At 67.9% G+C, this 50,313-nt stretch carries 54 protein-coding genes (1 of these 54 cut by a window edge); 20 read left to right on the top strand and 34 right to left on the bottom strand.

Going from position 1 to position 50,313, the window contains the following annotated elements; translation table 11 throughout:
- The 3 genes from C563_RS0115195 to C563_RS0115185 all read right to left on the bottom strand — a co-directional run.
- The coding region (locus C563_RS0115195) for a 4-hydroxybenzoate 3-monooxygenase (protein ID WP_018762926.1) at window positions 1-1,010 on the bottom strand (1,010 nt) is incomplete at its 3' end.
- A gap of 112 nt (window positions 1,011-1,122) precedes the next feature.
- On the bottom strand, window positions 1,123-1,866 hold the full coding sequence (locus tag C563_RS0115190) for an IclR family transcriptional regulator (protein WP_018762925.1): 744 nt from the start codon (window positions 1,864-1,866) through the stop codon (window positions 1,123-1,125).
- Between the two features lie 67 nt (window positions 1,867-1,933).
- The gene (locus C563_RS0115185; RefSeq protein WP_018762924.1) at window positions 1,934-2,998 is read right to left on the bottom strand and encodes an FUSC family protein; all 1,065 of its coding nucleotides are present in this window, start codon (window positions 2,996-2,998) and stop codon (window positions 1,934-1,936) included.
- A gap of 157 nt (window positions 2,999-3,155) precedes the next feature.
- On the opposite strand from C563_RS0115185, the gene C563_RS0115180 reads away from it, so the two are divergent.
- From C563_RS0115180 to C563_RS0115155, 6 genes are all read left to right on the top strand, one after another.
- Window positions 3,156-3,989: an amino acid-binding protein gene (locus C563_RS0115180; RefSeq protein ID WP_018762923.1), complete on the top strand. Its 834-nt coding sequence runs from the start codon at window positions 3,156-3,158 to the stop codon at window positions 3,987-3,989.
- Window positions 3,990-4,165: 176 nt separating this feature from the next.
- Complete coding sequence (locus C563_RS0115175) at window positions 4,166-5,521, top strand: MFS transporter (protein WP_018762922.1); 1,356 nt, start codon at window positions 4,166-4,168, stop codon at window positions 5,519-5,521.
- Between the two features lie 80 nt (window positions 5,522-5,601).
- The gene (locus C563_RS0115170) at window positions 5,602-6,285 is read left to right on the top strand and encodes a GntR family transcriptional regulator (RefSeq protein WP_018762921.1); all 684 of its coding nucleotides are present in this window, start codon (window positions 5,602-5,604) and stop codon (window positions 6,283-6,285) included.
- Complete coding sequence (locus tag C563_RS0115165) at window positions 6,282-7,070, top strand: aspartate/glutamate racemase family protein (RefSeq protein ID WP_018762920.1); 789 nt, start codon at window positions 6,282-6,284, stop codon at window positions 7,068-7,070. Before C563_RS0115170 ends, C563_RS0115165 begins: the two co-directional genes overlap by 4 nt.
- A 32-nt stretch (window positions 7,071-7,102) precedes the next feature.
- Window positions 7,103-8,530, top strand: coding sequence for an amidohydrolase family protein (locus C563_RS0115160; RefSeq protein WP_018762919.1), 1,428 nt, complete (start codon window positions 7,103-7,105; stop codon window positions 8,528-8,530).
- 8 nt (window positions 8,531-8,538) lie between these two features.
- Window positions 8,539-9,264: a maleate cis-trans isomerase family protein gene (locus C563_RS0115155; RefSeq protein ID WP_018762918.1), complete on the top strand. Its 726-nt coding sequence runs from the start codon at window positions 8,539-8,541 to the stop codon at window positions 9,262-9,264.
- Between the two features lie 21 nt (window positions 9,265-9,285).
- On the opposite strand, the gene C563_RS0115150 is transcribed toward C563_RS0115155, so the two are convergent.
- From C563_RS0115150 to C563_RS21940, 8 genes are all read right to left on the bottom strand, one after another.
- Window positions 9,286-10,206: a diacylglycerol/lipid kinase family protein gene (locus tag C563_RS0115150; RefSeq protein ID WP_018762917.1), complete on the bottom strand. Its 921-nt coding sequence runs from the start codon at window positions 10,204-10,206 to the stop codon at window positions 9,286-9,288.
- Between the two features lie 74 nt (window positions 10,207-10,280).
- Window positions 10,281-11,654: an NAD(P)(+) transhydrogenase (Re/Si-specific) subunit beta gene (locus C563_RS0115145; RefSeq protein WP_018762916.1), complete on the bottom strand. Its 1,374-nt coding sequence runs from the start codon at window positions 11,652-11,654 to the stop codon at window positions 10,281-10,283.
- Entirely contained in the window at window positions 11,651-11,959 is a 309-nt protein-coding gene (locus C563_RS0115140; protein WP_018762915.1) for an NAD(P) transhydrogenase subunit alpha, read from the bottom strand. The genes C563_RS0115145 and C563_RS0115140 overlap by 4 nt, the downstream gene beginning before the upstream one ends.
- Window positions 11,959-13,140: a Re/Si-specific NAD(P)(+) transhydrogenase subunit alpha gene (locus tag C563_RS0115135; protein WP_018762914.1), complete on the bottom strand. Its 1,182-nt coding sequence runs from the start codon at window positions 13,138-13,140 to the stop codon at window positions 11,959-11,961. The genes C563_RS0115140 and C563_RS0115135 overlap by 1 nt, the downstream gene beginning before the upstream one ends.
- A 364-nt stretch (window positions 13,141-13,504) precedes the next feature.
- On the bottom strand, window positions 13,505-13,924 hold the full coding sequence (locus tag C563_RS0115125) for a hypothetical protein (RefSeq protein WP_018762912.1): 420 nt from the start codon (window positions 13,922-13,924) through the stop codon (window positions 13,505-13,507).
- 7 nt (window positions 13,925-13,931) lie between these two features.
- Window positions 13,932-15,173 carry an ABC transporter permease gene (locus tag C563_RS0115120; RefSeq protein ID WP_018762911.1) on the bottom strand — a complete coding sequence of 414 codons (1,242 nt, stop codon included), beginning with the start codon at window positions 15,171-15,173 and terminating at the stop codon, window positions 13,932-13,934.
- Window positions 15,170-15,895: an ABC transporter ATP-binding protein gene (locus tag C563_RS21450; RefSeq protein WP_018762910.1), complete on the bottom strand. Its 726-nt coding sequence runs from the start codon at window positions 15,893-15,895 to the stop codon at window positions 15,170-15,172. Before C563_RS21450 ends, C563_RS0115120 begins: the two co-directional genes overlap by 4 nt.
- Window positions 15,892-17,424 carry an efflux RND transporter periplasmic adaptor subunit gene (locus C563_RS21940; RefSeq protein ID WP_018762909.1) on the bottom strand — a complete coding sequence of 511 codons (1,533 nt, stop codon included), beginning with the start codon at window positions 17,422-17,424 and terminating at the stop codon, window positions 15,892-15,894. The genes C563_RS21450 and C563_RS21940 overlap by 4 nt, the downstream gene beginning before the upstream one ends.
- A 301-nt stretch (window positions 17,425-17,725) precedes the next feature.
- Between C563_RS21940 and C563_RS0115105 the strand changes: the two genes are divergently transcribed.
- Window positions 17,726-18,160: a hypothetical protein gene (locus tag C563_RS0115105; RefSeq protein ID WP_018762908.1), complete on the top strand. Its 435-nt coding sequence runs from the start codon at window positions 17,726-17,728 to the stop codon at window positions 18,158-18,160.
- 19 nt (window positions 18,161-18,179) lie between these two features.
- Here the strand turns inward: C563_RS0115105 and C563_RS0115100 are convergent, their stop codons facing one another.
- The 12 genes from C563_RS0115100 to C563_RS0115045 all read right to left on the bottom strand — a co-directional run bounded on the left by C563_RS0115100 (window position 18,180) and on the right by C563_RS0115045 (window position 29,592).
- Window positions 18,180-18,992 (bottom strand): IclR family transcriptional regulator domain-containing protein, encoded by an 813-nt coding sequence (locus C563_RS0115100; RefSeq protein ID WP_018762907.1) that lies wholly within the window; start codon window positions 18,990-18,992, stop codon window positions 18,180-18,182.
- 23 nt (window positions 18,993-19,015) lie between these two features.
- Window positions 19,016-19,690, bottom strand: coding sequence for a 3-oxoacid CoA-transferase subunit B (locus tag C563_RS0115095; protein ID WP_018762906.1), 675 nt, complete (start codon window positions 19,688-19,690; stop codon window positions 19,016-19,018).
- Window position 19,691: 1 nt separating this feature from the next.
- Window positions 19,692-20,381, bottom strand: a complete 690-nt coding sequence (locus C563_RS0115090) for a 3-oxoacid CoA-transferase subunit A (protein WP_018762905.1) — start codon at window positions 20,379-20,381, stop codon at window positions 19,692-19,694.
- Window positions 20,381-21,580 (bottom strand): thiolase family protein, encoded by a 1,200-nt coding sequence (locus C563_RS0115085; protein WP_018762904.1) that lies wholly within the window; start codon window positions 21,578-21,580, stop codon window positions 20,381-20,383. The genes C563_RS0115090 and C563_RS0115085 overlap by 1 nt, the downstream gene beginning before the upstream one ends.
- Window positions 21,577-22,017 (bottom strand): 4-carboxymuconolactone decarboxylase, encoded by a 441-nt coding sequence (pcaC, locus tag C563_RS0115080; RefSeq protein WP_018762903.1) that lies wholly within the window; start codon window positions 22,015-22,017, stop codon window positions 21,577-21,579. Before pcaC ends, C563_RS0115085 begins: the two co-directional genes overlap by 4 nt.
- Complete coding sequence (locus C563_RS0115075; RefSeq protein WP_018762902.1) at window positions 22,014-22,832, bottom strand: alpha/beta fold hydrolase; 819 nt, start codon at window positions 22,830-22,832, stop codon at window positions 22,014-22,016. The genes pcaC and C563_RS0115075 overlap by 4 nt, the downstream gene beginning before the upstream one ends.
- Complete coding sequence (locus tag C563_RS0115070) at window positions 22,825-24,294, bottom strand: lyase family protein (RefSeq protein ID WP_018762901.1); 1,470 nt, start codon at window positions 24,292-24,294, stop codon at window positions 22,825-22,827. The genes C563_RS0115075 and C563_RS0115070 overlap by 8 nt, the downstream gene beginning before the upstream one ends.
- Window positions 24,291-24,848: a protocatechuate 3,4-dioxygenase subunit alpha gene (gene pcaG / locus C563_RS0115065; RefSeq protein WP_018762900.1), complete on the bottom strand. Its 558-nt coding sequence runs from the start codon at window positions 24,846-24,848 to the stop codon at window positions 24,291-24,293. Before pcaG ends, C563_RS0115070 begins: the two co-directional genes overlap by 4 nt.
- Window positions 24,849-24,852: 4 nt before the next feature.
- Window positions 24,853-25,740: a protocatechuate 3,4-dioxygenase subunit beta gene (gene pcaH / locus C563_RS0115060; RefSeq protein WP_018762899.1), complete on the bottom strand. Its 888-nt coding sequence runs from the start codon at window positions 25,738-25,740 to the stop codon at window positions 24,853-24,855.
- Window positions 25,741-25,793: 53 nt separating this feature from the next.
- A complete protein-coding gene (locus C563_RS0115055; RefSeq protein WP_018762898.1) occupies window positions 25,794-27,671 on the bottom strand; it encodes a bifunctional sugar phosphate isomerase/epimerase/4-hydroxyphenylpyruvate dioxygenase family protein in 1,878 nt (625 codons plus the stop codon).
- Window positions 27,671-28,552 (bottom strand): shikimate dehydrogenase, encoded by an 882-nt coding sequence (locus tag C563_RS0115050; protein ID WP_026264911.1) that lies wholly within the window; start codon window positions 28,550-28,552, stop codon window positions 27,671-27,673. The genes C563_RS0115055 and C563_RS0115050 overlap by 1 nt, the downstream gene beginning before the upstream one ends.
- Window positions 28,553-28,716: 164 nt before the next feature.
- Window positions 28,717-29,592 (bottom strand): IclR family transcriptional regulator, encoded by an 876-nt coding sequence (locus C563_RS0115045; RefSeq protein WP_018762896.1) that lies wholly within the window; start codon window positions 29,590-29,592, stop codon window positions 28,717-28,719.
- 230 nt (window positions 29,593-29,822) lie between these two features.
- On the opposite strand from C563_RS0115045, the gene C563_RS0115040 reads away from it, so the two are divergent.
- Window positions 29,823-31,142, top strand: a complete 1,320-nt coding sequence (locus C563_RS0115040) for an MFS transporter (RefSeq protein WP_018762895.1) — start codon at window positions 29,823-29,825, stop codon at window positions 31,140-31,142.
- A 106-nt stretch (window positions 31,143-31,248) separates the two neighbouring features.
- Here C563_RS0115040 and C563_RS0115035 read toward each other — a convergent pair whose 3' ends face one another.
- Window positions 31,249-32,337: an ATP-dependent DNA ligase gene (locus C563_RS0115035; protein WP_018762894.1), complete on the bottom strand. Its 1,089-nt coding sequence runs from the start codon at window positions 32,335-32,337 to the stop codon at window positions 31,249-31,251.
- Between the two features lie 50 nt (window positions 32,338-32,387).
- Entirely contained in the window at window positions 32,388-33,311 is a 924-nt protein-coding gene (locus tag C563_RS0115030) for an AEC family transporter (RefSeq protein WP_018762893.1), read from the bottom strand.
- 155 nt (window positions 33,312-33,466) lie between these two features.
- Between C563_RS0115030 and C563_RS0115025 the strand changes: the two genes are divergently transcribed.
- Together C563_RS0115025 and C563_RS0115020 are read left to right on the top strand one after the other, a co-directional pair.
- Complete coding sequence (locus tag C563_RS0115025; RefSeq protein ID WP_018762892.1) at window positions 33,467-34,693, top strand: pyridoxal phosphate-dependent aminotransferase; 1,227 nt, start codon at window positions 33,467-33,469, stop codon at window positions 34,691-34,693.
- Between the two features lie 123 nt (window positions 34,694-34,816).
- Window positions 34,817-35,053 (top strand): hypothetical protein, encoded by a 237-nt coding sequence (locus C563_RS0115020; RefSeq protein WP_018762891.1) that lies wholly within the window; start codon window positions 34,817-34,819, stop codon window positions 35,051-35,053.
- A gap of 70 nt (window positions 35,054-35,123) precedes the next feature.
- Here C563_RS0115020 and C563_RS0115015 read toward each other — a convergent pair whose 3' ends face one another.
- The 3 genes from C563_RS0115015 to C563_RS0115005 are packed head-to-tail and all read right to left on the bottom strand — an operon-like array spanning window position 35,124 to window position 36,762.
- Window positions 35,124-35,411, bottom strand: a complete 288-nt coding sequence (locus C563_RS0115015; RefSeq protein WP_026264908.1) for a MoaD/ThiS family protein — start codon at window positions 35,409-35,411, stop codon at window positions 35,124-35,126.
- Window positions 35,404-36,510 carry a WD40/YVTN/BNR-like repeat-containing protein gene (locus C563_RS0115010; protein ID WP_018762889.1) on the bottom strand — a complete coding sequence of 369 codons (1,107 nt, stop codon included), beginning with the start codon at window positions 36,508-36,510 and terminating at the stop codon, window positions 35,404-35,406. The genes C563_RS0115015 and C563_RS0115010 overlap by 8 nt, the downstream gene beginning before the upstream one ends.
- 51 nt (window positions 36,511-36,561) lie before the next feature.
- Window positions 36,562-36,762 (bottom strand): hypothetical protein, encoded by a 201-nt coding sequence (locus C563_RS0115005; RefSeq protein WP_018762888.1) that lies wholly within the window; start codon window positions 36,760-36,762, stop codon window positions 36,562-36,564.
- A gap of 276 nt (window positions 36,763-37,038) precedes the next feature.
- On the opposite strand from C563_RS0115005, the gene C563_RS0115000 reads away from it, so the two are divergent.
- The 6 genes from C563_RS0115000 (at window position 37,039) to C563_RS0114975 (ending at window position 42,473) form a co-directional block, all read left to right on the top strand.
- Window positions 37,039-37,755: a hypothetical protein gene (locus tag C563_RS0115000; RefSeq protein ID WP_155845195.1), complete on the top strand. Its 717-nt coding sequence runs from the start codon at window positions 37,039-37,041 to the stop codon at window positions 37,753-37,755.
- 102 nt (window positions 37,756-37,857) lie between these two features.
- Window positions 37,858-38,622, top strand: coding sequence for a class F sortase (locus C563_RS0114995; RefSeq protein WP_018762886.1), 765 nt, complete (start codon window positions 37,858-37,860; stop codon window positions 38,620-38,622).
- Between the two features lie 94 nt (window positions 38,623-38,716).
- Window positions 38,717-39,229 carry a universal stress protein gene (locus C563_RS0114990; protein WP_026264907.1) on the top strand — a complete coding sequence of 171 codons (513 nt, stop codon included), beginning with the start codon at window positions 38,717-38,719 and terminating at the stop codon, window positions 39,227-39,229.
- 299 nt (window positions 39,230-39,528) lie between these two features.
- Window positions 39,529-39,888 carry a metal-sensitive transcriptional regulator gene (locus tag C563_RS0114985; protein ID WP_018762884.1) on the top strand — a complete coding sequence of 120 codons (360 nt, stop codon included), beginning with the start codon at window positions 39,529-39,531 and terminating at the stop codon, window positions 39,886-39,888.
- Between the two features lie 49 nt (window positions 39,889-39,937).
- Entirely contained in the window at window positions 39,938-40,177 is a 240-nt protein-coding gene (locus C563_RS0114980) for a heavy-metal-associated domain-containing protein (protein ID WP_018762883.1), read from the top strand.
- 28 nt (window positions 40,178-40,205) lie between these two features.
- Entirely contained in the window at window positions 40,206-42,473 is a 2,268-nt protein-coding gene (locus C563_RS0114975; RefSeq protein WP_018762882.1) for a heavy metal translocating P-type ATPase, read from the top strand.
- Window positions 42,474-42,476: 3 nt separating this feature from the next.
- On the opposite strand, the gene C563_RS0114970 is transcribed toward C563_RS0114975, so the two are convergent.
- A complete protein-coding gene (locus C563_RS0114970; RefSeq protein WP_018762881.1) occupies window positions 42,477-42,749 on the bottom strand; it encodes a DUF2277 domain-containing protein in 273 nt (90 codons plus the stop codon).
- Window positions 42,750-42,963: 214 nt separating this feature from the next.
- Between C563_RS0114970 and C563_RS0114965 the strand changes: the two genes are divergently transcribed.
- Window positions 42,964-43,230: a WXG100 family type VII secretion target gene (locus tag C563_RS0114965; protein WP_018762880.1), complete on the top strand. Its 267-nt coding sequence runs from the start codon at window positions 42,964-42,966 to the stop codon at window positions 43,228-43,230.
- 98 nt (window positions 43,231-43,328) lie between these two features.
- Here C563_RS0114965 and C563_RS0114960 read toward each other — a convergent pair whose 3' ends face one another.
- Window positions 43,329-44,363, bottom strand: coding sequence for an EamA family transporter (locus tag C563_RS0114960; protein ID WP_018762879.1), 1,035 nt, complete (start codon window positions 44,361-44,363; stop codon window positions 43,329-43,331).
- Window positions 44,364-44,434: 71 nt separating this feature from the next.
- Here C563_RS0114960 and C563_RS0114955 point away from each other — a divergent pair, with 71 nt between their 5' ends.
- Window positions 44,435-44,980: a CGNR zinc finger domain-containing protein gene (locus C563_RS0114955; RefSeq protein ID WP_018762878.1), complete on the top strand. Its 546-nt coding sequence runs from the start codon at window positions 44,435-44,437 to the stop codon at window positions 44,978-44,980.
- 19 nt (window positions 44,981-44,999) lie between these two features.
- Here the strand turns inward: C563_RS0114955 and C563_RS21440 are convergent, their stop codons facing one another.
- The 3 genes from C563_RS21440 to C563_RS0114940 all read right to left on the bottom strand — a co-directional run bounded on the left by C563_RS21440 (window position 45,000) and on the right by C563_RS0114940 (window position 47,380).
- Entirely contained in the window at window positions 45,000-45,353 is a 354-nt protein-coding gene (locus C563_RS21440; RefSeq protein ID WP_018762877.1) for a hypothetical protein, read from the bottom strand.
- 100 nt (window positions 45,354-45,453) lie between these two features.
- A complete protein-coding gene (locus C563_RS0114945) occupies window positions 45,454-46,044 on the bottom strand; it encodes a hypothetical protein (RefSeq protein WP_026264905.1) in 591 nt (196 codons plus the stop codon).
- 55 nt (window positions 46,045-46,099) lie between these two features.
- Window positions 46,100-47,380 carry an MATE family efflux transporter gene (locus tag C563_RS0114940; protein ID WP_018762875.1) on the bottom strand — a complete coding sequence of 427 codons (1,281 nt, stop codon included), beginning with the start codon at window positions 47,378-47,380 and terminating at the stop codon, window positions 46,100-46,102.
- A gap of 179 nt (window positions 47,381-47,559) precedes the next feature.
- Here C563_RS0114940 and C563_RS0114935 point away from each other — a divergent pair, with 179 nt between their 5' ends.
- Both C563_RS0114935 and C563_RS0114930 read left to right on the top strand, forming a co-directional pair.
- Complete coding sequence (locus C563_RS0114935; RefSeq protein WP_018762874.1) at window positions 47,560-47,994, top strand: DoxX family protein; 435 nt, start codon at window positions 47,560-47,562, stop codon at window positions 47,992-47,994.
- 157 nt (window positions 47,995-48,151) lie between these two features.
- The gene (locus C563_RS0114930) at window positions 48,152-49,153 is read left to right on the top strand and encodes an acyl-CoA thioesterase (protein ID WP_018762873.1); all 1,002 of its coding nucleotides are present in this window, start codon (window positions 48,152-48,154) and stop codon (window positions 49,151-49,153) included.
- Here the strand turns inward: C563_RS0114930 and dnaB are convergent.
- A protein-coding gene (gene dnaB / locus C563_RS0114925) for a replicative DNA helicase (RefSeq protein ID WP_018762872.1) crosses the window boundary here: on the bottom strand, window positions 49,150-50,313 show its 3' portion. 219 nt of this gene lie beyond the right edge of the window; only the last 1,164 of its 1,383 coding nucleotides appear in the window; its start codon lies off the right edge, out of view; its stop codon occupies window positions 49,150-49,152. The genes C563_RS0114930 and dnaB overlap by 4 nt on opposite strands.

Genomic DNA, 50,313 nt, shown 5'->3' with positions numbered 1-50,313 from the left:
TCCAGGGCGCGGTCGCTGTAGGTGTCCAGCAGGTGTCCCGATCCGGAGTTGTAGTGGCTGTCCAGCCCCTCGAAGAGGACCTTGACGTCGTTGATGGCCAGGTTCAGGCCCTTGGCTCCGGTGGGCGGCACAGTGTGTGCGGCATCCCCGGCGAGGAACAGGTTGCCGTGGCGCATGGGGGTGTGGACGAAGCTGCGGAACGGCAGGACCATCTTCTCGATGACCGGGCCCTCCTTGAGCTCGAAGCCGTTCCCGTTGACGCGGCTCCGGAATTCGGCCCAGATCCGGTCATCGTCCCACTCCGCCACGTTCTCCTTGGGATCACACTGGAAATACATCCGCTGGACCGTCTCCGTACGCTGGCTGATCAGGGCGAAGCCGTTGGCCGAGTTGGCGTAGATCAGTTCGTCGGAACTGCGGGGAGCCTCGGCCAGGATGCCGAACCATGCGAACGGGTACTCGTGGAAGTACCACTTGCGGTGGGCCTCCGGGATCTGGAACCGGCAGTGGCTGCGGGAGCCGTCGGCACCCACCAGGAAATCCGCCTGGATCTCGAATTCAACGCCTTCGGCGTCGGTAAAGCAGACCTTCGGGCTGCCTTCCAGGTCATGGACGGAGGTGTCGGTGACGCTGAAGCGGACGTCGCCGCCGTCGTCCTTCCTCCGCGCGGCGAGGTCGAGGAAGACGTCCGTCTGCGGGTAGAGCCAGACGGACTCGCCCACGAGGTCCTTGAAGTCGATGCGGTGGCTCTCGCCGTTGAACCGCAGTTCGATGCCATCGTGCCGGTCGCCCTCGCGCAGCACACGGTCCGAAACCCCGCTGTCCACCAGCAGATTCACAGTGCCGTGCTCCAGGATTCCGGCGCGGACGGTGTGGGCGATCTCCTCGTGGCTGCGGACCTCAATGACCGTTGACTCGATGCCTGCCTTCGCCAGGAGATGGGACAGCATCAGCCCTGCCGGACCGCCTCCCATGATGGCCACTTGGGTGGTGATGGTTTTTCGTGCCATGGCTGCGTCTCGCTTCGCTGCGGGTCCCGCCACGGGCGGCACCGGATCGTTTGTCTGCCATCAGTGTGGGGGAAGCCGGGTGACCGGCGTTACGGAAATTCCGTTGAATGGCTCAGGCGTCGGCAAGTTGCCGGGCGATGCCCCGGGCAGCCGTTTGCAGGGCCGGAACCAGTGCCTGCAGGCGCATCTCCTGCAGGGGCACCACGACACCCAGTGAGGCTACGGCCCGCTGCCGGCGGTCCAGCACGGGCACCGCTATTCCCCAGGTGCCCGCATCCACTACGCCTTTCAGTTGCGCAAAGCCCTGATGGGCGGCCTCGGCCAGCAGCGCCCGCACGTCGGCCGCAGCCAGCCTTCCCTCGGGATCGGTGAACTGGCCCAGGTACTCCTGCTGCATGGCCTTGTCCTGGTGGGCCATCAGTGCCAGTCCGGCGGACGAGATATGGATGGGCATCCTCCCCGCCACCTGGGCCCGGTTGGCCACCGAGCCGCGCCGTGACAGGCGCTCCACAAAGAGGGCCTCCCAGCCATCGAGCACTGCCAGGTTCACGTTTTGGTTCAGCACCTGCTGGATGTCCTCCATGAACGGCATGGCTGCCTGCCGGAGCGCCAGCGCCGGCGAGGCACGGTTCACCAGTTCCCACAGCCGGAGTCCAGGCCGCACCATCCCGCCCGGAGCAGTCTCCAGCAGTCCGTGACCTGCCAGCTGGCCCACCAGCCGGTGGGTAGTGGTCAGCGGAAGGCCTGCCCGGCTGGCAAGGTCAGACAACTGGAGGGCATTGACATCCTGGGGAAACGCGGAGATCAGCCGCACGATCCGGTCCACCACGGAGTCGCCCGAGCTCGAGTTTGCCACCGCCAGTCCTTCCGTTCACCGGAAGTCCAGCGTACCGCGCCCGGACGGAACTCGCGCGGGAAGGCGGTCAGGCCGTCGTCGAACCCTGCCTGAGGCGGCGCCACGCGCCGGGAGCCAGCACCACGGCAATGCCGACGGCGGCACCGATGACGGTTTCGATGATGCGGTCGCGCAGCAAGAGGGTTGGCGACGCCGGGACCACCAGCAGCGTTGACACCAGCGCCAGGGGCGTAACGAAAACCTGGGCCAGCAGGTACTGGCGGAGGATGAACATTTCGGCGCCGAACTGGCACAGCGCCATGACGAGCACGGTCTGCCAGGGTTGCAGGCCGAGCAGCAGGACGGCGGCCAGCACCGCGAGGCCCAGGACGGTGCCGATGATCCTTTGGATGCCCCGGCGGACCCGGTGCCGCGTGGAGTGGCCCACCAGGGGCACCACCGCCGCCACCATGGCCCAATAGTTGTGGCCGAATCCCAGGCGGCTGCCGGCCCATGTGGCCAGTGACCCGGCAAGTCCGGCGGCCACCAGGTAACCGAAGCCTTCAAGCCGGGCCGCACGCTTCTCTGCGGGGGTACGGCGGATCGGGGCCGGCCGGGTCCAGGGGGTCCGGTGGCTGGGAAGGATCCGGGCCGAGAAGCCGATGAGCAGGGCGAACACGGTGGTGAGGACGGCCACCAGCATCCCCTGCCACAGCGGCGGCTGGTTGGGAATGGAAGCGATGGCGGCAAAGGCGAAGATGTGGAAGAGGGACCCGGCGGGGCGAAGCCGCAACCAGGAGATAGCCACCGAGCAGGCCCCGGCAACCAGGGTGGTGGCCAGGACCAGCAGCCAGGTGGTGGTGGCGCGTTCAAGACCCCAGGCGGATTCCATTCGTGCGGCGAGCGCCGCCAGGAAGATCACCAGCAACATCAGCAGTCCGGCCCGCAACTGCAGCACGAACCGGACCGCGTGCGGCTCGCCGCGGCCGTAGATGCCCGTGAACGCCCCGAAGGACGCGAAGATTGCCAGGTCCAGCCGGCCCAGGAGCACCAAGGTAATCAGCGGCACGAACACACCGACAGCGCACCTCAAGGCAGGATGGTGGTCCTTGTTGCCGGGACCAATGCTGAACATCTCGGCAAACAACTTCACGTGGGCAGCGCCTTCCTTGGGGGTGGATTCTGACGGGCGGCCGCGCTGACGTTCCTGATAAATCCTACGGTGCGGGACCCGGAAGGCCCCTGGCACGTTCCCATGAATGGAATCAGGAGGCAACGCGGCGGAAACAGCACCCGGTGATGCTTGAGTCATGAAGCGCCCTCCGCACAACACGCCCGCGGCCGACCTGAGCTGCGAGGTCTGCGGCCGGATGCCCGAGCCGCCCAAGGCGCGGCTCACCGTTGCCAACGTGGCCGTAATGCTGCCCATCGAGCTGCTGGTCCACGCCCTGGTGGTGGAGACCCACCTTCCCTACGTGGCCAAGGTCCTGGTGCTGACCCTGACGGCCACAGTCCTGGTGATTTGGGTGGCCGAACCGTCGGCGGCGAGGATCCTGCGCAGCTGGCTCCATGCGCCGGCACTGCGGCACCGCCGCCAGCTGGCGGCGGCCCCGTCGCTGTGGCGGGCACGGACACTGCTGGCGGACCAGCCCGGTTCGCTGCAAAGGATGACCCGGGCACTGGCCCGGCTGGATGCCAACATCCTGGGCCTGCACGTGCACCCCGCCCCGGCCGGCGTCCTGGACGAGTTCGTCCTCGCGGTCCCGGGCGAGGTGGGCGAGCGCGAGCTGCTGGCAGCCCTGCACGACGGCGGCGGCAGCCGTCCGCACGTATGGCCCACCACGTCCCTGGCGATGGCGGACGGGCAGACGAAGGCGCTCAGCCTCGCGGCGCGGATCGCTGCCGCGCCGGACGAACTCCCCTTGGCGGTGGCCGAGCTGCTGCATGCGCAGATCCTGCCGCCACAGGACGCCGGGTCACCGGCCGACGACGGGACGCGCCTGAAGATCCCCACGGCCCGGCAGGGGCCCATCACCTTTTCCCGGCCGGGTGAGCCGTTCACTCCGGCCGAATCCGCACGGGCCCACCGCCTCGCCGAGCTGGCCGAAACCCTATCCCACCGCCCCGCGGGTTCCTCCCCCTAGTCGTCGAGACCATGCGGGCACCAGTCACAATCCGTTCGGAGGAGCCGCGGAACGCTGTCGGGCAAAAAACCCTTGACAGTGGCGGGAGTCACTTCTAGCTTTGTTTTTGGGATCCCAAATTGGGATCCCAAAATCGAATCCTCCCCATTCGTGAACTTCCCCGTGAAGGAGAAGCTGTGTCCGTCCCAAACACTGAAACAACGGCGCCATCCGCCGAATCCGCATCCCAAACCACCCAGCCCCGAAAGGACGGACTGCAACGGCGCAGCTCCGTCCGGTGGCGGCTCTTCCTGCTGCTCCTGGTCCTCGTGTCCGTCAACTACATCGACCGCGGCTCCATCTCCGTGGCCTTGCCCATCATCCAAAAGGAATTCAACCTCGCCCCCGAACTGGTGGGCCTGCTGCTGTCCGCCTTCTTCTGGACCTACGCCCTGATGCAGGTTCCCGTGGGCTGGCTGATCGACAAGTTCGGCCCGCGCAAGGTCATGACCGCCTCCTGCATCGGCTGGGGCGCGGCCACAGCAGCGTCCGGCATGGCCGGCGGTTTCCTGAGCATGTTCATCGCCCGGCTTGGAATCGGCGTCACCGAGGCCGGCGTCATGCCCGCCGGGGGCAAGCTCAACGCCATCTGGATGCACCGGTCCGAACGCGGCCGCGGCGCCACCATCCTGGACGCCGGCGCACCCCTGGGTGCCGGGCTTGGCGGCATCATCATTGCCGGCCTCATTGCCACCACCGGCAGCTGGCGCTGGTCCTTCGTGATCGCCGGCGCCGCCACCGTCCTCATGGGACTCGCCGTCTGGTGGTACGTCCGGGACAACCCCCGGGAACACCGTGCCGTCAACGAAGCCGAAGCATCCTACATCGAAGCCTCGCACGCCGCCGAGGACGCCGAAGCCACCCTGGACGGCAGCACGGGCAAACGCGGCCTCCTCCCCTACCTGAAGTTCCGCTCCTTCTGGGCCATGTGCCTGGGCTGGCTCGGATTCAACGGAGTCTTCTACGGCCTGCTGACCTGGGGGCCGCTGTACCTGGCCCAAGCCAAGGGCTTCGATCTGAAGACCATCGGCTGGTCCACCCTGGTGATCTTCGGCGCCGGGTTCGTCGGAGAAATCATCGGCGGCACCATCGCCGACAAATGGCGGGCCTCCGGCGCCTCCGCAAACCTGGTCATGCGCACCCTCCTGGGCATCTCCAGCGCCATCGTCGTAGCGGGTCTGGTAGGCGTCACCGTGGTCCCCGACGCCACCACCGCCGTCGTGCTGCTCTCCGTGGTCCTGTTCTTCCTGCGCTGGGTGGGCCTGTTCTGGAGCATTCCGTCCATCCTCGGCGGACGCACCAACGCCGGGGTCCTGGGCGGCGCCATGAACCTCAGTGGCAACATCTCCGGCTTCGTGACCCCCATCGTCGTCGGCCTGATCGTCGGGGCCACCGGCTCCTACACCTGGGCGCTGCTGTACTTTGTCGGTTCCGCGGTGATCATGGGCGCATCGGTCCTCACCCTGAACTACAACAAGCGGCTTCCTGTCTAAGCTGGCCCTCGCAGGGAAACTTGCAAACCACGCCCCCGCAGCCGGGAGCAGTGCCATACAAGAATCGAAAATGGAGCACCATGCTGACCGCAGAAGAGACCCAGGACAAGGACCGCCCCCTCCGCGAGACTGTCCGGGACACCCTCCGCACCCGCATTTTCGAAGGGCACTACGCTCCCGGCACGCGGCTGGTGGAACGCGACCTCGCCGCCGAATTCTCCGTGTCCCGCCTGCCGGTCCGCGAAGCCCTCCGCATGCTCCGGCAGGAAGGCCTCATCAGCGACCGCGGGGCCCGCGGGGCGGAAGTCAGCAGCCTCAGCCCCAAGGATGTTGAGGACCTCTTCGATGTCCGCCAGTCCCTCGAGGTGCTGGCCTGCCGGCTCGCCGCGCGCCGCGCCACCGCTGAAGACCTGGCCTACCTTAAGGGGCTGCTGGACAACGCAGAGGCTTTCCTTGCCAAGGGCGCGGTGATGGAAGCGCACCGCTCCAACAGCGAGTTCCACGACGCCATCACCGGGATTGCGGACAACAACTTCCTCAAATCGGCCCTGGAACCCCTGCAGGGCCGGATGCACTGGCTGTTCCGGCACGTCAGCGACCTGCCCGAACTGATCCGCGAACACCGGGAGCTCTACGCCGCCATTGCCAGCGGCGACCCCGACCGGGCGGCCGCCCAATCCGCCTCCCACATCGGAAAGTACCGGGAACAGTTCCCCGATGACTTCCAGAAAACCGAACCAGAATTCCACCGGAAGAGAAAATGAAACTCCTGGTCATCAACCCCAACATCAGCGCCGACGTCACGGCCCTGATCGAATCCGAGGCGCACCGCTCCGCAGCCCCTGGCACCGAACTGCTGGTGCGGACCGCCGGCCACGGCGTCGAATACATCGAAACCCGGTTCGAAGCCCTCATCGCCGCCGGGGCCGTCGCCGAAATCGTCGCCGAGCACACCCGCCCCGGCGCGGACCCGGTTGACGCCATCGTGGTGGCAGCCTTCGGCGACCCCGGCATGCCCGCCTTGAAGGAATTGGCGGACGTCCCGGTCATCGGCATCACCGAGGCCGCACTCTGCGCGGCGGCGCTGCAGGGCCACCGCTTCTCCATCATCGCCATCTCGGACCGGATCAAGCCCTGGTACCGCGAGTGCGTGGAACGCTTCGGGCTCGCCGGCCGGCTGGCCTCCATCCGTTCCATCAACGACTCCCTCACCAGCATCGGCTCGGTCCAGCAGGACTTCAAGGAAACCCTGCTGGCACTTAGCCGGCAGGCCGTGGCGGAGGACGGCGCCGACGTCGTCATCCTCGCCGGCGCCCCGCTGGCAGGACTCGCCCGCGACCTCAAGGGGCAGATCCCCGTGCCGGTGGTTGACGGCATCTCCGCCGGGATCCGCATGGCCGAGGCGGTGGCCGGGCTGCAGTCCGGATCGCACCGCGCCGGCGCGTTCGCCCCTCCCCCGGCGAAAGACCGAAAAGGCCTCTCCGGCAGCCTGGACGCAGCCCTTGCGGCCCGCCAGGAGCACGCCGGCGCGCCCCAGCCTGCCGCCTAAAGCCAGACACCATACCCACAAGGAGGACACCGATGTCCCACCAGCCAGAACTCGTCATTGCCAACGCCACAATCGTCAACAGCCATGGCCGCCAGGCCGCCCACATCGTGGTGCAGGAGGGCCGCATCGCCGCCCTCATCGACGTTGACCAGCCGGTCCCCGCCGCCGGCCGCACCATCGACGCCGCCGGCAAACTTGTCATCCCCGGCGGCGTTGACGGACACTGCCACGTCGCCCAGGTCACCGGACGCTTCCGTACCCTTGACGACTTCCGGACCACGTCCACCGCGGCACTGTGGGGCGGTACCACCACCATCATCGACTTCGGCATCCCCCGGGACGCCCAGGAGACCCCGCTCGCCGCCGCCCTGCACAAGAAGGAACTCGCCACCGAATCCCGGTGCGACGTCGCCCTCCACGGCGCGGTGGTCGCCTGGGACGAAACCATCCCTTGGCAGCTGGAGCAGCTTGCCGCCGAGGGCGTCCGCTCAGTGAAGATGTACACCACCAACCGCGGCACCACCATGGCTGACGGGGACACCATCCTGAAGGTCATGCGGGAGCTGGTCCGGCTGGACGGCCTGGCCTACATCCACGCCGAACACGATCCCATCATCGCCGACTGCACCGAACAGCACGCCCAGGACGGCCGGATTGGGATCGAACACCTGCACCGGACACGTCCTGAGCTGGCCGAGGAGATCTCGGTGAAGGAAACCCTGGCCATGGCCGAATACACCGGCGCACCCGTGTACTTTGTCCATCAATCCACGCCCGGGGCCGTGGACCTGGTGAGCGAAGCCCGCTCCCGGGGACTGGAGACGTTCTCCGAGACCTGCCCGCACTACGTCACCTTGGACGACACTGTCTACGCGTCCGCCTTCCCGGAATGGTTCGCCTGCTGCCCGCCCATGCGCAGCCCGGAAACCGTGGCCGCGCTCAAGGAGCGGCTGGCGTCCGGGGCCATCCACACCATGTCCTCCGACCACTCCTGCTACGACCTGTCCCAGAAGCGCGAGCGCACCGATGACGTGCGCGCCATGCCGCACGGGCTGCCCGGCGTGGAGACCCGGATGCCGGTGACGTTCACCGCGATGACCTCCGCCGGTGCCTCCGTGGAGCAGTTCGTCGAGGCCTTCGCGGCCGGCGCCGCCCGCATCAACGCGCTCCCCGGCAAAGGCCGCATCGCCGAGGGGTTCGACGCCGACCTGGTGGTTTTCGACCCCGCCGAGGAACGGACGGTGGATGGCACCGCCTTGCACATGGGGACGGATTTCTCGCCCTTCGACGGGAAGGCACTCACCGGCTGGCCCGCCGTCGTGGTTTCCAACGGCCGGGTGGTGCTGGACGCGGACGGTTTCCACGATCCCGGCCCCGCAGGCCGGTTCATCACCCGCAACGGCTTCCGCGAGCACCAGTCCCTTTCCGCCGGCGCGGCACACGCCGCCGCCGCCCTCTAGGAGTTCCCATGCCTGCATCCACACGTCCCCGCCGGATCGGCATGATCGTGCCGTCCTCCAACACCTGCCTGGAGCCGCAGACCTACCGGATCCTCGGTGGCCGCAGCGACGTCACGGTCCACTTCACCCGCATTCCCGTCACCCGGATCGCCCTGGACGACTCCGCCAACCGCCAGTTCGACCCCGCCGTCATGCGGGAGGCCGCACGGCTGCTGGCGACGGCGGACGTGGACGTCATCGCCTGGAACGGCACCTCGGGGTCGTGGCTGGGTTCGGCGCACGACCGGGAGCTGGCGGCGGAAATTACCGGCGCCACGGGCGTCCCGGCCACCACCTCCACGCTGGCCTACCTTGAGGCGTTCCGCGCCTTCGGCACTGAACGGATCGGCCTGTTCACGCCGTATACGAGCGATGTGAACCACCAGGTCATCGCCTCCTACGAGCGCGAAGGCATTAAGACCGTGGACCACCGGGCGCTCGGGCTCAGCGACAACGAGTCGTTCGCCAGGGTCACGGACGCGGAGATGCTGCCGGGATCGCGGGAACTCGCCGCCGCCGCGCCCGACGCCCTGGTGTACCTGTGCACCAACCTCTACGGCGCCAATATCACCGCCGAGATCGAGGAGAGCACCGGCGTCCCGGTCCTTGACTCCGTGGCGGTCACCCTCTGGCACGCCCTGAAACTGGCGGGTGCTCCGCTGCTGGACCCGCGCTGGGGCAGGCTCCTGGCCTAGCCGGCCTGCCCCGCCGGGCGCTTACATCCGCAGGGTCAGGGCTCCGGGCTCGATGCTCATCAGCACGTGCTTGCCCTCACCCTCGTGGTCCCCGTCCAGTTGGTAGTCGTCCTTGTGCTCCAGGGTGATCTCAACCGTCTTGCCCTGGAAATACTCCACCGCCGTATCCCGGTTCCGGCCCTTGCCGATGATGCCGGCCAGCACGGACAGCCAGCCGAGCTTGCCGTGGTGGGGTGCCAGGACCGCGATGTCCAGCAGGCCGTCGTCGATCTTGGCGTCGGGGAAGATCTCCACGCCGCCCTGGACCTTGCCGCAGTTGCCCACCATCACGCTGCGCACGCCGCGGTGCATCACGGTCTTGCCGTCAATCGCCAAGGTGGCCTTCACGGGCTTTCCGGGCAGGTTCCGGATGCCGGCGTCCACGTAGGCCAGCCACCCCACCTTGTCCTTGAGGTCCTCGTTGGTGTCGCCCATGATGGTGGCGTCGTAGCCCAGGCCCGCCATGACCAGGAAGAGCTGGTCCTGGTCCGGATCGCTCCGCTTGGCGCGGACCACGTCGATCTTCCGTTCGGCGCCGGTCAGGGCGCCGGCCATGGCGCCGTCGTAATCGGTCACGTCCATGCCCAGGTTGCGTGCCAGCAGGTTCCCGGTCCCCAGGGGGAGCAGGCCCATGGGCGTATCACCGCCGGCCAGGACCTCGGCGACGCAGCGCACGGTACCGTCGCCGCCGGCCGCGATGACGAGGTCCGCCCCTTGAGCCAGGGCTTCCTTTGCCTGCCCGACGCCGGGGTCCTCCTTGGTGGTCTCCAGCCAGATGGGCTCGCCCCAGCCGTTCTCGACGCAGTGCTTGGCCACCAGGCCGCGCACATCGAAGTCCACCGGCTTGGCAGGATTGACAATGATGGCGGCACGTTTGGGCGAAGTGGAGCTGGTGTCAGTCATGGCGTCCTCTGGTGGGGTGGAAAGCAAGCAGGCTGTTGAGAGAAGAGTAACCCGAAGCGGCTGCAGTTCCGCGCCTACAGTGCCTTGACGGCGCCCAGCACCTGGGCCAGGGACTCCTTGGCGTCGCCGAACAGCAGGGACGTCTGCGGCTCGAACAGGAGTTCATTCTCGATGCCGGCGAACCCCGGGCGCATGGAACGCTTCAGGAACACCACCTGCCGCGCTTCCGCCACCTCCAGGATGGGCATCCCGTAGATCGGCGACCCGGAGGATGTCTTGGCCGCCGGGTTGACCACGTCATTGGCACCCACCACCAGGGCGACGTCGGTGGTCTTGAACTCCGGGTTGATCTCGCCCATTTCCTTGAGCGATTCGTAGGGAACGTTGGCTTCCGCCAGCAGCACGTTCATGTGGCCGGGCATGCGGCCGGCCACCGGGTGGATGGCGAAGTCCACCTGGATGCCCCGGGCTTCCAGGGCCAGCGCCAGTTCGGCAGCGGTGTGCTGCCCCTGCGCCACGGCCAGGCCGTAGCCGGGAACAATGATCACGCGCTGGGCGTACCCCAGCAGGACCGCCACGTCCTCCGGCGAGGAGGACCGGACCGGACGCTCGCTCACTGCCGTGGATCCCGCCGTCGACCCTCCGCGGAAGGCGCCAAACAGGATGCCCGCGACGCTCCGGCCCATGGCCGCCGCCATGGCGCGGGTGAGGATGGTGCCCGAGGCGCCCACCAGCGTGCCGGCCACCACCAGCAGGACGTTGCCGAGCACCACGCCGGACGCCGCGACGGCCAGGCCGGTGAAGGCGTTGAGCAGCGAGATGACGATGGGCACGTCCGCGCCGCCCACGGGCAGGACCAGCAGGACGCCCGCGGCCAGGCCCAGGACCAGCAGCAGGACCGCAAGGGGCAGCGACCCGGAAACGACGACGGCGACGCCGGAGGCCACCGCCGCCAGCAGCACCACCGACATCACCACGGGCAGCCCGTAGAACACCACGGGCCGGGTGGTCATCAGCTCCTGCAGCTTGGCGAACGTGATGCCCGAGCCGGCGAACGAAACGGCCCCCACCAGGAGCGTGAAAACGATGGCCACGCGGACCCACGGTTCCCCCGCATGGCCCAGCTCGAGGAGGGCCACCAGCGCGGCAGCGCCGCCCCCCACCCCGTTGAACAGGGCCACCAGCTGCGGCATCTGCGTCATCCTGACCCGCCGCGCCACGGGAGCGGCGACGGCGGAGCCCACCACGATCGCGCCCAGGATCCACGGGATGTTCTCGAGCCGGGCGGACAGGAAGACGGTCACGACGGCGATCACAGCACCCAGGGCGCCCACCAGGTTTCCGCGGCGGGCGGTGCGCGGCGAGCTCAGACCGCGCAGCGCCAGGATGAAGAAGACCGCTGCGGCCAGGTACAGCAGGGCGGTCCAGACGGGATCGAGGATGCTCATTTGCTGCCGCCCTTGGCTTGCCCGGCATCCTTCTTCGCATGGAACATGTGCAGCATCCGGTCCGTCACCACGAACCCGCCCACCAGGTTCGCGGTGGCGAGGACCACCGCGAGCAGTGCCACCGCCAGGACCCACGGGTCCGCCGCCTGGCCGGCCACGATGATGGCACCCACCAGGATGATCCCGTGGATGGCATTCGCGCCGGACATCAGCGGCGTGTGGAGGGTGCTGGAGACCTTGGACACCACCTCGAAGCCGACGAACACTGCCAGTACGGTAATGGTCAGCAGGGCTGTCCCGTCCATCAGAGTGCTCCGTCCTGCCGGGCCGTGGCGGCTGCGCCGGTCCGTGCGGCCAGCAGTGCGGCGGTGGGCTGGTGCCGCACCACGCCGCCGTGGGTCAGGCAGGCTCCGGCCACCACTTCGTCGTCGAAATCCAGGGCCAGCGCGCCGTCCCGCACCATCAGGGCCAGCAGGTTGGCCACGTTCTTGGCGTACAGGCGGGAGGCGTCGGACGCCATCGCGGAGGCCGGGTCCTTCAGGCCCACCAGGGTAATCTGCCCGGACCCGTCCGCGGTGGGGATAGGGATGTCCTGGCCGGGCACGGATCCCTCCACGTTTCCGCCGGACTCCGCGGCGAGGTCGACGACGACCGATCCGGGGCGCATGCCCTGCACCATCTCGCGGGTCACCAGGAGGGGCGCGGGACGGCCCGGGACGGCCGCCGTCGTGATCAAAACGTCCGATTGGGCGACGTGCGGGGCCAGCAGCTGGCGCTGCCTGGTGCCGGCATCGGAGCTCAGCTGCCGCGCGTAGCCGCCGGCCGCTTCCGCGGTTTCAAGGTCCAGCCGGATGAAGGTGCCGCCCATGGAAGCCACCTCGTCAGCAGAGGCGGGCCGGATGTCGTTGGCGAACACCCGCGCCCCCAGCCGCTTTGCCGTTCCGATGGCCTGCAGTCCGGCCACGCCCGCGCCGAGGACCAGGACGCGCGCCGGCGGGATGGTCCCGGCGGCGGTCATGTACAGCGGGAAGAACCGTGGCAGCCGGATGGCCGCTTCGAGCACGCAGCGGTAGCCGGCCACCAGCGCCTGCGAGGTCAACGCATCCATGGACTGGGCCCGGGAAATGCGGGGCACCAGCTCCAGGGCGAAGGAGGTGACGCCGTTGTCCGCGAGCGCCTGCACCGTGGGCAGTTCGGACGACGGCGACCCGAGCCCCACAGCCACCGCTTCCCGTTTCAAGGCGGCAGCGGTGTCCGGGTCCAGCGGTCGGACGTGGGCCAGGATGTCGAGGGCGCCGTGGTCCAGTTCCGCGACGATCTCCGCGCCCGCCTGCCGGTAGTCATGGTCGGAGTGGCCCGCGGCTGTCCCGGCCCCGGTTTCGAGCAGGACGTCCAGGCCCATTCCGGTCAACTGCCTGACGGTGTCGGGGGTGGCGGCCACGCGCCGCTCGCCCTCCCGGCGTTCCCGCGGAATGCCCAGTTTCACCCGCTGCCTCCTCTTCCTGAAGGGCGTGGCAGCGGCTCTGCTGCACGCAGTTGGCTTGAGTCTAGAGCCCTGCGCGCCGCGGCGGGAGTAGGGTGGCCGGCTTGGATGGCAAACAGTTACCTCGCGGCAGCGCCCGCCGACCCGCCGTAATCCAGGGCGATCCGCCGCGCGGCTTCCAGCAGCTCGGGGAGGACTGTCGCCTCGATGTCCTGGGCTGCGGCTCGGTGCGTCTGCATTCACCCCGCTGCGTGAACTCGGCAACCCGGTCAGGTAGACCCCGGACTGCCCGGACCCGCAGCGAAAAGCGAGGCCGACGACGGGACGCAACTCCCGCCGTCGGCCTTACCTTTGCGGGCCGGACGCCCTACTGGCCGGCAGCACCGGTGGGCGCGGCGGTTGGCGCGGCAGCACCGTTGTTGCCGTTGCGGCGGCCCTGGCCGGGCGTTTGGGTGCCGGGGGTGTCGCCGGCACCGGCCCCGGCACGGCCGTTGGTTCCCTGGAAGTTGCCCACGTTTGTCCGGCCGGCCCGGGCGCCGAGGTCAAGCTGCTTCTGCACCATCGAGCCGCCGAAGAATCCGGCCACCACCAGCAGTACGCAGACCAGGACTTTCGTGGTACGGCCTGGCGTGTACCGCTTCCTGGGAATGAAGGGTTCGTCGTCGGCGGGGACTTCGGCCGGCTGGTCCCGGAACGGCCCGTGGTCCTCGCCGGGGGCGGTCAGGGGAACGGGCAGCGCTTCGGTGGCTGCGTCGGTGTCCGGGGTGTATGGGCTGGAGCTGTTCACGGGTTTCCTATTCATAGCGGAGGGCATCGATGGGCCGCAGCTTCGCGGCCTTGTTGGCGGGGTAGACCCCAAAAACCAGTCCAATGACGGCTGACACCGCCAGGGACAGCCAGACTGTCCAGGCCTGCACCTCGGGCTGGACGCCGAGCACGGGGAACGCGCTGCCCGCGAAGCCGACGGCGATCCCGGCGACCCCGCCGATGACCGAAATCACCAGGGATTCGATCAGGAACTGCGTCACGATACTGCCCCGGGACGCGCCGATGGCCTTCCTGATGCCGATCTCCCGGGTCCGTTCCGTCACGGTGACCAGCATGATGTTCATGACGCCGATGCCGCCGACCAGGAGGCTGATGGCAGCCACCGCGCCCAGCAGGATGGTCAGTGTTTGGGTGGTGTTGGTGGCGGTGGTGAGTATCTGCGCCTGGTTGCGGACCTGGTAGTCCCGGTTGGTGGAGTCGACGTGGTGGCGGGCGTCCAGGATCATCTGGATCTCGTTTTGGGCTTGGTTCATGACGTCCGCGGAGGCCGCCTGCACCGTAATGGACGCGAGGGTGGGCGCATAGCCGGTGAACTTGTTCTGCGCGGCGGAGAACGGCACCACCACGATGTCGTCGGGATCGTTCAGGCCGGTGGACCCCTTGACCGCGAGCACGCCGGACACCGTGAAATTTTGGCCGTTCAGCTGGATGGTCTGGCCCACCGCGGAACCGGTGGTGGCGCCGAAGAGATCACTGGCCACCGTATTTCCGATGACGGCCACCGGGTTCCCTGCCTGCTGGTCGGCTTCGGTGAAGGACGCCCCGGACGCCATGGCGCTGTTGGTGATATCGAAGTACGAGGACGTGGTCCCGAGGAAGCTGGCAACGGAGTGGGTGGCGCTGGTGTACGTTGCCGTGACGCCCTGCGCCTGGACGATCGGCGCCGTGCGGGCCACATCGGGGGCCAGGACTGCATCCGTGAGGGCGTGCTCGTCCTCGAGGGTGAGGTTGGTGCTGCGTGTACGGCTTGCCCCGGCCTGGCCGCCGGTGCTGCGGCCGCCCGCGCTGGTGGACCGGCTGACGGTGAGGACGTTGGTGCCCAGCTTGCCGATCTGGGCTTTGATGTTGTTGCTTGTCCCCGCACCGACCGCGAGCAGGATGATGACGGCGGCGATGCCGATCAGGATCCCCAGCGTGGTGAGGACGGAACGCATTTTGTTGGCGGCCACCCCGGAGAGGGCGAAGCGCGCCGATTCGAGGAGGTTCACGGCGCCACCGCGAAGGTTCCCGCGGGCACCGGCTGCTGCCTGACATCGGAGACGATCCGGCCGTCCTGCATACGCACCACCCTGCCGGCCCGCTCGGCGACATCCATTTCGTGCGTGATCATCACGATGGTCCGCCCGCTGGCGTGCAGGTTCCCGAAAAGGTCCAGGATCTCGGCCGAGGACCGCGAGTCCAGCGCCCCCGTGGGCTCATCGGCCAGCAGGAGGACGGGGTTGGTCACCAAGGCCCTCGCAATGGCCACGCGCTGCTGCTGGCCGCCGGAGAGCTGCGACGGCTTGTGGCCGGCGCGGCTGGACAACCCCACGGTATCGAGCATGGCCAGTGCGCGGCTGCGCCGCTCGTGGCGTCCCACCTTGGCGTAGGCGAGCGGCATGGCCACATTGTCCACCGCCCGGGTCCTGGAGATCAGGTTGAAGTTCTGGAACACGAAGCCGATCTTGCGGTTGCGGATCTGGGCCTGCTGGTACTCGTCCAGTTCCCGGGTATTGATGCCGTCCAGGTGGTAGCTTCCGGTGCTGGGCGCGTCGAGGCAGCCGATGATGTTCATCATCGTGGACTTCCCGGAACCCGAGGCTCCGATGATGGCCACGAAGTCGCCCCGCTCGATCGCGATGTCCACGGCGTCCAGCGCGCGCACCTCTGCCTCACCCTTGCCGTAGACCTTGCTGACGCCGGACAGTTCGATGACGGCTGCCACGGTCACTGGCCGCCGTTCCGGGTGCCGCCGCCGCGGGTGCCCGCGCCGCCCAGGCCGCCGGCGCCGAATCCGCCTCCGGTGGAGGTGCTGCCGCTGTCAAGCGTGCCGGAAATAGCCGGAAGCTCCACCTGATCCCCGTCGGCCAGACCGGTCAGGACCTGGGTGCGCCCGTTGGCGCTGATCCCGGTGGTGACCGTCACCGGCGTCGGGGTGCCGTTCTTGAGGACGTTGACCGTTTGCCGGTTCCCCGTGGTGGTGATGGCGAGGCTGGGCACCACCAGGGCGTCGTCGGCCGTGGCGGTGGTGACCGAAATGTTGGCGCTCTGGCCCAGGCGCAGTCCGGCAGGCGGGTTGGCGATGGAGACCGTCACCGGATAGGTGACCACGCCGTTGGTGGTGCTTGAAGTCTGGGCTATGGAAACCACCTTGCCGGTGACGGGTGGGGCGGCAGGATCCTGGGCCAGGGCGGGGAAGGTGAACTGGGCCGTCTGGTCCGGCTTCATGCTGGTGACATCGGACTCGGAGAACCCGGCCACCACCTGCAGGTGGCCGGTGTCGCTGATGGTGACCAGGCCACTGCCGGAGCTTGACCCGGCGGAGGACGCTGCCCCGGAGGACGCGGACGTGGCCGCTCCGGTGCCCCCGCTGGCGGCGGACCCTGACGACGCTGCCGGGGACCCCGAGGAGGATCCCGTCAGCGCACCGGCCGTTGCGGTGACCGACGTGACGGTTCCGGTCACCGGCGAGGTCAGGTTGCACGCGGCGAGGTTCGCTTTGTCCGTCTCGACGGCGAGCTGGGCACTGGTGACATTGGTCCCCCCTGCCGAGGCCGCCGCGTTTTGGGCATTGCCCAGGGCAGTGGTGGCGGAGGCAACCTGCTGCTTGTCCTTGAGCTGTGTGGAGGCGGCTTGGTTCTGCGCCTGGGTCAGCGCGGCCTGGTCCTTGGCCAGCTGGTTCTGGGCCGCCGCCACAGGGTCCGTCCAGTTGGCAGGCTTCGGGGTGGGGGCGGGCACTGCCTGGGAGGCGGTCACGGCAGCGTTGTCGGCATCCACGGCTTTCTGGGCCGCGGCCACCGCAGCGGACTGCTGGGAGGAGTCCAGGCCGGCGGACTGCTGGGCGTTCACCAGGCTCTGGTTCGCCGATGCCACCTGCCCGGCGGCGGATACCTGCTGCTGGTTGGCCTGTGCCGTCACCGAATCCAGCTGGGCTTGGGCCGCGTTCAGGGCGTTCTGGGCGTTGGTGGGATCAATGGACACGAGCAACTGCCCGGCAGTCACCTGCTGGCCCAATGTCGCTGCCACCGATTGGATCACGCCGCTGCAGTTCTGGGCGCTGACCACCGTGGCGGTTTGCGGGGCGACATTGCCCGAGGCTGTGGCCACCGAAGAAATGGCCGCCTTGCCCACCGTTACCGTGCGCGCGGCCGCCGACGGGGTGGTGGAGCCAGCCGCCGTGGCCGTGAGGTAGGTGCCTGCGCCGAGGGCGAGAATGACGGCGCCCAGGCCCAGGTTGATAACAAGGGATTTTGAGGTCATGGCTGGACCTTAAAAGGGGCACCTGAAGAAATGCCGTGAAAATGGTGGGAGCGGGGCGCTGGGGACCTTTTGTGTCGTCCCGCTCCGGGAGCGGCTGTGTGAGAATAGGCGGGATTTACACATCACACATTTTGGGGGACCCATGTCAGAGCGCGCAGATTTCGATTCCACACCGTCCGGCCGGGAGGGTGGGCATGGAGCTCGCCTACCGCAGTACGGCCAGACATCTTCCGACGCGTGGGTACCTCCTGCGGAGCATTTTCAGCCCCCGCTCCCGCAACCGGCCGCACGGGAAGATGTGGTGCGCGGGGCTGTCCATGCCCTTGCGGCCGTACCCGTTGGCGTAGTGGCGTGGCTGGTGCTGTGGAACATGGGCTGGGTGGCCTCCATCGTCGCGCTCATCGCCGCTTCCCTGGCTGCCCGGTTGTACGTCCTCGGAACAGGAGGACTGATCAGCCGGCGGGGCGTTTGGGTTGTTGCGGTCGTGACCGTTGGGACCGTGCTGCTGGCGTTTTGGGGCGGCATGCTGGTAGACGCGGCGAAGTTCCTTGGCGGCGGCTCTCCGCTGACAATGCTGGCGGATGCCGAAACCTGGGACCTCCTGTTCTTCAACCTGGCCACCAACCGCGAACTCGTTGACGGGTACGGCGGCGATTTCCTGATGGCCCTGCTGTTCAGCGGGCTGGGCTGCTTTTTTACACTCCGCCGGCTGTTCGCACAGACCCGGACCAGCTAATGCCCTGTTAACCCGCGGGTTAACCGCGGGCGGTGAGATCGGCGGAAATGAGTTTCGCCGTCGCCACGATTTCGCGTGCCACGGAAGCCAGGTAGGCGTCCCGGTCCGGTTTGGCGTCCACCGACTGGGCCTGCAGGGACACGTTGACCGCAGCGACCACCTTGGAACCGTCATAGACGGGGGCAGCCACGGACATCAGGCCCAGCTCAAGCTCCTGGTCCAGCAGGCACCAGCCTTGGGCCCGGACGGTCTCCAGCACGGCCAGCAACTCCGGGACGCTGCCCAGGGCGCGGCGGGTGAGCGGCTTGACCTCGGCCGCCGCCAGGTAGGCCTTGAGGTCCGACGCCGGCAGGTGCGCCAGCAGGACGCGGCCCATCGACGTGGCGTACGCCGGGAAGCGGGTGCCCACCGTGATGCCGATGTTCATGATGCGGCGGGTGGTCACCCGGGCGATGTAGGCAATGTCCGTACCGTCCAGCACCGCGGCGGAGGTGGACTCGCCCAGCTTCAGGGAGAGCTCCTCGAGGTGCGGCTGGGCCAGCTGCGGCAGTGACAGCCCGGAAAGGTACGCGTATCCCAGCTGGAGCACCTTGGCCGTCAGCGCGAACGTCTTCCCGTCGGTCCGCACGTAGCCCAGCTCCACCAGGGTGTGCAGGAACCTGCGAGCGGTGGCCCGGGTCAGGCCGGTGCGGGACGCGACCTCGGTGAGCGTCATGACGGGACGCTCGGCGTCGAAGGCGCGGATCACGGCCAGGCCGCGGGCCAGCGACTGGACGTACTGGTCGCTGGCCTGCGGTGTGGCCTGGGTGTCTGTGCGGACGGCGTCGGTCATGGTTCCCAATCCTAGGGCTGTCCTCAGGCAGCCGCGGCCTTGAGGGGGACGGGGAGGAGTTCCTGGAGTTGTTCGAGGGTGCAGCCGAAGGTTTCGCGGACGGTGACGCCCTCGGGGCCGGTGAGGAAGACGCCCTTGTCGGTGTAGACGCGGGTGACGCAGCCGACGCCGGTGACCGGGTAGGTGCAGGCCTCGACGATTTTGGAGGCGCCATCGCGGGTGAGGAGGGTCATCATAACGAAGACGTCCTTCGCGCCGGTGGCCAGGTCCATGGCGCCGCCGACGGCGGGGATTGCCCCGGGTGCCCCGGTGTGCCAGTTGGCGAGGTCACCGGTGGCCGAGACCTGGAAGGCGCCCAGGACGCAGATGTCCAGGTGCCCGCCGCGCATGATCGCGAAGGAATCGGCGTGGTGGAAGTACGAGGCGCCGGGCAGTTCGGTGACCGGGATCTTGCCCGCGTTGATGAGGTCCTCGTCAATCTCCCCGCCCGTGGCTTCGGGTCCCATGCCGAGCATCCCGTTCTCGGTGTGGAGGGTGATGTTCTGTTCCTCGGTGAGGTAGTTGGACACCAGGGTGGGCTGGCCGATCCCGAGGTTCACGAACGAGCCCGGGGCGATGTCGCGGGCCACGAGCCGGGCCAGGTCATCACGGCCCAGGGGCGTCTCGGACGTCTTGATGCTGGTTTCGGTGAGGCTCATCTCAGGCCACCTTTTCTGCTGCGCTGCCGCTGCGGGCAACTCTTACCACGGTGTTGACGTAAATGCCGGGGGTGACCACGTTTTCCGGGTCCAGCCCGCCGGTGGGGACAATCTCGGAGACCTGGACGATGGTGTGCTTCGCCGCCGCGGCCATGATGGGGCCGAAGTTCCGGGCCGTCTTCCGGTACACCAAGTTGCCCTTCCCGTCCGCCTTCAGCGCCTTGATCAGGGCCACATCGGCGTGGATGGGGGTCTCGAAGACCTGCCCGCGGCCGTCAATGATCCGGGTTTCCTTACCCTCGGCCAGCATGGTGCCGTACCCGGTGGGCGTGAAGAACCCGCCGATCCCGGCCCCGGCGGCACGGATGCGTTCGGCCAGGTTGCCCTGCGGCACCAACTCCAGCTCAATCTCCCCGGCCTTGTACTTGGCATCGAAGTGCCACGAATCAGACTGCCGCGGGAAGGAGCAGATCATCTTCCGCACCCGGCCTTCCTTGATGAGCAGAGCCAAGCCCTGGTCGCCCTGGCCGGCGTTGTTGTTCACCACGGTCAGGTCCGTGGCCCCGCACTCCAGCAGCGCATCGATCAGTTCGAACGGCTGCCCGGCGTTGCCGAACCCGCCGATCATCACGGTGGAACCGTCCTTGATCCCGGCCACGGCCTCCTGGACCGAATCAACAAAAGTCAGCATTACTGGTCCTTTCCAGCGGTCACGTTCTCAAGTATCACGGCCAGGCCCTGGCCCACGCCGATGCAGATCGCGGCCACACCCCAGCGTTCGCCGGAGGCCTGCAGGGACCGGGCCAGGGTGCCCAGGATCCGGGTGCCGGAAGCACCCAGCGGGTGGCCCATGGCGATCGCCCCACCGTGCCGGTTCACGATTCCGGGGTCAATCCCCCAGGCATTGATGCAGGCCAGGGACTGCGCAGCAAAGGCTTCGTTAAGTTCGACGGCGCCCACCTGGTCCCAGCCGATCCCCGCCTTCGCGAGGGCCTTGTTCGCCGCCTCCACCGGGGCGTAGCCGAAGAACTGCGGATCATTGGCGTGCGCGCCGCGGCCCGCGATCCGGGCCAGCGGGTCCAGCCCCAGCAGCCCGGCGGCCGCCTCGGACCCGATCCAGGCCGCGGAGGCGCCGTCGGACAGCGGGGATGCGTTCCCCGCAGTGACCGTGCCGTCCTCTGCCCGGAACACCGTCTTCAACCCGGCAAGTTTCTCGGCCGACGAACCGGCGCGGATCCCTTCGTCCCGCACCAGGTCCGTCCCGGGCACCGGGGCGACCAGGTTGTCATAAAACCCCTCATCCCAGGCCGCGGCGGAGAGATTGTGCGAGGCAGCGGCGAACTCGTCCTGCGCCTCGCGGGTCACCCCGTACTTTTCGCGCAGCCGCTCGGTGGCCTCACCCAGGGAGATGGTCCACTCCTTGGGCATGGCCTTGTTCACCAGCCGCCACCCGAGGGTGGTGGAGGCCAGGGTCATGTCCCCGGCCGGGTAGGGCTTTTCCGTCTTGGGCAGCACCCACGGGGCACGGGACATCGACTCGGCCCCGCCCACGAGCATCAGGTCGGCGTCGCCGGCGTTGATTTGGCGGGACGCGATGATCGCCGCGTCCAGGGATGAACCGCAGAGCCTGTTGACCGTTGTGCCCGGGATGGACACCGGCAGCCCGGCCAGGAGGGTTCCCATCCGGGCGATGTTGCGGTTTTCCTCGCCCGCGCCGTTGGCGTTGCCGAACACCACCTCATCAATCCGCTCGGGATCAAGCCCGGGTGCCCGCTTCACGGATTCCTTGATCACGTGCGCGGCAAGGTCATCCGGCCGGACCCCGGCGAGGCCGGAACCGAACTTGCCGAAGGGGGTGCGCACGGCGTCGTACACAAATGCCTGGTTCATGACGGGGCGTCCATTTCTTTGAAGACCTGCTGGGCAGTCTTGAAGGCGGTATTGGCGGAGGGAACTCCGCAATAGATGGCGGTCTGCAGCAAAATTTCCTTGATTTCGTCCCTGCTGAGGCCGTTCCGAAGGGCGGCGCGGATGTGCATTGCCAGCTCCTCCCAGTGCCCGTGGGCCACCATGGCGGTGATGGTGACTGCGGAACGCATCTGCCGGGACAGTCCGGGCCGGGTCCAGATGCCGCCCCAGGCGATCCGGGTGATCATGTCCTGGAAGTCGTTGGTGAACTCATCTTTGTTGGCGTTGGCCCGGTCCACGTGCGCGTCGCCGAGCACTTCGCGCCGGACCACCATGCCGCCGTCGTAAATTTCCTGGCTGGTGGCCCCGGGCTGGACCACGCCGTGGCGCTCCAGGCCGGCGCGCTCGGCGGCGCTCATTTGGCGGCCTCCCTTGATTCGGCCCAGCTGATCAGGCGGCGCATCAGGTCGGCCACGTGGGCGGGGGCTTCCGCGGGAGCGAGGTGCGAGATGCCATCCACCGTCACGGCGGTGGCAGTGCCGCCCCCGGCGGTGATGCCGGTGGCCACTTCGTCCGCCATGTCCGGCGTGGCCACGGCGTCCAGCGCACCGGCAATGACCTGGGTGGGGACGGATATGCCGCCGAGTTCACCGCGCACGTCGAAGGCTGCCAGAGCTTCGCAGCAGAAAGCGTAGCTGAAGCGGTCGGCATCGCGCAGTGAATGCAGGAGCCGGCTGCTGAACTCCGGTTCGCGGTCCATGAAGCCGGGGGCGAACCACCGTTGGGCGGAGCCCTGGATCATCACGGGCGTGCCCTGGGTGCGGACCGTTTCGGCGCGCTCCAGCCAGCCTTCGGTGGTGCCGATCTTCGCGCCGCTGTTCTGTACGGAGAGGCTCTTGAGCCGTTCACCGTGCTGGATCCCGAGCTGCAGGCCCACCGCGCCGCCCAGGGAGACACCCGCGTAGTGGAACGCCTCGTCCGGGGCGATGGAATCCACCAGGTTCACGACGGCGTCAGCCAGGGCAGCGACGTCGAAGGGTTCCGTTGCGGCCGGTGAGACGCCGTGCCCGGGCAGGTCCCAGGCCACCACGTCGTAGTCGTTGCCGAGCAGGGACGCCGCCCGGTTCCAGAGGATGGATGATGTGCCCAGGGAAGGACCGACCACCAGCAGGGGGTGGTCACCCAAGGGTCGCTGGGGTGAGAGCAGCGCTGCTTTGACGGCCGGTTTAGCCACGGGAAGCTCCGTTCGCGTTGGGGGAAACATGGTCTGGGAAAGATGCCAGGATGCGGCAGGCAATCTCCGCCGCCTGGCCAAGGTAGCTGGCGGGGTCCAGAAGCTCTTCCAGCCTTGCGTCAGGAACGACGGCGGCGGGAACGGCTTCGCGGAGCAGCTTCCGGTAGGTGCCGGCCTGCCCAGCGGGGGGCGCCTGCAGCGTTTGGTCCACCACGTCCTGCAGTTGCTGCTTGCCGCTTCGGCCGTCCTTCTCCTCCAGCAGCGGAGCCACGGCAGCGTTCACGCCCTCGGCCAGCAGCAGCGGTCCGGCAAGGTCCAGGTTGCGGCGCATGGCGTCCGGGAAAACCCGCAGCCCTTCGGCAAGTTCGCGGATATGGCCGGCGGCCCCGAGGGTAAGGGCCAGCAGCTGCCGGAGAGCCGGCCACTCGGTGTGCCAGGCCCCGTCCGGGCGTTCGTCGTTGAAGGTGGCGGCGGCCAGGTGCAGCTGGGCAGCCAGTTGCGGTGCCTGCAGCGCGGCGCTGCGGACCAGGACGGACAGCACGGGGTTCTGTTTTTGCGGCATGGCGGAGGACACGCCGCGGCCGGCGGCCCGCGGCTCGGCCAGCTCGGCTACTTCCGGACGGCTCAGGAACAGGACGTCCGCGGCGATCTTGCCAAAGGCGTCCAGCACGGACGCCAGGGCGTGCCCCAGGGACGTGACGGCCAGGCGGTTGGTGTGCCAGGGAGCCGGCGCGGGGGCCAGGCCGAGCTGGGCTGCCAGGGCATCGGCCAAGGTAAACGGGGTGGCGGTGGAGCCCTCCGTCAGCACTGTTCCGGCAGCAAGCGTTCCCGCCGCCCCGCCGAACTGGACCGGGAACTCCAGGCCTTCCAGCTGCCGGCCTGCGGCGGCCACGCCCTGGAACCACTGCGCGGCCCGGAGCCCGAAGGTATACGGAAGCGAATGCTGCGCCAGGCTCCTGCCCACGCACAGCGTCTGCGCATGCTGCTCCGCCAGGGCGGCGAGCGCCGCCGCGGTGCCTTTCAGGTCGGCCAGCACGGCATGGACGGTGTTGCGGGCCACCAGCATCAGGGCGGTATCCAGCACGTCCTGGCTGGTCAGGGAGGTATGGACGGCTTTCCCGGCACCAATCCCGGCGCTGTCCAGCGCGGCCACCTTCTTCCGGAGGTCCGCCACCAGCGGAATGACCGGGTTGCCGCCGCCCTGGGCACGCAGCGCGATGTCGGCAAGGTCGTATCGCCCTGCCTCGGCAGCGGAAGCCACGACGGCGGCAGAACCGCCAGGTGCCAGGCCGGCCCGTTGCAGTACGGCTGCCCAGCCCGATTCGACGGCGAGGATCGCCGCCAGCACTGCCCGGTCCCCCGTCAGCGCCGCCACCAACGGTGACGCTGATACGGGACTGAGCAGGCCGGCGTCGGCCTCTTCCGCGAAGGCGCGCAGATCTCCCGGGGCGGCGTTGGTCACTGGAAGTCCAGGAAGACCGTCTCGCCCTCGCCCTGGAGGCGGATGTCCCAGGTGAGGCCGCCGTCAGGGTCGCGGCGGGCGATGAGCGTCTTGCGGCGCTCCGGATCCAGCGAGCTGAGCAGGGGGTCCTTGGCCAGCGCCTCGGCGTCCTCAGGCAGGTAGATGCGGGTGAACAGCCGGTTGGTCAGGCCGCGGGCAAAGAGCGCCACGGAGATGAACGGCGCCGCGCCCGGTTTGGTAGGACCGGGGTTGACCGTGGTGAACGTGAAAACGCCGGAGTTGCCCACGGCGCCGCGGCCCCACCCGGTGAAGGTGTAGCCGTCACGGACAAGGGAACCGGTGCGCTGGACGACGTTGCCCTTGGCATCGGGCTGCCAGATTTCCAGGATGGCGTCCGGGACGGTGTGGCCGGCACCGTCGTAAACGGTGCCCTGGAGGCGGATGGACCCGGGCGAGCCGGGTGCCAGGAGCTCGTTGTCCTTCTCGAACGGAAGCGCATAGCCATAGAAGGGGCCAACGGTCTGGCCCGGGGTGGGAACAAGTTTGGTGTTCATTTTCCTACTCTCCTGCCTCGTCACTACTGTCGCCTGCTGTACCGAAAGCTTCGTTTTCGGTCCAGGTCCGCTTGGGCCCGGTCAGGACGATGTCCCAGTTGTACCCCAGCGCCCATTCGGGCTCGGTGAGGCTGTGGTCGTAGGTGGCCACCAGGCGGTCGCGGGCGTCCTGGTCCACGATGGTCTGGTAGATCGGGTCCAGCGGGAAGAGCTGGTCGCCTGGGAAGTACATCTGGGTGATGATGCGCTGGGTGAACTCGGTGCCGAACAGCGAGAAGTGGATGTGCGCCGGGCGCCACGCGTTCAGGTGGTTCTTCCAGGGGTAGGCACCGGGCTTGATGGTGACGAACCGGTACGAGCCGTCCGGGCCCGTGATGCAGCGGCCGATGCCCGTGAAGTTGGGGTCGATCGGGGCCGGGTGCTGGTCACGCTTGTGGATGTACCGGCCTGAGGAGTTGGCCTGCCAGATCTCCACCAGCTGTCCCGCCACCGGACGGCCCTCGCCGTCCAGGACCTTGCCGGAGACGATGATCCGCTCACCCAGGGGTTCGCCGTTGTGCTGGATGGTCAGGTCGGACTCCAGGGCGTGCACGTCCTGGTGCCCGAAGGCCGGCGAGTAGAGCTCAATGGTTTCGGGGTCGGCGTGCTGCAGGCTCTTGGTGGGGTGGCGCAGGATGCTGCTGCGGTACGGCGGGTAGTCCAGCCGCGGCTGGGTTTCCGGCTGGGCGCCGTCCTTCAATGCCTGCTGGTATGCCTCGCCGATGGCGTTGATCTCTGCGCTGAGGTCCGCCTGCGATTCGATGGCCTTGTCCAGTGGCTGGTGGGCAGCCTTCGGTTCGGCCGGGGGCACGAGTTCCTCCGACTCCAGCTCCGCGGTGATGTCTTCCGGCATGGCTGGCTCCTTTCTCATCTGTTGGGTTTGCAGTGTCTGTGGTCTGGGTTGGCTCACGTGCGGTGCAGTGAGTCGTACTGAACCGCGTGGCGCACCGGGGCGTTGGGGGCGCCGTAACCGTCGTAGCTGCCGCGGCGTTCCACCATTTCGAAGAACACGCTGCCCACGGTGGCGGTGTAGAAATGCAGGAATTCCCCGTCCGCGTCCCGGTCGAAGAGCAGGTTGAGTTCCTGCAGCGTGGCCAGGAATCCGGGTTCAAGGTCGAACCGGGCGTCCAGGTCCTCGTAGTAGTTGGCGGGGATCTGCAGGAACTCGAGGCCCTTGTCGCGCGCGGCGCGGGCCGTGGCCACGAGGTCGTCCACGGCGAAGGCGATGTGTTCCTGGTACGTTTTCTGGCCGTGCGCCTGCTGCACCGGGGCGAGGTTGAGCACCAGCCGCACCGCTCCGTTGGAGGTCTGCATGACCTGCGAGCGCACCAGGCCGCTGGGGCTGGGCACCTCGGCGAACGGCTGGGGCTCCAAGGCCAGGGCGCTGGTATAGAAGAGGACAGCCTCGTCGAAGTGCTGCCACGGCTGGGCGAGGTTGACGTGGTCAATCACGGCCCGGGCTCCCGCGGAGGGGTGTTCGAGGCCTTCGCCGAACTCGTGGGTCCAGGCGGCGGTGCCGTCCGGGCTGCCCTGGCAGAGGAAGATTTCGGTGGAGTCCGGGGCGGCGATGCCCTGGAAGACTTCCTCGTCCGCCTGGACCTTGCGGGCCACCACGGGGGCCTTGAGCTGCTGGGCCCGGGCCGAGGCAATCACGGGGGAATCGACGTCGAACCCCAGCGCGGCGATGGCGGGTTCGGCGTGCGAGGCCGCCTGTTCATTGATGATCACGCGGGCCTGGCCCATGCTCCAGAGCTGGACGTCCTTGGTGCGGTGCCGCCCCTCGAACGCGAAGCCGAGCTGGCCCAGGAGCTTCTCCAGCTGCGCGGTATCGTCAGCCTTGACCTCGGCGAAGTTGAACCCGGCCGGTTCGTTGACCTTGGGTAGGGTGGCCAGTTCCATGGGATAACGACGGCGGGGCGCGGCTCCGTTGCTTGGTGCGCCTTCGGTGCCGGCCGCGGGGGCGTCCGCGAGCCACTTGGCGCTCTGTTCCTCCAGCCAGATGAGTGACCGCATGGCATCGACGGCTGTGCGGTCCACGTCGGACTGCCGGAAGACGTCGTTGAAGACCTCCAGGGAAACCGGGCCGGTGTACCCGGCACGGACCACGTGGCCCATGAACTTTGCCAGCTCGAACTGGCCTTCGCCGGGGAAGACCCGGTAGTGGCGGCTCCAGGACAGCACGTCCATGGAGAGTTTGGGGGCGTCCGCCACCTGGACGAAAAAGATCTTGTCCGGGTTGAAGGCTTCGATGTGGGAGGTGTCCCAGTCCCGGGAAAGGATGTGGAAGGAGTCCAGGCAGGTCCCCAGGTTGGGATGGTCCACGGTCTCCACCAGCCGGTAGGCGTGCTCGTAGTCGTTGACGTACTTGCCCCAGGCGAGTGCCTCGTATGCCACCTTGACGCCGTGGTCCCCGGCCAGCTGTGCCAACTCGGCGAGCTGTTCGGCACGCAGGCCGTCGTCGTCGATGGTGGCCGTGGCAACGTTGGAGCACACCAGGATGGTGTCCATGCCCAGGCGGGACATGAGCTTGAACTTCGCCTCGGCGCGCCGGAGGTTGGCCTTGAGCAGGTCCGGGGTGACGCCGTCGAAGTCCCGGAACGGCTGGTAGAGGTCCAGGCCGAGGCCAAGGTCGGCCGCCATTTTCCGCACGTCCTCCGGGCTGAGGGGCGACGTGACCAGGTCCTGCTCAAAAATCTCGATGCCGTCGAACCCGGCGATCGCGCAGGCCTGCATCTTTTCCTTCAGCGTCCCGGACAGGCAGACCGTGGCGATTCCCGTACGCATCAGGCCGCCACCTCCTCGGCGGCTACAAGCTCCAGGAAGTGTGCCCGCATCCGGTCCGGGTCCGCGTCCTGGCCGGTGAAGATCCGGAAGGCATCCGCTGCCTGTCCCACGGCCATCCGGCCGCCGTCCAGGACCTCGCAGCCCTTGGCGCGGGCCCCACGGACCAGTTCGGTCTCGATGGGACGGTAGACGATGTCCGCCACCCAGTGGCGTTGCTCCAGCAGGCCCAGGTCCAGCGGGAGGCCTGGGTGGGCGGCCATTCCCACGGGGGTGCAGTGCACCAGCCCGTCGGCCAGCGGCATCAGCCGCGGCAGGTCCGCCGGCGTGCCTGACGTGATGGTGCTGTCCGGGAAGAAGCCCTGCAGCTCGGCGGCCCGGGCAGCTGCCCGAGCAGGGTCCATGTCCACGAGGTCAAGGGTCCGCACGCCGGCGGTGAGCAGGGCATAGGCGACGGCGGATCCGGCGCCGCCGGCGCCCAGCTGCACGACGCGGTCCAGGCGGGCTCCGGGGAGGCCGGATGCCAGGGCGGCGGCGAAACCGGAGAAATCGGTGTTGTGCCCGATGAAGCGGCCGTCCCGGATGACCACGGTGTTGACGGCACCCAGGCGGCGGGCGTCCGGGGAGACCTCATCCAGGTGTTCCAGGACGAGCTGCTTGCACGGGTGGGTGATGTTCAGGCCGTTGAAGCCCAGGGTGCGTGCGCTCTGCAGGATGGTGCCGACGGATTCGCCGGACAAGCCCAGATCGAGGAGGTCAATGGGCCGGTAGAGGTAGCGCAGGCCCTGCACGTCCCCTTCGCGTTCATGCATGGGAGGGGTGAGTGATGGCGTGACGCCGTCTCCGACCAGTCCCACGAGGTAGGACTCAGTTCGATGACTCATCCGTGCAGCTCCTTTGGTAACGGCACCGGAGAGCTGCCTCCACGCGGGGAGCGGCTTGTCCGGTGACAGGGATTACAGTACAGCAGTTGTTCACCTTGCGCACTTTAGTTCGATATACGAACATTTTGATGGCTTGCAGGGTTGGGTGGCGCGGCTCGAGGCGGTCAGCCGCGCTGGGGCAGGCGGTCAGCCAGCTCTGCGGCCGCCTCCTGCAGGACGGGAACGTGCGCCTCCAGCTCTTCAAGGCTGAGGCGGAACACGGGGACTGCCGTGGCCAATGAGGCGAAGGCGTGCCCTTGGCTGTTGAGCAGCGGGACGGCCACGGCGCGCATGCCGGCCTCATTCTCTTCGTCCATGACCGCGTAGCCGCGGCGGCGCACTTCGTCGATTTCCCTGCGGAAGGCATCGCGGTCCGTGATGGAACGTTCGGTGAGGGCTTCCAGCGGAAGCTCCAAGAGCAGCCGCTCGCGTTCCGCATCGTCGGCGAAAGCCACCAGGGCCTTCCCCACGGCAGTGGTGGAAAGTGAGCCCAGGTGGCCGGGGTCGCTGGTGACCCGGAAGATCTGCGGGCCGTCCACCTTGCTGACCGTCAGGTGGTGGAGGCCGTCGCGGACACTGAGGATGGTGGCCTCCCCCGTCCGCTCGGTCACCCGCCGCAGGATGGGCAGGGCGGTGCCGGCGAAGCCGTGATGGTTGGAGACCCGCTGGCCGAGCTGGAAGATCCGCAAGCCCAGGTGGTAGCGGCGGCCCTCCGGCTCATAATCAACGAAACCGTCGCGCGCCAGCGACCCCAGCAGCCTGTACGTTGTGCTGAACGGCAGCTCCGCGCGCCGCGAGATTTCGGCGGCGCTTGCACCGCGGGGTTCATCCCCCAGGAGGACCAGCAGGCTGAGGGCCTTGCCCACCATGTCCGGGCGCTCGGCCGCCTTGGTGGCGGCCTTGGGTTCGGGAGGCAGGGCATTGACGGGCGCTTGGCCGGGGACAGTCGGGCCGGGAACAGTGGATTCGTCGTCGGCCACTGTGGCTTGGTTCACACTCATGTTTCGATGTTGCCACAATGTGAGAGCTATTTCTAGATCGTGAGTATTTTCTTGACAAGTGACTGCGCTCACAGTCATAGTTTCTGTATCGCAAAAGTAGCTCTCACCATCTGGCTACGAATTGCCGGGTCTTTCCGGACTCCAGCCGCATCGCGCCGCCCGCACCCAGGCAGCGGCGGCTGCGACCACCAGATCCATCCGCGACAATGTCGTCACACCAAAGGAACACCATGAGCCAGACACTTCCGTCCGCCGGGGCGGGTGCCCTCACCTCCGGCGGGACGCCCAAGAAGGCAGCCCTTGCCAGCTTCCTCGGCAGCGCCGTCGAGTATTACGACTTCTTCATCTTCGGCTCCGCAGCCGCACTGATCTTTCCCAAGGTCTTCTTCCCCGACGCCGACACGAATGCCGCGATCATGTCCTTTGCGACCTTCGGCTTCGCCTACGTGGCCCGGCCGGTGGGCGCCATCATCCTGGGCCACTTCGGCGACCGCGTGGGCCGCCGCAAGGTACTGATGTTTACGCTGTTGCTGATGGGCGCCTCCACCTTCGTGATCGGCTGCCTGCCGGACTTCAAGACCGTCGGCTGGTGGGCTCCCGTCCTCCTGGTGCTCGCCCGCCTCTGCCAGGGCCTCTCGGCCGCAGGCGAGCAAGCCGGCGCCTCCTCCATGACGCTCGAGCACGCCCCGGACAACCGCCGCTCCTTCTTTACCTCATGGACCCTTACCGGCACCCAAGGCGGCCAAATCCTCGCCGCACTCGTCTTTATCCCCGTCCTGGCCCTGCCGGACGAGATCAAGTTCGGCATCGGCTGGCGCATCCCGTTCTGGCTCAGCGCCGTCGTGGTGGTTGTGGCGTTCCTGATCCGGCGCACCCTGCACGAACCGCCCGCCTTCGAAGAAGCCCGCAAGACCGCCCAGATCGCCAAGCTGCCCGTCGCCGACCTGCTCAAGGGCCACTGGCGCGACGTCCTCCGCGTCATCTGCTGCGCGTTCATCGCCGCCGTGTCCACAGTGTTCGGCACGCTTGCCATCAGCTACGCCAAGACCGTGGCCGGCGTCGACGGCACCACCACCCTGTGGCTCGTGGTGGGTGCAAACCTGGTGGCCCTGGGCACGCAGCCGCTCTTCGGGATGCTGGCGGACAAGATCGGCCGCAAGCCCGTCTTCATCTACGGCGCCGTGGCCAGCGCGATCCTCACGCCGGTGTTCCTGCTCAGCCTGGAGTCCGGCAGCATCCCCTTGATGTTCCTGGCCGCCATTGGCTACTTCTCCGGAGGCTACGCGGCAGCCAACGCCGTCTGGCCATCCTTCTACGCCGAGATGTTCAGCACCAAAGTCCGCTTCTCCGGCCTGGCCATCGGCACGCAGCTCGGCTTCCTGATGGCAGGCTTCGCCCCCGCCATCGTTGCGGCCATGGGCGGCATCCAGCCCGGCGGCTGGGTTCAGATCTCCGTCTTCACCGGCATCATCTGCGCCATCGCCGCCGTCTCGGCCCTGACTGCCAGGGAGTCCTTCCGCACCCCGACCAGGCTGCTGGGCGTGAAATAGGCGCCGAAAGCGTCACACCAGCCCGGTTTTAGAGCCGGAAAGCCCGCCATTCCCCCAAATGGCGGGCTTTCCTTTGATAAAGGTGGGCTGCTTCCGCAGCAGTCTGCTACGGCCGGCCGGTCTCCAGCACCGAAGCGAGGTCGAAGTTCACCGGCTCCTCGAGCTGGGCGTAGGTACAGGATTCCGGGTCCCGGTCCGTGCGCCAGCGATTGAACTGCGCGGTGTGCCGGAACCTCTCGCCCTCCATGTGGTCGTAGCGGACTTCCACCACGAGCTCGGGCCGCAGGGGAATGAAGGACAGGTCCTTGCCGGCGCTCCAGCGGCTGCCCTCGGCGTTCCGCGGCGTCCGCTCACCCTCCTCCTGCTTGGCCCAGGCCCACGGGTGGTGGTCGAAGTCCGTCACCAGCGGCTGGAGCTCGTTGAACAATTCCTTGCGCCGCTTCATCGGGAAGGCGCCGATCACGCCCACGCTGGCCAGGCCGCCGTCGTCCTTGTACAAGCCCAGCAGCAGGGAACCGATGGCGTCGGGCCCGCTCTTGTGGAGCCGGTAGCCGGCCACCACGCAGTCAGCGGTCCGTTCGTGCTTGACCTTGAACATCACGCGCTTGTCAGGTTCGTAGCGGCCCTCCAGCCGCTTGGCCACGATACCGTCCAGGCCCGCCCCCTCGAACTGCTCAAACCACTGCGCGGCGGTGTCCTTGTCCGTAGTGGCTGCCGTCAGGTGGACGGGCGCGCTGCTGCCCGCGAGCGCCTTCTCGAGGGCTGCCCGCCGCTCCGAGAACGGCCGGCCGGTGTAGTCGTCATCGCCCAGGGCCAGGAGGTCGAAGGCCACGAAGGAGGCAGGTGTCTGCTGGGCCAGCAGCTTCACCCGGCTGGCGGCGGGGTGGATGCGCTGCTGCAGGGTATCGAAATCGAGCCGGTCTCCGGAGGCGCCCACCAGGATGATCTCGCCGTCCACCACGCAGCGGGGCGGCAGGTTCTCCTTCAGGGCGGCCACCAGTTCCGGGAAGTACCGGGTCATGGGTTTCTCATTGCGGCTGCCGATCTCCAGGTCGTCCCCATCCCTGAAGATGATGGACCGGAAGCCGTCCCATTTGGGCTCGTAGCTGAGGTCCCCGCCGCCTGGAATGCCATCGATGCCGCTGACGGCCTTGGCGAGCATGGGCGGGACGGGCGGCATCACGGGAAGTTCCATAGCGCCCATTCTTGCCCGGCCGCACCCCTCGACGGTAGGGCGGCACGGTTTCAGGCGGCCAAAAGCCAGACGATCAGCACCAGCACCGGCGCCGCGGCGGCAGTGGACAGCAGGATGGTTTCCCGTGCCACGGCCACGCCCCGGCCGTACTTGCTGGCAAACAGGAACACGTTCTGCGCCGAAGGAAGTGCCGCCATGAGCACCACGCCCAGAAGCATGTGATGGTCAAGGTTGAACAGAAAGCGTCCGACGACGAAGGCCACCACGGGCATCACTGCTGACTTCAGTGCCGTGGCAGTAAGGATTTCGGGGGTGTGGCCGGCACTTCGAAGCATGGTGGTTCCGCGCAGGGACATCCCGAATGCCAGCAGCACCACCGGGACGGCCGCCCCGCCCAGGAGCGTCAGCGGGGCCATCACCGGGGCCGGGAGCTCCACGTGCAACGCGGCCAGGACCACGCCCAGGAGCGAGGCGATGATCATGGGGTTCCGGAAGGGCTGGGTGAGCATCAGCCGGGGAGAGAACCGTCCCGCGGCGGAGAGGTCCAGCAGGGTGAGGACCAGCGGGGCGAACAGGAGCAGCTGGACCAGGAGCACGGGGGCCACAGGTGTGGCGTCCCCCAAGGCGTAGAGCGTGATGGGGATGCCAATGTTGTTGGCGTTGACATAGGACCCCGCCATCGCGCCGACGGCCGTCTCCGCAAGCGGCCGCGGAAACCAGATCCGGCTGGCTGCCACATACAGCAACGCGGTGGCGGCGGCCGTGATCACGGCCAGCGGTACGTAGGCGGAGAAGACCACTGACAGATCCGATTTCAACACCACCGTGAAGAGCAGCACCGGGTTGGTGATAAAGAAGGCGGTCCGGGTCAGTGCCATGATGGTGGGTTCGTCGCCCAGGCCGCAGCGCGCAGCAAGGTAGCCCACGGCGATGACGACGCCGATCACGGCGAGGCCGATGAGCACTCCGCCCATAGGAGGTACTTCCTTCCGGTCCCGCGACTGATGCCCGGTTCGGGACAAGTGGGACTACAAGTATCCAACTTATCGAACAAGTGGCCTTCGGTCGGCAGGCGTCCACGACGTGGGCTGCCGCACGCCGCGGACCGGCGGGTGTGAAAAAATCAACCATGCGCGCCATGCAACATTCCAGCAAACTCCAGAACGTCCGGTACGAACTCCGGGGACCGATCCTGCAGGCGGCCAAGAACATGGAGGCCGAGGGCCACCGGATCCTCAAGATGAACCTTGGGGACACCGCACCTTTCGGGCTGGAAGCGCCGGAGTCCGTGGTGGTGGACATGATCCACCACCTCCGCGGCGCCCAGGGCTACAGCGATTCCAAGGGTATCTTCACGGCGCGGACCGCCATCTCGCAGTATTACCAGACCCGGGGCCTGATGAATATCGGCGTCGAGGACATCGTGATCGGCAACGGCGTCAGCGAACTGATCAACATGTGCCTGCAGGCGTTCCTGGAAAACGGCGACGAAATCCTGGTCCCGGCACCGGATTATCCGCTGTGGACGGCCGCCGTGACCCTGACCGGCGGCAAGCCGGTGCACTACCTCTGCGACGAAGCGGAGAACTGGTGGCCGGACATGGCCGATGTGGAAGCGAAGATCACTGCCCGCACCAAGGGCATCGTGATCATCAACCCGAACAACCCCACCGGCGCCGTCTACCCGCGCCACATCCTGGAGCAGTTCGCGGCATTGGCCCGGAAGCACAACCTGGTCCTGTTCTCTGACGAGATCTACGAAAAAGTGCTGTACGCGGATGCCCAGCACATCCATACCGCGGCGGTTGCCGAGGACATCTGCTGCCTGACGTTCAGCGGGCTGTCCAAGGCGTACCGGATGCCCGGCTACCGGGCCGGCTGGGTGGCCGTCACCGGGCCGCTGGCCGCTACCGCCGGTTACCGCGAAGCCCTGGAACTGCTCGCGTCGCTGCGCCTGTGTGCCAACGTACCCGCCCAACACGCCATCCAGACCTGCCTGGGCGGCTACCAGAGCATCGAGGCCCTGGTGAAGCCGGGCGGCCGGCTGCGGGAACAGCGCGACCTCGCCCACAAGCTGCTCACGGCCATCCCCGGCGTCACCTGCGTGCCGGCGTCGGGCGCCATGTATCTCTTTCCCCGCCTGGATCCGGAGCTCTACCCCATTAAGAGCGACGAACAGTTCGTCCTGGACCTGCTCCGGGACCAAAAGATCCTGGTCTCCCACGGCTCGGCCTTCAACTGGCCCGCACCGGACCACTTCCGCTTCGTGATCCTCCCCTCGGTGCTGGACATCGAGGAAGCGGTCCGCCGGATATCCAGCTTCCTGGCCGCCTACCGGGGCGGAACAGCGGCATGAAACCGCCGCGGCGCGAAGAACTAACCGCGCCCTAACCGCGAGGAAACCGGCACGCAACAATCCGCGCCCACACTGGTTAACGCAGGCAAGAGCCGGCACCAGCTCCAGCCAGGAGGCCCCGCGATGTTGAAGAAGGCGACCACGCATGTAACCAGAGTCCGCGCACTGGACCAGCTCCACCGCGGTGATGAAATCGAAGCCCGCCTCTCGGTGGGGCCCTCCTACGACGACGTGGTGATCCGCCGCGGCAGTGTCCAGGAAACCGCCCCCGGGATCGGCGTGGTCTGGATCCTGGACCGGATCACGGGGGTCCGGAAAGCCATCAATACGGACGAATGCAGCGTGTGGCGCGTGGCCTAGGCACCGGACGTTTGGCGGCGGGCGCAGTCAGTCAGGACTGCCCGCCGCCAGGCCGACCGGGCACTGCCGTTCAGCCGCCCGCCACCGACTGGATCACCAGGACCTCCTGGCCCGGCGCGACTTCAGTGTCCAGGCCCTGCTGCCGCCGCACCTCGTCGCCACCCACGTAGATGTTGACGAACCGCCGCAGCGCGCCGGTTTCGTCGCGGAGCCGCCGGCCCAGGATGGCGTAGTCGGCGGCCACCGAGTCAAGGAGTTTTCCCACCGTCACCGGCCCGTCGGCGGGTGCAGTCAGCACGGACTGCCCGCCGGCCAAGGGCTGCAGGACGCTGGGAAGCACCAACGAAATGTCAGGCACCGGCCACCACTGCCGCCCGCACACACAGGACGTCCGGCAGGTGGGTGGCCACTTCCGTGAACGTTCCGCCCTCATCCGCACTCGCGTAAACGGTCCCTCCCCGGGTGCCGAAGTACACCCCCGCCGGCTCGGCCGTGTCCACCGACGCCGCATCCCGGAGCACGCTGTTGTATTCCTTGTCCGGCAGGCCGGCATCGAGCCTCGTCCAGGTGTCCCCGGCATCGTCCGTCCGGTGCACGGCGAGCTGGCCCCCGGGCGGGATGCGTTCGCCGTCGGCCTTCAGCGGAACCACCCATGCCGTCCCCGCCCTGCGCGGGTGGGCCAGCATGACGAAGCCGAAATCGGCCGGCAGGCCCTCGGCGATGGAGTCCCAGCTCTCGGCATTGTTGTCCGTCCGGTAGACCCCGTGATGGTTTTGCGCGTAGAGGCGCCCGTCCACCACCGCGTCCGCCGCGATCTTGTGCACGCACTGGCCAAACTCGGGGTTGGGATCCGGCATGAAGTACGCGGAGATTCCCTTGTTGCGCGCTTCCCACGACGTGCCACCGTCGAGCGAGCGGTAAACGCCGCCGGTGCTCATGGCCACGTGGACGGTGTCCCCTCCGGGGTGGACCACGATCGAGTGCGCCGCCGCCCCGCCATAGCCGGCTCCCCATTCGCTGCGGTGGGGGTGGTCCCACAAACCCCGGTTCAGCTCGAAGTGCTCGCCGCCGTCCGTGGACTTCCACACCGAGATGGGTTCGGCTCCTGCCCACACCACACCGGGGCGTGACTCCGCGTCCGGATAGATCTGCCAGACGCGCTCCAAGGCCGCGCCCGTGTCCTCCGGGAACCTGATGGCCCCGTGCTCCGGCTCGGTCCAGGTGGCGCCGAGGTCATCGGAGTGCGCCACCGTGGGACCCCAGTGCGGGCTGCTGACTCCCACCATGATCCTGGTGCGGCCCTCCCTGGTGTCGATCCCGATGCTGGGGATTTCTGCCATCAGGAAATGGGGCCCGGTGAAAGACCACTCCTGCCGGTCCTGGCTTGTGGCCAGCCAGAGTCCCTTTTTAGTGCCGATCGCCAGGAGGAATGTTTGCGCCGTTGCCATGCGCACCATGCAACCACCCGAGGGATCAGCGCGCAATGGTTTCCAAGGTCCCGCAGGCGTTCAGTCCACGAACTCCGATTGGGTCTGGATAAAGTCCCAGTCGGCGGCGTTAAGGACGGCCGCCGGATTACCGGGGTGGGGTCCGCCGGCCTCCGCAATGCCCTGGAGTACCGGAAGCGGCAACTCCTCCGCATAGAGGTTTTCCCGGAGCCACTCTTTGCTTGCAAGGTCCAGGTCCAGCCACCACATGAAGATTTCCATGTTCACCTCCCTGCGTCACTTAAAACGTTAGGCGGGGCGCAGGTGGCGGACAAGGCTTTGCAGCGGAAGCAGGTGGGCCGTGCGGCTTTTAGGGTACCCGCAAGTAACCTGGCCGCCCCGGCCGCAGAAAAGACGAGTAGCCGCTACTCGCGACTGCCTTCGGGGGCGCCCCTAGCCTGAAAACTCACGCAAGCTGACCGTGCTGCTGGGGCCATTGGCGCCACCGCTGCCTTTCCCCACCATGGTCCGTTTCACACATATATATGGGGAGAAAAGATGAAACGCACCTTAGCCACACTGGGGGTGATGGGGCTGGGCCTGCTCAGCGTCACAGCACCCGCCATGGCGGCCTCCGACCAGGTGGTGGTCTGCCATCAGGGAAGCGGCGGCCTGACGCCGTTGTCGTTCAACGTCAACGGGATTGGCGGTCACGACCAGCATGCACAAGACATCATCCCGCCAACGCCCAAACTTCCACAGGGAAAGAACTGGACCAACGCAGGAAAGATCCTCTACGTCGCCAATTGCGCGCCGCTGCCCCCGGGCGAGGTCATCGATCCTCCCGTCGTCGTCGATCCTCCCGTGGTGACCCCGCCAGTCGTGACACCGCCGGTCGTGACACCGCCGGTCGTCGTCGATCCCCCCGTGGTCACACCGCCGGCCGTCGATCCGCCCGTCGTCGTCGCTCAGCCCGTGGTGCAGCCGCCGGCCGCGGCTCCGGTGGTCAACCCGCCGGCCCCGGTCGTCGCTGCGGCCGCGCCGGCCCAGCCCGCTGCCGCCCAGCAGGTTGCCGCGTCCCCGCAGGCCGCAGCCCAGGCCGCTCCGGTGGCAGCCCCAGTCAGCGTGGGAACCAACCAGGGCTTCAACGCCCAGACGGCGGTTGACGCCCGGGACGGCGGCCCGGCATGGCTTGCCGGCGTGGGGGCACTGGCGGCCGCAGGAGCTGCGGTGGCAGTACGCCGCCGGTCCCGCTCCGTGAACAGCGCCGGCTAGCCGGGACAGGCCGCTCGCAGCGGCCCCGCGACAAGGAAGGCGTCCTGCCAGTGCCCGGCAGGACGCCTTCCTTCCACCACCGAACAACGCAGGAGGAGTGCCATGCCACAGGAACGGAGCCGGCATGCTGCCCGGGCCAGGCGGCCGTGGCGGCGCGTGAACCGGGGCGACCTGGCCATCCTCTCCTGCGGCGTGGTGGCCTTCCTGTCGTTCACCTTTGGCAGTCCGTTGTTCCCCCAAGGACACGCGGCGTCCCACACCGGCTCCGCGGTCACGGTCCCCATGACGCCAGGCGCCGTTCCGTCCGGCAGTGCGGCCGCCCCGATGGCGTCAACAGGCACGCCGGATGCCACGTCCGCCCCTGTCCAGGCGTCACCGGCCGCAATCCCGGGCTCGGCGGCCCCGGCAGGACCCCAGCTTCCGGCTGCGGCGCAACCCGTCCACATCCGCTACCCCTCCGCTGACTTCGATGTGGCCATCCATCCCCTGGACCTCGATGGCGCCGCCCAGTCCAGCCGGACCATCGAGCCGCCTGCCACCAAGGACGGCTACTGGCTGACACCGTTCGGAGTCCCGGGCAAAGGCTCCGGCAACACCACCTACGTGATCGGCCACAGCTGGGAGGGCGCGGACGCCCCCTTCAACCACCTCAGTTCAACGGCGGCCGTGGGCGACCGCTTTGAGGTGGAAACCGCTGCCGGCACCATCACCTACAAGGTGGACAGTGTCACCACCTACGTGAAGTCCACCCTGAAGGACAGCCCGGTCTGGGACATGGTGCCCAACCGGCTGGTCCTGATCAGTTGCTACACGGAAGATCCGTGGGGCAAGAATGTTGTGGTCACTGCCTACCCGGCAGCGGCCTAGCGCCGAAACCGGCAACAGCGCAGGGCGAACGGCTCCATGCGACAGGCCGAAGGTACCTGTTGACGCCGGACCCCGCGGGCGGACAATGGGCAGCATGACGTGGGAATACGCTGACGGTGCACCGCTGCTGGTGGGCGTTACGCCCGGACAGCACCCCGAGGTCCTCCAGACCGCCGCCAACCTTTCAGCCCGACTGGCCGCGCCCCTGGTATGCGCTTACGTGGATGAGGCCAGCTACCTGGTCGAGTGGGACCCTGCCCGATCCGCCCACCGCCTCTCCCTGCACCCGGACGACGACAGCGACATCCGCGGCGTTGCAACCGAACTGAAGGCCCTGATCCGTGCTGCCGTGGACAAAGCGGCGTCCGGCGGCGGCGCGCCGGAGTGGTCGCTCCGCACGCTTGCCGGGGATCCGGCCCGCGCCCTGGGGCAGCTCGCCGCCGAACTGGACGCCCCGATGATCATCGTGGGAACCTCCGAGCGCGGCTTTTCGCACCGCCTTTCGGAGGCCCTCAGCGGCTCGGCGGGCACGTGGCTCAGCCATCACCAGAGCCGCCCCGTCCTGGTGGTCCCCTATCGGATGCCAGCCCATGAGGACGTACCGTGACCCGCGGATTCCAAAGGCAAACAGCCCGCCGGGTGACCGCCTAAAGTAAAGCGAAAGTAGTTATTCGCGTGGCTGGCGCGGTGCCCTACCAGCCAGTAAGCTGATTCAAGCAGGCCGGTTCCGCGGAAGTGGAAAGCGGGAAACTGCCCAAATGCTGCTCCGGAGTGCGTATCCCCCAATAACGCACTCCGGAGCTTTTTTGTGCCCTTTCAGCAGCCGGCCACGCAGGAATCCCTTCGGGGAGTAATACCCCCACGGGGTACTTGCCAGATACCCCCACGGGGTATAGTTTTGGGTACATGAACCCTACCGAAGAAGCTGCCGCGGCGGTGGATACTGCCCGCCCGGCAGGCGATGAAACGCCCCAGCACGGGTACACGGGGAACAAGGAGGCCTACCTTCGGCGCCTGAAGCGCATCGAAGGCCAGGTCCGGGGCATCGCCCGCATGGTGGATGAAGACAAGTACTGCATCGACATCCTGACCCAGGTTTCCGCCGTCACCAAGGCCCTGCATGCCGTCAGCCTGGGCCTGGTCGAGGAACACATCGGCCATTGCGTGGTGGGCGCTGCCTCGGAACCGGACCCCGCCGCGCGCGCCGAGGCGATCGACGCCAAGGTGAAGGAAGCCGCCGACGCCATCGGCCGCCTGCTTCGCTGACCACAGAACCCCACCCCGGCTACCGCCGGCCAGAAAGAAGGAGCACGCCATGAGCACCACCTCCCCCGCCATCACCACCATCAGTGTCTCGGGCATGACCTGCGGCCACTGCGTATCCGCGGTCAGCGAAGAAATCGAAGCCCTGGACGGGGTCCAAGCCGTGAAGGTGGACCTCAACGCCGGCGGCATCTCCACCGTGACCATCACGTCCAGCGGCGGCCTCTCGCCCCAGGACCTCGGGGAGGCCGTGGCTGAGGCCGGCTACCTGATGGTCGCCAACGAGGCCTGAAAAACCCCTCCCATACCGGAAAGCGGACATGAGCCACCAAGAACTGCTGCACCCGCCGGGCACCCGCGTGGTGGAACTGGACATCCAGGGGATGACGTGCGCCTCCTGCGTCAACCGGGTGGAAAAGAAACTCGGCAAGCTCGACGGCGTGGCAGCCGCGGTCAACCTCCCGCTGGAGCAGGCCTACGTGACGGCCCCGGACGGCATCACCGACGAGCAGCTGGTGGACACGGTCAACGCTGCAGGGTACACAGCGAGCGTCCGCGTGCCGCGCACGGCGGAACCCGGCGTCGAACACGCCGCCGCACAGCTTCGCCCCCGCCTCATCCTCGCCGCCGTCCTGACCGTTCCGGTCTTCCTGGTGAGCATGGTCCCGGCGTTCCAGTTCCCCAACTGGGGCTGGGCGGCGGCCCTGCTGTCGCTTCCCGTGGTTACCTGGGCGGCGTGGCCCTTCCACCGCGCGGCCGCAGTGAACGCCAGGCATCTGGCATCCACCATGGACACCCTGGTGTCGCTCGGCGTCGCCGCCGCCTACCTTTTCTCGGCCTGGCAGCTGGTGGCCGACCCCGGCATGACGGAGCACCCGGGCATGGAGGCCATGTCCGGCGGCCTGTACTTCGAGGTGGCGTCCGTGGTCACCACCTTCCTGCTCCTCGGCCGCTACTTGGAGGCCAACGCCAAGCACAAGGCCGGCGGCGCGCTCCAGGCCTTGCTGAACCTGGGCGCCAAGGACGCCACGGTCCTGCGCGGCGGACGCGAACAGCAGATCCCCGCGGACCACCTGCAGGTGGGCGACGTCCTGGTGGTCCGCCCGGGCGAGAAGATCGCCACCGACGGTGTGGTCATCGAGGGCGATTCCGCCGTGGACACGTCGCTGGTCACGGGCGAGTCCGTTCCCGTGGAGGTGGCCCCGGACAGCCGCGTAACCGGCGCCACCATCAACACTTCCGGGCGTCTGCTGGTCCGGGCAACCCGGGTGGGGTCTCAGACCACCCTGGCCCAGATGGCCCGCCTGGTATCCCAGGCCCAGACCGGCAAGGCACCTATTGCCCGCCTCGCGGACCGCATCAGCGCCGTCTTCGTTCCGGTGGTCTTGGCCATTGCCGCCCTCACGTTCGTGTTGTGGCTCCTGCTCGCCGGCCCGGACGCGGACGGCGGCCACCTTCGACAGGCCTTCACGGCGGCCGTCGCCGTGCTGGTGATTGCCTGCCCGTGCGCCCTGGGCCTGGCCACCCCGGTCGGCCTGCTGGCGGGCAGCGGCCGCGGAGCGCAGCTGGGCCTGTTGATCAAGGGCCCGCGGGTCCTGGAGGATACCCGCACCGTGGACACCATCCTGCTGGACAAGACCGGCACGGTTACCACCGGCGCCTTGGCCGTAGACGCCGTGCTGGCATTCCCCGGGTTCACCCGGGGTGGAATCCTCCGGCTCGCCGGCGCCGTCGAGGCCGCCTCCGAGCACCCGGTGGGCCGGGCCGTTGCGGCCGCGGCTTCCGCCCTGGATCCTGCAGGCACAACGGACGACGACGGCCTGCCGCCGGTGCAAGGGTTCAGTTCCGCCCCGGGCGGCGGGGTGTCCGGAACCGTGCAGGGCAGGTTTGTGTTGGCGGGGCGCAGCGGCTGGCTGGAGCAGAACGGCATCATCCTGGACCCCGCCCAGCAGGTAAACCTGATGGCCGCCGAGGAAAGCGGTGCCACGGCTGTTTGCGTCGCGGTGGACGGCATGCCGGCCGGAATCATCAGCCTCCGGGACACCGTCAAGGAAGGTTCCGCGGCCGCCGTCGCCCGGTTGAAGGCGCTGGGCCTGCGGCCCATCCTGCTGACCGGGGACAATGCCGCGGTCGCCGCCCGGGTGGCCGCCGCCGTCGGCATCGCCGCGGACGATGTCCACGCCGGCGTCCTGCCCGAAGGAAAGGTCGAAGCGGTGCGCAAACTCCAGGCCGGCGGTGCCACGGTGGCCATGGCCGGCGACGGCGTAAATGACGCCGCCGCCCTGGCGCAGGCGGATCTGGGGATTGCCATGGGGTCCGGAACCGACGTTGCCATCGAGGCCGCCGACCTGACCGTCATGGGCAGCGACCTGGCCCAAGTGGCGCAGGCCATCGAGCTGTCCCGGAAGACCCTGGCCACCATCAAGGCCAACCTGTTCTGGGCATTCTTCTACAACGCGGTGGGCATCCCGGTGGCGGCCTTCGGCCTGCTCAACCCTATGGTTGCCGGAGCCGCGATGGCCGCCAGCTCCGTCCTGGTGGTTGCCAACTCGCTGCGGTTGCGCAGCTTCGGAAAACCGGGGCAGTGAACCTCAGGCGGTACCGTACCGCACGGACGCGCGCGCCCTGGCCTTGGCCGCTTCGGCCTCACGGTCCTTCGGCGGCGCCTGCGTCACCAGGGCGTCGAGCAGGTGCTGCGTGATGTGCGCAATCTCGTGCACCGCATCGTCAAAGGCTTCCTGGTTGACCTTGGACGGTTTGGTGCTGCCGCTGATCTTGCGGACATACTGCAATGCGGCAGCATGGACTTCCTCCGACGTGGCGTGCGGTTCAAAGTTGTGAAGGGTTCGGATATTCCGGCACATACCGCCATGCTAGGCTCTTCGAACGCCTGGGATCGACCCCTTTTTTTACCGGATCCAGCCACGGCGCCATGGGGAGGCCTGCATGGGCAGGGCTGCCCATCGACACCGTTTTACGGACCGGGGTAGGTTTTAGGCAATGGATCTTCCGGATGAGCCGGGGGGCCGCTGGGGATGCCGACCAGGTTCGGATCCACGTTCTAACAAGGAGAAACTGATGGCTATTTGGGGTGCAGACGTTGAGCAGCTTCGCCAGCTCGGCAGCAAGCTTCAGGCAGGGGCGTCCGAGATCGAGACGCAGAAATCCACACTTACCAAACTTCTGCACGGGACCGACTGGAAGGGCCCGGACGCGGACAAGTTCAAGAGCGAATGGGATGGCCAGCACTCCACGCTGCTGACCAAGGTTGCCGAGGCCTTGAAAGAGGCCGGCAGCAAGGCCAAGCGAAATGCTGAGCAGCAGAGCCAGGCCTCGAACGGCTAATGCCTTGGGCGGCACGATGTGCCGCCCGGACGGCCCGGGCACCGCAAGGTGCCCGGGCCGTTGTCCTTTAAGGCATGGGTTCCCCTGGACGGCAGCGGCTACGGCACGGGTTCGACGTCGTTCGCGTGCTCCAGGGCCGACGCCGGCATGGGAGCCCCGGGCGCTTCCCCGTCCGCGGCCGCGGCGCGGAGCTCGTCGAGCCGCACCAGGATGACGCCGCCGACGATCAGCACGCCGCCCAGCAGCTGGATGGCGCCCGGCAGCTCGCCCAGCAGCAGCCACGCCCAGACGACGGCGAACAGCACCTCGGTCAGCGACACGAAAGATGCCACTTTGGAGCCCAGGGCCCGGGCCGCCATGATGCCTGAGGTGTAGGCCAGGACAGTGGCCAGCACCACCAAACCCGCCAGCGGCCCCCACCATGGCATGGTCCAGGGGCCCAGGCGGGTGTCCGCCGTGCTGAATGCCATGGGGAGCACGCCCGTGGCACCCGCCAGCCACATGACGGCTGCACCCACCAGGAGTCCGCCCGAGGCCAGGACGATGGGCGGCAGGGTGTCGTTGTCCTTTGCGGTGATGAAGAAGTAGATGGCCAGGCAGACGGCGGCCGCCATGCCCCACAGGACGCCTGCCAGATCAACCTTGACGGCGCCGGTGAGGTCAAGGACCAGTATCAGCCCGGCCAGGGAGAGCAGCGTCCCGACGGAGGTCAGCACCCGGGGGCGCCGCCGGCTTGCGGCCCAGAGCCATAGGACGATGATCACCGGGGCAAGGTATTCGAGCAGCAGCGCAACCCCGACGGACAGCCGGGCCACGGCGTTGAAGTAGAACAGCTGGCAGGCCGCAACCCCGATCAGCCCGAACAGCCCAATGGTGAGCCAGTTGTCCCGCAACTGGTGCCAGCGGCCCTTCAGCGCGGAGACTGCCGGCAGGGCGAGGATCAGCGCGGCGCCCGTCAGCCGGGCGGTGACGGCCGCCCCGGGGGACCAGCCTGTTTCGAGGAGCGCTTTGGCAAAGGACCCGGACAGGCCGAAGACAGCGGAGGAAAAAAGCGCGATGCCAAGCCCGGAGGCGAGGAAGCCGGGCCGCCTGAAGGGCGCTTGGGGGTGAGTGTGGTTCGTGGCGGCAGGCACCGTCGCCTCCTGTCAGGAGTAAAGTGGGGTAATGGTCATGACAGTACGCTTCCGCACTGTAAGGAGTCAACATGGTTTTCGCCCCTGACACGGAGGTGGCCCTCCGCACGGTGGTGAACCTCATCAATACGGCCGCGAATGGCAGGGAAGGGTTGGCCTCGGTCGGGGACCTGGACAGCTTCCTGGCAGCTGAGGGCTTTTCCGGGGCGAGGACACGGGACGCCGCGGAATTGCAGAGCGTCCGGCAGTTGCGGGGCTTACTGGCAGGGGTGTGGACAGCGGGCGAGGACGCCGCCGTGGACACCGTCAACCGGCTGTTGCGGGACGCCAACGCCCTCCCGCAGCTGATGAAGCACGACGGTTGGGACTGGCACCTGCATGCCACGGCTCCCGAGGCCCCGCTGGCGGACAGGATGAGCACCGAGGCGGCCATGGCCTTGGCGGATGTGATCCGCAGCAAGGAAATGGACCGCCTGCGGACATGCGAATCGGAGGACTGCGATGCTGCCGCCCTGGACCTGAGCCGGAACCGCTCCAAGCGGTACTGCGATACCGGCAACTGCGCCAACCGTGCACACGTTGCCGCCTACCGTGCCAGGCAGGCAGCGGCGGGTTAGGCGTTCCGCCGCAGCGTGCCTATCCCTGGTGCCGGGTGCCGCCCGTGTCGTCCTCGGGGTCCTGGCTGGTGGGCGTACCGAAACCATGGCCGGGCTTGGGCGCGGAACTGAGGTTCACGCCGGATCCCTTGCCGAGGTGTTCGGCGTTTTCCTTGTAGCTCATGGACAACATGGCGGCCACCACCAGGGTGACGATGAAGGCGATGCCGGCTGCGGTGAAGGCGAGATCGAAGCGGGGCGCGCGCGCACTGCCGCCGGAAGCGAAGATCAGCACGGCAACGAAAGCGACGACGGCCCAGAACGCCGAGAACATCAGCGGCCCCTTCACCGAGGTCCGCAGCTTGCGCGGTTTTCCTGGATGCTGGTCAGCCACTGTGGTTCCTCCCTGCAGGCGGCACGCGGCCGGCCTGGTTTCACGAATTGCGGTGTAGCACCAAAATTTCTACAACTAGTAGAAGGGCGCTCTTCCTAGTTTACGGCTTGACGGCACCGGCGCGGGCATCGTGGCGCAGCGTCAGGCCGGAAAGCACCCACAGCACACCCGAAATAATCGCGCCACCGCCGGCCACGCCCAGCAGCGCATGGGCACCAAGGTTGATGAAGAACGGCAGCAGCACTGCCGTGCCAATCCCGATCGCCCCGGATGCGATCCAGTCCCGTGCCAGGACGTGCCGCCCCCGATGCCGCAGGCCGCACGCCAGCTCAAGAACCCCGGCCACGCCGAGACCCAAGGCGGCAATGACACCAAACAGCAGGTCGCTGTGCAGCAGGATCACCGCCACACCGGCGCCGGCAAGCGCCGACCCCGCTGCGGACAGCAGCTTGCCGGGAGCCGAGTTCCGGGCAAACCCGGCGGCCGGGATGGCTTGCAGGGACACGACGCCGGCGGCCAGCAGGTAGAGTCCTCCCGCCCAGCCCATGACCTCAACGGAGGGGGAGGTCCAGAAGACCGTTACGGCGCCGAACACCAGCGCCACCACGGAACGGAGCAGGATTGGCTTCCAGAGTTCAGGGCGGGGTGAGGTTCCGGGAACTGCGCCCGCGGGAGTCGATGGTTGCGTCACCGGTCCAGTTTAGTGGGGGCAGCTGGAAGGTAGAACCGGACCCCGCAGCCGATATTCAGGCTGGACCAAGCACCATCCAGCGGTCTGAACGGGCGCGCAGTCCGAGGGTGACGGCGCGCGCCGCCATATAACCCAGGGCGAAAGCAGCCCACAGCCACCCCAGCCCGGCAGCGCCCGGGCCACCGGAGAGCGCCACCGCCGCCAGCAGCGGCAGGTAGGCAGCAAGGTTCACCACGCCGGCCAGCGCCAGGTAGCGGGCGTCGCCGGCACCGATCAGCACCCCGTCCAGGACGAAGACATATCCGGCGATGGGCTGGCCCGCGGCCAGCACCCACAGGGCAACGGCGAGCACCGACTGCACGCGGGCATCAGGGGTGAACAAGATCCCCACCCAGGGGGCCACCGCCGCGAGCAGCACGCCCGTCACCACCCCGAACCCCGCTCCCCAACGGACCATGGTCTTGGTCAACTCCCGGGCCTTGGCCGCATTGGAGGCGCCCAGTTCCTTGCCGATCAGCGCTTGGGCGGCAATGGCCAAGGCATCCAGCGCGAACGCCAGGAAGGAAAAGATGGTCATGGCCAACTGGTGCGCGGCAAGGTTGACCTCACCCTGCGCCGTCACCACCACCACGGTGGCCAGGATCGCCGCACGCAGGCTGAGGGTGCGCAGCATCAGCCAGGACCCGACGCGCGCCATGCTCCGGATGCCCCGCCAGCTGGGCACCAGGGGGACGCCCTGGCGGACCGCGTACCTGCGCACCATCACCAGGTAGACGGCGGCCATGGCCCATTGCGCCAGGCTGGTGCCCATCGCCGAACCCACCACGGACAACCCCAGCCCGTACACCAGCCACACATTCAGGACGATATTCACGCCGAACCCCGCGGTGGCCACCACCAGCGGCGTCCTGGTGTCCTGCAACCCGCGCAGCACACCGGTCCCGGCGAAGACCAGCAGCATGGCCACGAGTCCGGGCATGGACCAGCGGAAGTAGTCGATGGCAAAGCTGCGCACGCTGCCGTCGGCGCCGAGCAGGCCGATGAGCGGTTCCGCGGCGATGAATCCAGCCACGGCCAGCAGCAGGCCCAGCAGCAGCGCCAGCCAGGCGCCGTCGCGCCCGGCCGCCAAGGCCTTCCCCACCTGGCCCTGGCCAAGGGCGCGGGCCACGGCGGGGGTGGTTGAGTAGGCAAGGAACACCATGAGTCCGACGACGGTCTGCAGCACCGCCGAGGCCAGGCCCACGCCTGCGAGCTGGGGAACGCCGAGGTGCCCTACGATGGCCGAATCCGCCAGCAGGAAGAGCGGCTCGGCAACCAGCGCTCCAAAGGCTGGCACGGCGAGGCGGAGTATCTCCCGGGAATGGCTCCGGGGAGGGGCCGTGGCGGCGGATGAGGGATCTATTGGCACCGTGCCAGCTTAACCGGGCGCAATGACCCCGGAAGAGAGCATGACAAAGACCACAATCGTCCGGATTTTGTTGACTCTTCAAGCATATGTGGGGAAGGGTGGAATCCATGAACCAGTCACGACTGACCACAGTTGCCCTTGCCGTCCTGCGTGTCATCCTGGGTTTCCTCTTCGCGGCCCACGGCTGGCAGAAGTTCAATGAATGGACCATCGCCGGCACCCAGGCCTCCTTCGCCAAGATGGGCGTCCCCGCTGCGGACGTCATGGCCCCGGCCGTCGCCGTCCTTGAACTGGCAGGCGGCGCAGCCCTGATCCTCGGTGTCCTCACCCGCGTGGTGGCCGCCCTCCTGGTCCTCGATATGCTCGGTGCACTCTTCCTGGTCCACGCTCCCGCAGGTGTCTTCGCGGCGAACGGAGGCTACGAACTGGTACTGCTCCTGGCCGCGGCAGCCTTCGCGCTGGCACTGGCCGGCCCCGGCCGGCTCTCCATTGACCGGGCGCTGTTCGGCCGGCGCACCTCACGGCTGGCCGTCCTGGCCTAGTCCGCTTCCGTCCCGAAACGCCTCACGGCGGCCGGCCACGCCATGGTGACCGGCCGCCGTCGGACGTTAAGCGGCGCTCCGCCGGGCGGCTGCACGCCGGCCCAGGCCGCTGCGGCGTGAACCGGCCGGTAACCTGGGCCCTCAGTATGATCGCAGCATGACTGAGACCGGCCACCCCAACTCCGTGACCCTCCGCTTCCTCGCCGCCCCCACCGATGTGGGGCACAGCGGCTCCGTGGACGCCGGCACGGTGCTCGAATGGGTGGACAAGGCCGCGTACGCGGCGGCCGTGGGCTGGGCCAAGTCCTACTGCGTGACCGCATACGTGGGAAACATCCACTTCGCCGACCCGGTCAACAGCGGCGACATGGTGGAGGTTGAAGCCACCATCGTCTACACCGGCCGCTCCTCGATGCATATCCGCACCGTGGTCTCATCCGGGGATCCGAAAGGCGGCCCGGCCACCATGCGCAGCCAGTGCATGGTGATCTTCGTAGCCGTAGGGGCGGACGGCAAACCCATCCCGGTGCCCCAGTTTGAGCCCGCCACCCCCGCCGAGGTTGAGCAGCGCGACCATGCGCTGGCAAGGATCAAGGTCCGCGAACAGATCGTGGAAGCCATGAACCACCAGGAATATACGGACGCCGGCACCGCCGAACGCGTCACGCTTCGGTTCATGGCCGCCCCCACCGACGTGAACTGGGGCGGCAAGGTCCACGGCGGCATCGTGATGAAGTGGATCGACGAGGCCGCCTACCTGTGTGCCTCACGCTACTGCGGCCGGGACACCGTGGCCGTCTTCTCCGGCGGCGTGCGCTTCTACCGGCCTTTGCTGATCGGCCACGTGGTGGAGGTGGAGGCCCGGCTGGTGTACACCGGCAACAAAGGCATGCACATTGCCGTCCACGTCCGTTCCGGCGACCCGAAGGGACGCGAACTTAGCCTCACCACCTACTGCCTCACCGTGATGGTGGCGCGCGACGATGACGGCAACTCCGTCCCCGTACCACCCTGGGTGCCGGTCAGCGCCGAAGACAAGCGGCTGCACGCCCACGCCCGCGAACTCCTGGAGATCCGGGGAACGGCGCCCGGAAACCGGCTGCCCAACCACCTGCTGGCCGGCACGGCTCCCGCAGCCACCGCCGCGAACGGAGCCTAGAAGCCGCCGCCCGCGGAGTCGCCCGCCATGTTGGCGAAGCGGGAGTAATGGCCCTGGAACGCCACCACGATGTCCTTGGTGGGGCCGTTACGGTGCTTGGCCACCAGGATGTCCGCCTCGCCCGCACGGGGTGATTCCTTGTCGTAGACATCCTCGCGGTGCAGCAGGATCACCATGTCGGCGTCCTGCTCGATGGAGCCTGACTCGCGGAGGTCAGAGACCATGGGCCGCTTGTCCTGGCGCTGTTCCGAGCCACGGTTCAGCTGGGACAGTGCGATCACGGGCACCTGGAGTTCCTTGGCGAGGAGTTTGAGCGCACGGGAAAACTCGGACACTTCCTGCTGGCGCGATTCCACCTTCTTGCCTGAGCTCATCAGCTGCAGGTAGTCGAGGATGACCAGCTTGAGGTCGTGCTGCTGCTTCAGGCGCCGGCACTTGGCCCTGATTTCCATCAGGGACATGTTGGGGCTGTCGTCGATGAACAGCGGGGCATCATTCATCCTGCCCATGGTGGTGGCGATCTTGGACCACTGCTCGTCCTTGATGGTTCCCTTGCGGAGGTCCTGCAGGCCAATGGTGGCCTCGGCGGACAGCAGGCGCATGGCGATCTCGTTCCGGCCCATTTCCAGGGAGAACATGACGGTGGACAGGTTGTTCTTGATGGCCGCGGACCGTGCGAAGTCCAGGGCGAAGGTTGATTTACCCACGGCGGGGCGGGCCGCGATGACGATCATCTGCCCCGGGTGGAGGCCGTGGGTCAGCTCATCGAGTTCGTAGAAGCCGGTAGGCACACCGGTCATGCCCTCGCCGCGGTGGCCGGACGCCTCGATTTCATCCACCGTGGATTCCATGACGTCCTTGAGGACCACGTAGTCTTCCGCGGTGCGGCGTTCCGCCACGGCGTAGACTTCGGCCTGCGCCTGGTTCACCAGGTCTTCCACTTCGCCGTCCGAGCCGTAGCCCAACTGGACGATCTTGGTGCCGGCGTTGACCAGCCGGCGCAGTACGGCCCGTTCGGCGACGATCTCGGCGTAGTACCCGGCGTTGGCCGCCGTAGGTACGGTTTGGATGAGCTCGTGCAGATAGGCAGGGCCGCCAATCCTGTTGATTTCGGCGCGTTTGGTCAGTTCGTCCGACACCGTGACGGCGTCCGCCGGTTC

This window comes from Arthrobacter sp. 135MFCol5.1, assembly GCF_000374865.1.
Lineage (GTDB): Bacteria > Actinomycetota > Actinomycetes > Actinomycetales > Micrococcaceae > Arthrobacter.
Note: the sequence above shows the minus strand (reverse complement) of the source record. Positions and strands in the feature narration are given on the sequence as shown.

Bases quoted from the DNA above. Each gene is read 5' to 3' on its own strand.
- C563_RS0115180 (WP_018762923.1), top strand. From the start codon at position 3,156: ATGAAGCGCCCTCCGCACAACACGCCCGCGGCCGACCTGAGCTGCGAG.
- C563_RS0115170 (WP_018762921.1), top strand. From the start codon at position 5,602: ATGCTGACCGCAGAAGAGACCCAGGACAAGGACCGCCCCCTCCGCGAG.
- C563_RS0115165 (WP_018762920.1), top strand. From the start codon at position 6,282: ATGAAACTCCTGGTCATCAACCCCAACATCAGCGCCGACGTCACGGCC.
- C563_RS0115160 (WP_018762919.1), top strand. From the start codon at position 7,103: ATGTCCCACCAGCCAGAACTCGTCATTGCCAACGCCACAATCGTCAAC.
- C563_RS0115155 (WP_018762918.1), top strand. From the start codon at position 8,539: ATGCCTGCATCCACACGTCCCCGCCGGATCGGCATGATCGTGCCGTCC.
- C563_RS0115150 (WP_018762917.1), bottom strand. From the start codon at position 10,206: ATGACTGACACCAGCTCCACTTCGCCCAAACGTGCCGCCATCATTGTC.
- C563_RS0115145 (WP_018762916.1), bottom strand. From the start codon at position 11,654: ATGAGCATCCTCGATCCCGTCTGGACCGCCCTGCTGTACCTGGCCGCA.
- C563_RS0115140 (WP_018762915.1), bottom strand. From the start codon at position 11,959: ATGGACGGGACAGCCCTGCTGACCATTACCGTACTGGCAGTGTTCGTC.
- C563_RS21940 (WP_018762909.1), bottom strand. From the start codon at position 17,424: ATGACCTCAAAATCCCTTGTTATCAACCTGGGCCTGGGCGCCGTCATT.
- C563_RS0115100 (WP_018762907.1), bottom strand. From the start codon at position 18,992: ATGACCGACGCCGTCCGCACAGACACCCAGGCCACACCGCAGGCCAGC.
- C563_RS0115095 (WP_018762906.1), bottom strand. From the start codon at position 19,690: ATGAGCCTCACCGAAACCAGCATCAAGACGTCCGAGACGCCCCTGGGC.
- C563_RS0115090 (WP_018762905.1), bottom strand. From the start codon at position 20,381: ATGCTGACTTTTGTTGATTCGGTCCAGGAGGCCGTGGCCGGGATCAAG.
- C563_RS0115085 (WP_018762904.1), bottom strand. From the start codon at position 21,580: ATGAACCAGGCATTTGTGTACGACGCCGTGCGCACCCCCTTCGGCAAG.
- pcaC (WP_018762903.1), bottom strand. From the start codon at position 22,017: ATGAGCGCCGCCGAGCGCGCCGGCCTGGAGCGCCACGGCGTGGTCCAG.
- pcaG (WP_018762900.1), bottom strand. From the start codon at position 24,848: ATGAACACCAAACTTGTTCCCACCCCGGGCCAGACCGTTGGCCCCTTC.
- pcaH (WP_018762899.1), bottom strand. From the start codon at position 25,740: ATGCCGGAAGACATCACCGCGGAGCTGGAGTCGGAGGAACTCGTGCCC.
- C563_RS0115055 (WP_018762898.1), bottom strand. From the start codon at position 27,671: ATGCGTACGGGAATCGCCACGGTCTGCCTGTCCGGGACGCTGAAGGAA.
- C563_RS0115050 (WP_026264911.1), bottom strand. From the start codon at position 28,552: ATGAGTCATCGAACTGAGTCCTACCTCGTGGGACTGGTCGGAGACGGC.
- C563_RS0115045 (WP_018762896.1), bottom strand. From the start codon at position 29,592: ATGAGTGTGAACCAAGCCACAGTGGCCGACGACGAATCCACTGTTCCC.
- C563_RS0115040 (WP_018762895.1), top strand. From the start codon at position 29,823: ATGAGCCAGACACTTCCGTCCGCCGGGGCGGGTGCCCTCACCTCCGGC.
- C563_RS0115035 (WP_018762894.1), bottom strand. From the start codon at position 32,337: ATGGAACTTCCCGTGATGCCGCCCGTCCCGCCCATGCTCGCCAAGGCC.
- C563_RS0115030 (WP_018762893.1), bottom strand. From the start codon at position 33,311: ATGGGCGGAGTGCTCATCGGCCTCGCCGTGATCGGCGTCGTCATCGCC.
- C563_RS0115025 (WP_018762892.1), top strand. From the start codon at position 33,467: ATGCGCGCCATGCAACATTCCAGCAAACTCCAGAACGTCCGGTACGAA.
- C563_RS0115020 (WP_018762891.1), top strand. From the start codon at position 34,817: ATGTTGAAGAAGGCGACCACGCATGTAACCAGAGTCCGCGCACTGGAC.
- C563_RS0115010 (WP_018762889.1), bottom strand. From the start codon at position 36,510: ATGGTGCGCATGGCAACGGCGCAAACATTCCTCCTGGCGATCGGCACT.
- C563_RS0115005 (WP_018762888.1), bottom strand. From the start codon at position 36,762: ATGGAAATCTTCATGTGGTGGCTGGACCTGGACCTTGCAAGCAAAGAG.
- C563_RS0115000 (WP_155845195.1), top strand. From the start codon at position 37,039: ATGAAACGCACCTTAGCCACACTGGGGGTGATGGGGCTGGGCCTGCTC.
- C563_RS0114995 (WP_018762886.1), top strand. From the start codon at position 37,858: ATGCCACAGGAACGGAGCCGGCATGCTGCCCGGGCCAGGCGGCCGTGG.
- C563_RS0114990 (WP_026264907.1), top strand. From the start codon at position 38,717: ATGACGTGGGAATACGCTGACGGTGCACCGCTGCTGGTGGGCGTTACG.
- C563_RS0114985 (WP_018762884.1), top strand. From the start codon at position 39,529: ATGAACCCTACCGAAGAAGCTGCCGCGGCGGTGGATACTGCCCGCCCG.
- C563_RS0114980 (WP_018762883.1), top strand. From the start codon at position 39,938: ATGAGCACCACCTCCCCCGCCATCACCACCATCAGTGTCTCGGGCATG.
- C563_RS0114975 (WP_018762882.1), top strand. From the start codon at position 40,206: ATGAGCCACCAAGAACTGCTGCACCCGCCGGGCACCCGCGTGGTGGAA.
- C563_RS0114970 (WP_018762881.1), bottom strand. From the start codon at position 42,749: ATGTGCCGGAATATCCGAACCCTTCACAACTTTGAACCGCACGCCACG.
- C563_RS0114965 (WP_018762880.1), top strand. From the start codon at position 42,964: ATGGCTATTTGGGGTGCAGACGTTGAGCAGCTTCGCCAGCTCGGCAGC.
- C563_RS0114955 (WP_018762878.1), top strand. From the start codon at position 44,435: ATGGTTTTCGCCCCTGACACGGAGGTGGCCCTCCGCACGGTGGTGAAC.
- C563_RS0114935 (WP_018762874.1), top strand. From the start codon at position 47,560: ATGAACCAGTCACGACTGACCACAGTTGCCCTTGCCGTCCTGCGTGTC.
- C563_RS0114930 (WP_018762873.1), top strand. From the start codon at position 48,152: ATGACTGAGACCGGCCACCCCAACTCCGTGACCCTCCGCTTCCTCGCC.